56 protein-coding genes (2 of these 56 cut by a window edge) are annotated in these 56,352 nt (G+C 60.7%); 16 read left to right on the forward strand and 40 right to left on the reverse strand.

Translation table 11 applies throughout. The features are described 5' to 3' along the window. The 3 genes from HJB83_RS05980 to HJB83_RS05990 all read left to right on the forward strand — a co-directional run. On the forward strand, positions 1–526 hold the 3' portion of the coding sequence (locus HJB83_RS05980) for a DUF6502 family protein (protein ID WP_207584815.1). Its footprint begins 338 nt before the window's first position; the window shows 526 of its 864 coding nt (coding positions 339–864); its start codon lies beyond the left edge, outside the window; the stop codon is at positions 524–526. After that, positions 523–1,611 carry a DUF5666 domain-containing protein gene (locus HJB83_RS05985; RefSeq protein WP_207584814.1) on the forward strand — a complete coding sequence of 363 codons (1,089 nt, stop codon included), beginning with the start codon at positions 523–525 and terminating at the stop codon, positions 1,609–1,611. The genes HJB83_RS05980 and HJB83_RS05985 overlap by 4 nt, the downstream gene beginning before the upstream one ends. 244 nt (positions 1,612–1,855) lie before the next feature. Further along, positions 1,856–2,104 carry a hypothetical protein gene (locus HJB83_RS05990; protein ID WP_207584813.1) on the forward strand — a complete coding sequence of 83 codons (249 nt, stop codon included), beginning with the start codon at positions 1,856–1,858 and terminating at the stop codon, positions 2,102–2,104. 29 nt (positions 2,105–2,133) lie between these two features. Here HJB83_RS05990 and HJB83_RS05995 read toward each other — a convergent pair whose 3' ends face one another. Then, entirely contained in the window at positions 2,134–2,382 is a 249-nt protein-coding gene (locus HJB83_RS05995) for a plasmid stabilization protein (protein ID WP_221131409.1), read from the reverse strand. Between the two features lie 248 nt (positions 2,383–2,630). On the opposite strand from HJB83_RS05995, the gene HJB83_RS06000 reads away from it, so the two are divergent. Beyond that, positions 2,631–4,448 (forward strand): methyl-accepting chemotaxis protein, encoded by a 1,818-nt coding sequence (locus HJB83_RS06000; protein ID WP_207584811.1) that lies wholly within the window; start codon positions 2,631–2,633, stop codon positions 4,446–4,448. A 31-nt stretch (positions 4,449–4,479) separates the two neighbouring features. On the opposite strand, the gene doeB is transcribed toward HJB83_RS06000, so the two are convergent. From doeB to HJB83_RS06050, 10 genes are all read right to left on the reverse strand, one after another. Then, complete coding sequence (doeB, locus tag HJB83_RS06005) at positions 4,480–5,487, reverse strand: N(2)-acetyl-L-2,4-diaminobutanoate deacetylase DoeB (protein WP_221131410.1); 1,008 nt, start codon at positions 5,485–5,487, stop codon at positions 4,480–4,482. Positions 5,488–5,494: 7 nt separating this feature from the next. After that, the gene (doeA, locus tag HJB83_RS06010; RefSeq protein ID WP_207584809.1) at positions 5,495–6,676 is read right to left on the reverse strand and encodes an ectoine hydrolase DoeA; all 1,182 of its coding nucleotides are present in this window, start codon (positions 6,674–6,676) and stop codon (positions 5,495–5,497) included. A gap of 28 nt (positions 6,677–6,704) precedes the next feature. Then, complete coding sequence (gene eutC / locus HJB83_RS06015; protein ID WP_207584808.1) at positions 6,705–7,697, reverse strand: ectoine utilization protein EutC; 993 nt, start codon at positions 7,695–7,697, stop codon at positions 6,705–6,707. After that, positions 7,694–8,695 carry a hydroxyectoine utilization dehydratase EutB gene (gene eutB, locus HJB83_RS06020; RefSeq protein WP_221131411.1) on the reverse strand — a complete coding sequence of 334 codons (1,002 nt, stop codon included), beginning with the start codon at positions 8,693–8,695 and terminating at the stop codon, positions 7,694–7,696. Before eutB ends, eutC begins: the two co-directional genes overlap by 4 nt. A gap of 4 nt (positions 8,696–8,699) precedes the next feature. Further along, entirely contained in the window at positions 8,700–9,479 is a 780-nt protein-coding gene (gene eutA / locus HJB83_RS06025; protein ID WP_207585169.1) for an ectoine utilization protein EutA, read from the reverse strand. Positions 9,480–9,481: 2 nt separating this feature from the next. Continuing rightward, a complete protein-coding gene (gene ehuD, locus HJB83_RS06030; RefSeq protein ID WP_207584806.1) occupies positions 9,482–10,141 on the reverse strand; it encodes an ectoine/hydroxyectoine ABC transporter permease subunit EhuD in 660 nt (219 codons plus the stop codon). 4 nt (positions 10,142–10,145) lie between these two features. Further along, positions 10,146–10,805: an ectoine/hydroxyectoine ABC transporter permease subunit EhuC gene (ehuC, locus tag HJB83_RS06035; RefSeq protein WP_207584805.1), complete on the reverse strand. Its 660-nt coding sequence runs from the start codon at positions 10,803–10,805 to the stop codon at positions 10,146–10,148. Positions 10,806–10,880: 75 nt separating this feature from the next. Next, the gene (gene ehuB, locus HJB83_RS06040) at positions 10,881–11,729 is read right to left on the reverse strand and encodes an ectoine/hydroxyectoine ABC transporter substrate-binding protein EhuB (protein WP_221131412.1); all 849 of its coding nucleotides are present in this window, start codon (positions 11,727–11,729) and stop codon (positions 10,881–10,883) included. A gap of 56 nt (positions 11,730–11,785) precedes the next feature. Continuing rightward, on the reverse strand, positions 11,786–12,571 hold the full coding sequence (gene ehuA, locus HJB83_RS06045; RefSeq protein ID WP_207584803.1) for an ectoine/hydroxyectoine ABC transporter ATP-binding protein EhuA: 786 nt from the start codon (positions 12,569–12,571) through the stop codon (positions 11,786–11,788). A 121-nt stretch (positions 12,572–12,692) separates the two neighbouring features. Continuing rightward, the gene (locus HJB83_RS06050) at positions 12,693–14,078 is read right to left on the reverse strand and encodes a PLP-dependent aminotransferase family protein (RefSeq protein WP_207584802.1); all 1,386 of its coding nucleotides are present in this window, start codon (positions 14,076–14,078) and stop codon (positions 12,693–12,695) included. Between the two features lie 101 nt (positions 14,079–14,179). On the opposite strand from HJB83_RS06050, the gene HJB83_RS06055 reads away from it, so the two are divergent. The 5 genes from HJB83_RS06055 to HJB83_RS06075 all read left to right on the forward strand — a co-directional run bounded on the left by HJB83_RS06055 (position 14,180) and on the right by HJB83_RS06075 (position 19,353). Further along, complete coding sequence (locus HJB83_RS06055; RefSeq protein ID WP_207584801.1) at positions 14,180–14,677, forward strand: Lrp/AsnC family transcriptional regulator; 498 nt, start codon at positions 14,180–14,182, stop codon at positions 14,675–14,677. Positions 14,678–14,892: 215 nt separating this feature from the next. Further along, positions 14,893–16,389 (forward strand): NAD-dependent succinate-semialdehyde dehydrogenase, encoded by a 1,497-nt coding sequence (locus HJB83_RS06060; protein ID WP_221131413.1) that lies wholly within the window; start codon positions 14,893–14,895, stop codon positions 16,387–16,389. Between the two features lie 45 nt (positions 16,390–16,434). Continuing rightward, positions 16,435–17,814, forward strand: a complete 1,380-nt coding sequence (locus HJB83_RS06065) for an aspartate aminotransferase family protein (protein ID WP_221131414.1) — start codon at positions 16,435–16,437, stop codon at positions 17,812–17,814. Positions 17,815–17,828: 14 nt separating this feature from the next. After that, on the forward strand, positions 17,829–18,902 hold the full coding sequence (locus tag HJB83_RS06070) for an alcohol dehydrogenase family protein (RefSeq protein ID WP_221131415.1): 1,074 nt from the start codon (positions 17,829–17,831) through the stop codon (positions 18,900–18,902). 58 nt (positions 18,903–18,960) lie between these two features. Further along, a complete protein-coding gene (locus tag HJB83_RS06075) occupies positions 18,961–19,353 on the forward strand; it encodes a DUF4112 domain-containing protein (protein ID WP_221131416.1) in 393 nt (130 codons plus the stop codon). 113 nt (positions 19,354–19,466) lie between these two features. Here the strand turns inward: HJB83_RS06075 and HJB83_RS06080 are convergent, their stop codons facing one another. The 6 genes from HJB83_RS06080 to HJB83_RS06105 form a co-directional block, all read right to left on the reverse strand. Continuing rightward, positions 19,467–20,504: a Gfo/Idh/MocA family protein gene (locus HJB83_RS06080; RefSeq protein WP_221131417.1), complete on the reverse strand. Its 1,038-nt coding sequence runs from the start codon at positions 20,502–20,504 to the stop codon at positions 19,467–19,469. Positions 20,505–20,653: 149 nt separating this feature from the next. Continuing rightward, entirely contained in the window at positions 20,654–21,439 is a 786-nt protein-coding gene (locus HJB83_RS06085) for a ThuA domain-containing protein (protein WP_221131418.1), read from the reverse strand. A gap of 61 nt (positions 21,440–21,500) precedes the next feature. Continuing rightward, positions 21,501–22,526 carry an ABC transporter ATP-binding protein gene (locus HJB83_RS06090; RefSeq protein ID WP_221131419.1) on the reverse strand — a complete coding sequence of 342 codons (1,026 nt, stop codon included), beginning with the start codon at positions 22,524–22,526 and terminating at the stop codon, positions 21,501–21,503. A gap of 10 nt (positions 22,527–22,536) precedes the next feature. Further along, positions 22,537–23,367: a carbohydrate ABC transporter permease gene (locus HJB83_RS06095; protein ID WP_221131420.1), complete on the reverse strand. Its 831-nt coding sequence runs from the start codon at positions 23,365–23,367 to the stop codon at positions 22,537–22,539. Further along, positions 23,367–24,353: a carbohydrate ABC transporter permease gene (locus HJB83_RS06100; RefSeq protein ID WP_221131421.1), complete on the reverse strand. Its 987-nt coding sequence runs from the start codon at positions 24,351–24,353 to the stop codon at positions 23,367–23,369. Before HJB83_RS06100 ends, HJB83_RS06095 begins: the two co-directional genes overlap by 1 nt. A gap of 70 nt (positions 24,354–24,423) precedes the next feature. Further along, positions 24,424–25,683, reverse strand: a complete 1,260-nt coding sequence (locus HJB83_RS06105) for an ABC transporter substrate-binding protein (protein ID WP_221131422.1) — start codon at positions 25,681–25,683, stop codon at positions 24,424–24,426. Between the two features lie 269 nt (positions 25,684–25,952). Between HJB83_RS06105 and HJB83_RS06110 the strand changes: the two genes are divergently transcribed. After that, the gene (locus tag HJB83_RS06110) at positions 25,953–26,966 is read left to right on the forward strand and encodes a substrate-binding domain-containing protein (protein ID WP_221131423.1); all 1,014 of its coding nucleotides are present in this window, start codon (positions 25,953–25,955) and stop codon (positions 26,964–26,966) included. Between the two features lie 40 nt (positions 26,967–27,006). On the opposite strand, the gene HJB83_RS06115 is transcribed toward HJB83_RS06110, so the two are convergent. From HJB83_RS06115 to HJB83_RS06150, 8 genes are all read right to left on the reverse strand, one after another. Beyond that, positions 27,007–27,972: an ROK family protein gene (locus HJB83_RS06115; protein WP_221131424.1), complete on the reverse strand. Its 966-nt coding sequence runs from the start codon at positions 27,970–27,972 to the stop codon at positions 27,007–27,009. A gap of 14 nt (positions 27,973–27,986) precedes the next feature. Further along, positions 27,987–28,688, reverse strand: coding sequence for a ribulose-phosphate 3-epimerase (locus HJB83_RS06120; RefSeq protein ID WP_221131425.1), 702 nt, complete (start codon positions 28,686–28,688; stop codon positions 27,987–27,989). 4 nt (positions 28,689–28,692) lie between these two features. After that, on the reverse strand, positions 28,693–29,502 hold the full coding sequence (locus tag HJB83_RS06125) for an alpha/beta fold hydrolase (RefSeq protein WP_221131426.1): 810 nt from the start codon (positions 29,500–29,502) through the stop codon (positions 28,693–28,695). Then, complete coding sequence (locus HJB83_RS06130; protein ID WP_221131427.1) at positions 29,499–30,344, reverse strand: sugar phosphate isomerase/epimerase; 846 nt, start codon at positions 30,342–30,344, stop codon at positions 29,499–29,501. The genes HJB83_RS06125 and HJB83_RS06130 overlap by 4 nt, the downstream gene beginning before the upstream one ends. After that, positions 30,344–31,420 carry a Gfo/Idh/MocA family protein gene (locus tag HJB83_RS06135; RefSeq protein WP_221131428.1) on the reverse strand — a complete coding sequence of 359 codons (1,077 nt, stop codon included), beginning with the start codon at positions 31,418–31,420 and terminating at the stop codon, positions 30,344–30,346. Before HJB83_RS06135 ends, HJB83_RS06130 begins: the two co-directional genes overlap by 1 nt. Before the next feature lie 132 nt (positions 31,421–31,552). Further along, positions 31,553–32,701, reverse strand: coding sequence for an ABC transporter ATP-binding protein (locus HJB83_RS06140; RefSeq protein WP_221131429.1), 1,149 nt, complete (start codon positions 32,699–32,701; stop codon positions 31,553–31,555). 327 nt (positions 32,702–33,028) lie between these two features. After that, positions 33,029–33,970, reverse strand: a complete 942-nt coding sequence (locus tag HJB83_RS06145) for a PfkB family carbohydrate kinase (protein WP_221131430.1) — start codon at positions 33,968–33,970, stop codon at positions 33,029–33,031. A 3-nt stretch (positions 33,971–33,973) separates the two neighbouring features. Further along, the gene (locus tag HJB83_RS06150; protein ID WP_221131431.1) at positions 33,974–34,774 is read right to left on the reverse strand and encodes a class I fructose-bisphosphate aldolase; all 801 of its coding nucleotides are present in this window, start codon (positions 34,772–34,774) and stop codon (positions 33,974–33,976) included. 264 nt (positions 34,775–35,038) lie between these two features. Here HJB83_RS06150 and HJB83_RS06155 point away from each other — a divergent pair, with 264 nt between their 5' ends. After that, positions 35,039–35,800, forward strand: a complete 762-nt coding sequence (locus HJB83_RS06155) for a DeoR/GlpR family DNA-binding transcription regulator (protein WP_221131432.1) — start codon at positions 35,039–35,041, stop codon at positions 35,798–35,800. Between the two features lie 93 nt (positions 35,801–35,893). On the opposite strand, the gene HJB83_RS06160 is transcribed toward HJB83_RS06155, so the two are convergent. Then, positions 35,894–36,712: a sugar phosphate isomerase/epimerase gene (locus tag HJB83_RS06160; RefSeq protein WP_221131433.1), complete on the reverse strand. Its 819-nt coding sequence runs from the start codon at positions 36,710–36,712 to the stop codon at positions 35,894–35,896. A 282-nt stretch (positions 36,713–36,994) separates the two neighbouring features. Here HJB83_RS06160 and HJB83_RS06165 point away from each other — a divergent pair, with 282 nt between their 5' ends. Continuing rightward, positions 36,995–38,143, forward strand: coding sequence for a Gfo/Idh/MocA family protein (locus HJB83_RS06165; RefSeq protein WP_221131434.1), 1,149 nt, complete (start codon positions 36,995–36,997; stop codon positions 38,141–38,143). After that, positions 38,140–39,075, forward strand: a complete 936-nt coding sequence (locus HJB83_RS06170; protein WP_221131435.1) for an alpha/beta hydrolase — start codon at positions 38,140–38,142, stop codon at positions 39,073–39,075. The genes HJB83_RS06165 and HJB83_RS06170 overlap by 4 nt, the downstream gene beginning before the upstream one ends. A gap of 7 nt (positions 39,076–39,082) precedes the next feature. Here HJB83_RS06170 and HJB83_RS06175 read toward each other — a convergent pair whose 3' ends face one another. After that, positions 39,083–40,117, reverse strand: a complete 1,035-nt coding sequence (locus tag HJB83_RS06175; RefSeq protein WP_207584785.1) for a LacI family DNA-binding transcriptional regulator — start codon at positions 40,115–40,117, stop codon at positions 39,083–39,085. A gap of 526 nt (positions 40,118–40,643) precedes the next feature. Between HJB83_RS06175 and HJB83_RS06180 the strand changes: the two genes are divergently transcribed. The 3 genes from HJB83_RS06180 to HJB83_RS06190 all read left to right on the forward strand — a co-directional run bounded on the left by HJB83_RS06180 (position 40,644) and on the right by HJB83_RS06190 (position 43,834). After that, the gene (locus HJB83_RS06180) at positions 40,644–41,891 is read left to right on the forward strand and encodes a sugar ABC transporter substrate-binding protein (RefSeq protein WP_207584784.1); all 1,248 of its coding nucleotides are present in this window, start codon (positions 40,644–40,646) and stop codon (positions 41,889–41,891) included. A 153-nt stretch (positions 41,892–42,044) separates the two neighbouring features. Further along, positions 42,045–42,983, forward strand: coding sequence for a carbohydrate ABC transporter permease (locus HJB83_RS06185; protein WP_207584783.1), 939 nt, complete (start codon positions 42,045–42,047; stop codon positions 42,981–42,983). A 5-nt stretch (positions 42,984–42,988) separates the two neighbouring features. After that, a complete protein-coding gene (locus HJB83_RS06190; RefSeq protein ID WP_221131436.1) occupies positions 42,989–43,834 on the forward strand; it encodes a carbohydrate ABC transporter permease in 846 nt (281 codons plus the stop codon). Positions 43,835–43,870: 36 nt separating this feature from the next. Here HJB83_RS06190 and HJB83_RS06195 read toward each other — a convergent pair whose 3' ends face one another. From HJB83_RS06195 to HJB83_RS06255, 13 genes are all read right to left on the reverse strand, one after another. After that, entirely contained in the window at positions 43,871–44,857 is a 987-nt protein-coding gene (locus HJB83_RS06195; protein WP_221131448.1) for a sugar kinase, read from the reverse strand. Between the two features lie 120 nt (positions 44,858–44,977). Then, the gene (locus HJB83_RS06200) at positions 44,978–45,793 is read right to left on the reverse strand and encodes a carbohydrate ABC transporter permease (protein ID WP_221115034.1); all 816 of its coding nucleotides are present in this window, start codon (positions 45,791–45,793) and stop codon (positions 44,978–44,980) included. Next, entirely contained in the window at positions 45,793–46,734 is a 942-nt protein-coding gene (locus HJB83_RS06205) for a carbohydrate ABC transporter permease (protein WP_207584780.1), read from the reverse strand. The genes HJB83_RS06200 and HJB83_RS06205 overlap by 1 nt, the downstream gene beginning before the upstream one ends. Then, positions 46,734–48,062 (reverse strand): ABC transporter substrate-binding protein, encoded by a 1,329-nt coding sequence (locus HJB83_RS06210; RefSeq protein WP_221131437.1) that lies wholly within the window; start codon positions 48,060–48,062, stop codon positions 46,734–46,736. The genes HJB83_RS06205 and HJB83_RS06210 overlap by 1 nt, the downstream gene beginning before the upstream one ends. 56 nt (positions 48,063–48,118) lie before the next feature. Then, positions 48,119–48,796, reverse strand: a complete 678-nt coding sequence (locus HJB83_RS06215) for a GntR family transcriptional regulator (protein WP_204330037.1) — start codon at positions 48,794–48,796, stop codon at positions 48,119–48,121. Positions 48,797–48,803: 7 nt separating this feature from the next. Next, a complete protein-coding gene (locus HJB83_RS06220) occupies positions 48,804–49,688 on the reverse strand; it encodes a dihydrodipicolinate synthase family protein (protein WP_221131438.1) in 885 nt (294 codons plus the stop codon). Positions 49,689–49,792: 104 nt separating this feature from the next. After that, complete coding sequence (gene repC, locus HJB83_RS06225) at positions 49,793–51,097, reverse strand: plasmid replication protein RepC (protein WP_221131439.1); 1,305 nt, start codon at positions 51,095–51,097, stop codon at positions 49,793–49,795. 154 nt (positions 51,098–51,251) lie between these two features. Further along, positions 51,252–52,253, reverse strand: a complete 1,002-nt coding sequence (gene repB, locus HJB83_RS06230; RefSeq protein ID WP_221115038.1) for a plasmid partitioning protein RepB — start codon at positions 52,251–52,253, stop codon at positions 51,252–51,254. A 3-nt stretch (positions 52,254–52,256) separates the two neighbouring features. Next, positions 52,257–53,450 carry a plasmid partitioning protein RepA gene (repA, locus tag HJB83_RS06235; RefSeq protein ID WP_221115039.1) on the reverse strand — a complete coding sequence of 398 codons (1,194 nt, stop codon included), beginning with the start codon at positions 53,448–53,450 and terminating at the stop codon, positions 52,257–52,259. Positions 53,451–54,020: 570 nt separating this feature from the next. Continuing rightward, the gene (locus tag HJB83_RS06240) at positions 54,021–54,791 is read right to left on the reverse strand and encodes an alpha/beta fold hydrolase (RefSeq protein ID WP_221131440.1); all 771 of its coding nucleotides are present in this window, start codon (positions 54,789–54,791) and stop codon (positions 54,021–54,023) included. A 240-nt stretch (positions 54,792–55,031) separates the two neighbouring features. Then, positions 55,032–55,643 (reverse strand): HXXEE domain-containing protein, encoded by a 612-nt coding sequence (locus HJB83_RS06245; protein ID WP_221131441.1) that lies wholly within the window; start codon positions 55,641–55,643, stop codon positions 55,032–55,034. Next, entirely contained in the window at positions 55,640–56,290 is a 651-nt protein-coding gene (locus HJB83_RS06250; RefSeq protein ID WP_221115042.1) for a TetR/AcrR family transcriptional regulator, read from the reverse strand. Before HJB83_RS06250 ends, HJB83_RS06245 begins: the two co-directional genes overlap by 4 nt. Next, positions 56,287–56,352, reverse strand: the end of a protein-coding gene (locus HJB83_RS06255; protein WP_221159544.1) for an HXXEE domain-containing protein. 648 nt of this gene lie beyond the right edge of the window; the window shows 66 of its 714 coding nt (coding positions 649–714); its start codon lies off the right edge, out of view; it ends in the stop codon at positions 56,287–56,289. The genes HJB83_RS06250 and HJB83_RS06255 overlap by 4 nt, the downstream gene beginning before the upstream one ends.

Raw genomic sequence — 56,352 nt, forward strand, 5'->3', positions numbered from 1 at the left:
CGATGCCGAGGACAGGCCGAGCACTTTGCCCCGGACGTCCAGCGATGGTGTTCCCTCATTCGAGAGCCTGGTCAGCGACATCACCAAAGACGTCCATCCCCGCTCCATCCTCGACGACTGGCTGGACAAGGGCATCGTCGTTGTCGACGACAACGGCTGGGTCCGGCTCAACCTTTCATCGATCGTGCCCAATGCCGGCGACGAAGCCCGCCGGCATTATTTTACCCGCAACCTTCGTGACCATGTGCAGGCGTCGGTCATGAACCTGATGAACGACCCTCCTCCCTATTTCGAACGTGCCGTTCATTATGATGGGATGTCGCCAGCGCTCGCCGCCCGGCTCGACGAAATCGCGCGCGAGGAAGGGATGGCGATGCTTCTCAAGCTCAACAAGATCGCCCATCAGGCCATCAAGGACGATCCGGGCGGCAGCAGCCGCTGGATCTCGGGCCTCTACGTCATGACCGAGGAGCGTGAGCCGGATCCTCAGGCAGACGCCGCTTCCGAGACGGAGGCGGACGAATGAGCCCGTCAACGATCTCGAGACGACAGTTTCTGCTGGGCGGAATTGCGCTTCAGGTCCTGATACCTGCGATGACAGCCGCGCAGCCGACCGGCACCAGCGATCATGGAATCGGCGGGTCCGGTCTTTCCATTCAGGGAGGCGGCGAGAACGAAGATCACGGCATCGGCGGAACCGGCATCGTCGGGACCATCCAGGGTTTCGGCAGCATTATCGTCAACGATATCCACATACCGTTCAGCGCCACGACGCCGATCGAGATCGATGGACGACGCGTTCCCGCCAGCGCGATGAAGGTCGGTCATGTCGCCCGGGTGCTGCTCACAGGCAAGCGCGCCGCCCGCATTACGATCGTCAGCGAGGTCCAGGGCCGCATCGACCGGATTGATAAGACCGGGATAAGAATACTTTCGCAAACCGTCGACGCATCAGGTTTGGCGACGAAGGGCCTGCGGAAAGGCAAGCGGGTTGCCGTGTTCGGTATCCGCAAACCTGACGGCACGATCATTGCCCGGCGCATCGAGCCCCGCTCCGTTTCCGATGGCGTCCATGTCCGTGGTGTCCTCGTCAAGAGCGGCAATCACGTCCTGATCGGCGGCCTTTCGCTTGGAAGCACGCATGGGTATCTGGCCGGCAAACAAACACTCGTGCGTCTGAAGGCGGTTGCCGATCGATTGATCGTCACTCGTATTCAGGCCGAACCTGTCGTGCCGGGCCTGAAACGCGGTACAGTCAACATCGAGACCTTCCGGCCGGGGGACAGAGGCATGGCGGGTTCTGGACCTGGAGGTTCGGCGCCTTCCGGGTCGATGCAACTCTCCCCCGATGGTCATGGCTTCGTCGATATCGGCGTGCGGGATTCGAGCAGAATGACTGGCTTTCCCGGACCTGGTCCCAATGGCGTTGGTCCGCGCCCGCCGAATGGTCCCGGGAACGGACCGGGGCCCGATCACTCGCCTTTCGGCAGAGGCGGGCCGGGCGGCGATTTTCCCGATCCGGGCAGGCGAGGTCCGCCACCCGGCCCTGGCGGCCCGCCTCCCGGCTCGGGGCCTCCCGGGTCGCCGCCCCCCGATCCGGTTCCGCACTGAAAACGCTGTCACCCACATTGACAAATGGGAAATATTCCCATTTTATTGCTCCTGCGAATCCTGCTTTGGGTGATTCCGGGAAGGGTTTGCCGATTGGCTAACGGGTCCGCCCCATACCCGCTAGCCAATTGTTTCAAACGCTTTTTAAGTCGAACCGTATTCCCGCGTAGTTGCAGAGATGGCCCACCGCCGACCCGATGGCGCCATCCGAACCAAGTCATCTTCGCCCAAGAGGAATCAGAAATTGCTTTTGCTGGAACGCGAACCGGATATTTCGATCGAGATGGACGAACCAACCGTCGTTGCAACCTGGGAAAACCGCGCGCAAATCATCGGCATAATGAACAGCGCGCTCCAGATGAGCCAAGAATTCCAACAGCTTTGGAACAGCAGCGGCGAAACCGGCCGGCTCAGCCAGGACGATACAGATAGATTGGTCGAGCTGCTGCGCAAGATCGGCGACCTCAACGAAATGCTGATGCGATTGGCCTAAATTCTCACCGGAACGACCCAATCCAGAATTTAGACCTCTATGCCCTTGTGAATCTCGCGGCTTCCATCGACGACTGCTTCGAGATCGAGATCCGCCCCGCTTTGCGGTGAAAGGCGGGCATAGACGGACATGGCTGGCTCTGGCCCGACTTGACAGATCTCATAGTGTTCGAGAGCCCGCTCGACAATCTCGGCGACTGAACGATTTTCGCGGCGGGCAAGCCGTCGCGCAAGATCACGCGCCTTTGCACTCCGTACGGCAAGCTGAGGTTCGGCCATACTGATCTCCTTTCTGATAAATATGACGCTCAGCATCCCGGCCAGTGAGTTGACGGATAATGGCTTACTACCAAAGTGGCCGTTGTTTGCCATCACCCCAATTTTGGACGGTTGCACCGGCCTTTCACAGGTGAGCCAACCCCCTGCCAACGAAAGAATTAACCATATCTCAGCGTTCTTGCGAAATAATGCTGCACGTAGATCAGGCGTCTCGAAGAAGAGAGGCCATAAGTTATTTGGAGACGGTCTTGGCCTTTACTATTGCGCGCAGTTTGGTGGCGTTTGGCGTCGCCGTTTCGGCCGGCCTCTTCATGTCGATCGGATTGCAGCAATCGGCGCTCGAACGGCTGAAGGTCAATGGCCCGGTTTACGAACAGGTCGTTTACGGAAAGGATCTGATCGCCGATATTCTGCCGCCGCCGCTGTTTGTCGTCGAGTCCTACATGCTCTCCTTCGAGGCGAGCAAATTTCCCGAACTGACCGATACCAATCTGGCCAAGATCGCGAATCTCAAGGCTGCTTACGACGATCGCCGCGCCTATTGGAAAACCACCCGGCTGCCGCAGGCTTTGAAGGACGAGCTTGAAAACGATGTCATCGCCAAGGGCGATGTATTCTGGGACGTGATGAACCGCGAGATCATTCCCGCCCTGACCGCCAAGGATGAAGACAAGGCGCATGGTGCGATCGAGCAATTGCGCGTCGCCTTTCATTCGCATCAGGATGCGGTCGAGAAACTTGTCGCAAATTCCGATGCCTTCCTGAAGGGCGAGGAGCGCAATGCCGCCTCGGAAATCGTCACCTGGACGATCTATGCGGGTGCCGCGGGCTTCGGCTCATTCGGCCTGTTGCTGGTGGGTCTCTATCTCTTGCGTCGCCGGGCAATCGTGCCGCTCGACGGTATGAAAGCCTATATGGGCAACCTCGCAGACGGCGATTATTCGACAGACGTTCCCTATGCCAGCCGCTCCGACGAAATCGGCGCCATGTCCAAGGCCGTGGCCGTCTTCCGCCGCAACGCGCTGGAACGCGAGGGCGCGCAGAAGCGCGAGACGGCGCTTCGCGATGCGGAATTTGAACGCGAACGCAGCCAGATGGCCGAAAAAGCCGCCGACGAGCAGATCCGCGAAATGGTGATCGATCAGCTGACGTACGGCTTGGACCAGCTATCACACGGCAATCTCGATTGCCGGATCGCCACACCCTTCGCCGCCGCCTACGAGACTTTGCGCGCCAAGTTCAACGACAGCATGGACGCACTTTGCGCCTCGATGGCCGAGATCGCCCTGACCTCCAGGCAAGTGGGCAGTTCCTCGGACGGCATTACGGGCGCAACCGAGAGTCTCGCGTCGCGCACGGAACAGCAGGCCGCGATGCTCGAACAGGCCACGGCTGCGCTCGATGAGATGAACGTCAAGGCGAAAGACGCCGCCGAGCATGCCGGCAAGGCAACCGGCATGATGGCCGAGACCCGCACCAGCGCCGAACATTCGGCCGCCGTCGTTCGCGAAGCGATCGCCGCCATGGAAAGGATCGAAGGTTCGTCGTCGCAGATCGGCGACATCGTCAACGTCATCGATGAAATCGCCTTCCAGACCAATCTTCTGGCGCTCAATGCCGGGGTCGAAGCCGCCCGTGCTGGCGAAGCGGGCAAGGGTTTTGCCGTCGTGGCGCAGGAAGTGCGCGAACTCGCCATGCGCTCGGCCAACGCCGCCAAGGAGATCAGGGCTCTGATTTCCACATCCTCGGCTCAGGTTTCCAGCGGGGTGCAGCTTGTCAACCGCACTGGCAAGGCGCTTCTGGAAATTGAAGGACAGGTCGAGCAGGTCGCCGGCCTGATTGCCCGCATCGTTTCGGTGTCCTCCGAACAGGCGGTGGCGATCGGCGAGATCAACGCCTCCGTCAATGCTCTGGATGAAGTGACGCAACGCAACGCGGCCATGGCCGTCGAAACCGCCTCGGCCTGTCGAGCGCTCGGCACTCAGACGCAGACGCTGGAAGGGGTCGTCAACCGCTTCCAGGTTGATGCGAGAGCCAGCGCGTCAAGACCGCAGAAAGCGGCTTGACGTATGAGCTGCCGCCGGAACTCCGTTCACCTCAGCCTGTAACGATCGCCACGACGGCAACGCAATCGCCTGGTTTGACCAGCCCCGGGAAATGCCGGGCACAGAGAATGCCGCTCATTCCGGCGCGGATCTCGCGGGGCGCCACCCCGGTCCGCCCGGTCGGATGGATGCGCGCAATGACGGCATCGTCAGTGACTGCGTCACCGAGATCGATGACAGGTTCGATCAGTCCCCCTTCCTCCGCGAAGGAGAAGCAGCGGCCGTCCGGCATGTCGAGCCAAGTCGTCGGACCGGCATCGACAGCGCCCGCGACGATCCCCGCGTGGCGCAAAACGTTCATCGTGCCGCGCTTGGCAATCGCCGCACTTTTGGCCGTGGCCGTGCCGCCGCCGCCGAGTTCCGTGGTGATGAAGACCTTGCCCATCTCCTCGGCCGCGGTGTCGTACATGCCGACCGCATCGATCTCCAGCATCTTCATCGAATAGGGCGCGGCAAAGGCAGTCACGAAGTCGAAAGCCTGCGCCTCCTGCTGCTTGTTCGGCAGGATATGGGCTGCGCAGAACGGCAGAAAATCGAGCGTCTTGCCGCCGGAATGGAAGTCGAGAACGATATCCGCCATCGGCAGAAGCACACGCTGGAAATAATCGGCGACCTTCTCCGTCACCGTGCCGTCCGGCCGGCCCGGAAAGCTGCGGTTCATGTTGCCTTTGTCGATCGGCGAGGTCCTGGTTCCCGTCTGAAACGCCGGATAATTCATGGCCGGCACGATGATAACCGTGCCCTTCACCGCCTCGGCCTTCAGCGTGCGGGCAAGATCAAAGAGCGCGATCGGTCCTTCATACTCGTCGCCGTGATTGCCGCCGGTCAGAAGGGCCGTTGGCCCCTTGCCGTTCCGGATGACGGTTATCGGGATCATCACCGACCCCCAGGCGGAATCGTCACGGCTGTAAGGCAGCCGCAGGAAGCCGTGCTGGACACCCTCGGCGGCGAAATCCACCGTCGCGCTGATCGGCGACGGTCGCAAGCCAATCTCGTTCATGACAGCCTCAATCCTTGACCATCAGTCTGCGCGGCACGTTGGCGAAGCATTCGACGCCGCTCTCGGTGATGAGGATGCTCTCGGTCGTCTCGAAACCCATGTCGTCGAGCCAGAGGCCGGTCATGAAGTGGAAGGTCATGCCGGGCTTCAGCTCCGTCCGGTCGCCCGGCCGCAGGCTCATGGTGCGTTCGCCCCAGTCCGGCGGATAGGATAGGCCGATCGGGTAACCGGTGCGGTTGTCCTTGACGATGCCGTATTTTTTCAGGACCGCGAAGAATGCATTGGCGATGTCCTCGCAGGTGTTTCCGGGTTTCGCGACCGCAAGACCGGCCTCCATGCCTTCCAGCGTCGCTTTTTCGGCATCGAGAAAGGCCTGCGTCGGCTTGCCGAGGAAGACGGTGCGTGACAGCGGCAGATGATAGCGATTGTAGCAGCCGGCAATCTCGAAGAAGGTGCCCTCGCCCTTTTTCAACGGCCGGTCGTCCCAGGTCAGATGCGGAGCAGATGCTTCGACGCCGGACGGCAGCAGCGGTACGATCGCCGGATAATCGCCGCCGATGCCGTCGACGCCGCGGGTGCCGGCGTCATAGATTTCCGCGACCAGATCGCATTTGCGCATGCCGACTTCGATCTTGTCGAAGATGCGCGCGTGCATGGCTTCGACGATCCGGGCGGCATTGCGCATGTATTTGATCTCGGTCTCGCTCTTGATCGCCCGCTGCCAGTTGACCAGCGCGGTCGCGTCGACGAAGCGGGCGTTCGGCAGGTGCTTCTGCAGGGCCGCAAAGGCTGCCGCCGAGAACCAGTAATTGTCCATCTCGACGCCGATCGTCAGCTTGCCGAAGCCGCGTTCGGTCAGGATCCCGCAGAGGACGTCCATCGGATGACGTTCGGTCGACTGCACATAGTGATCGGGATAGCCGACGATGTTGTCATGCTTCAGATAGGCGGTGAACTTGGCGCCGTTGGCATCCTGGCCGCGGCCGAACCAGATTGGTTCGCCCTGCGGTGGCACGATCACCGCCTGGTGCACATAAAAGGACCAGCCGTCATAGCCGGTCAGCCAGGCCATGTTCGACGGGTCACTGACGATCAGGAGGTCTACGCCCTTCGCCTCCATGGCGCGCCGTGTCTTTTCCAGCCGCGCGGCATATTCGCCGAGCGAAAACTTCAAATTGGGCTGGGTCATGTTTCTTCCCTTCTCCGGCGAATGCCGGTCAGCTTTCGAATGGGGTCCCGGCATTCGCCGCGCCGGCGCGGGCAAAAGCGAGCGTGGCGATGGCGGTATCCTGGATGCCGGTTCCCGTGAGGTCGGCGATGGTGATCTGGTGGTCGCTCGTCCGTCCTTGCGCCTGGCCGGCAACGATCTGGCCGAGTTCGGCGAAGACTTCTTCCATCGCGACCAGGCCGGCATCGATTGCGTGGTGCAGCTCGCCCAGACACCGCGTCTGTTTCAGGCTGTCGGCGACATAGAGGCCGGCGCCGGCGATGGCGGCCGGATCGATCTCGTTCTTGTGTTCCGCATCCGAGCCCATGGCCGTCAGATGCTGTCCGGGTTCCAGCCACCCGGCCTCAATGATCGGGCTTTCCGCGGGTGTGGTGGTGACGATGAGGTCGGCGCCGCCGATTGCACCCCTGGGGTCCAATGTCACGGTGACGGGAAAACCGAGCTTTCCCGCGAGTTCGGCTGCCGCGGCTTGCGCTTTGGTGGCATCCCGCGCCCAAATCCTGGCTTCGCGGATCGGCCGCACCAGCGTCAGCGCTTCGAGCTGCAGCCGCGCCTGAACGCCTGCTCCGAAGATGGCGGCTACGGAGGCATTTTCCCGCGACAGATGTTTTGCCGCGACGGCGCCGGCTGCGGCGGTGCGCACATCGGTCAGATAGCCATTGTCCAGCAGCAGCGCCTGCACCAGGCCCGTTCGGCTCGACAGCAGCACCATCATACCGTTGGTGCTCGGCAGGCCGATCTTCGGATTGTCGAAGAAGCCGGGGCTGATCTTGATTGCGAAACCTTCGATGCCGGGCACATAGGCGGTCTTCACATCGACTTCGCCGCGATATTCCGGAATGTCGAGCCGCAGGATCGGCGGCATGGCGACGGTCTTGGTGGCAAGCGCTGCGAAAGCTTGCTCGATGCAGGCGACCGCATCGCGATCGAGCGCGATGATCTTCCGCAATTCTGCTTCCGTCAGAATGATCATCCGGCTCATGGCCCACCCTCCCCGAAGATTGCCGTCTCGCCGTTGATCACCCGGCGGTGCTGTTCCATGTCGACATTCCGCCCGGACAGGATCGCGACGACGGGACCGCGGGAGCTGATCTTTCCCGCAAGCAGCGCTGCGATGCCGACGGCGCCCGCGCCTTCGATGATCTCGCGTTCGCTGAAATAGGCGTGGCGCATGCCGGCAGCGATTTCCGTTTCCGTCAGCAGGATGACGCCGTCGAGAAGTTCGCGGCACATCGCGAAGGTCACGCGATTGTCGAGGCCAATGCCGCCGCCGAGCGAGTCGGCAAGGCTCGGCACCTCCTCGACCTGCACCGGCCACCCGGCATCGAGGCTCGCCTTCATCGCCGCACCCCGCTCCATCGTCAGGCCGATCACCTTGGTCTTCGGACTGACGCCTTTGATGGCGGCGGCAACGCCCGCCGCCAAGCCGCCGCCCGAGAGCGGTACCAGCACAGTCGCGGCGTCCGGCAAGGCATCGATGATTTCGAGCCCCAGCGTCCCCTGGCCTGCGACAACAACCGGATGATCGAAGGGCGGAACCATCACCAGCCCCTCCTCGCGGACCAGCCGGTCGACCTCCTGCTGCGCCTCGTCCTGTGATCGTCCGACGATGCGCACATCGGCACCGAGGCGGCGGATTTCTAAAATCTTGTTCTCCGGCACCAACCGCGACATGCAGATGGTTGCGACAGCACCATGCGCCTTCGCCGCATGGGCAAGCGCCCGGCCATGATTTCCGGTCGAGGCTGCAACGACGCCGCGCAAGCGTTGCTCCGGCGACAGGGACAGCACCGCATTGGTCGCACCGCGCAACTTGAAACTGCCGGTCGTCTGATAATGTTCGAGCTTCAGCCAGATGGGAGTGCCGGCGATCTCGCCGAGCGATGCCGACTGCACGATCGGTGTGGCAAGCACCCGGCCCGTAATGTGCCGCGCCGCCGCACGAATGTCCTCCAGCGTAACAGACAAAGCGCTCACCATGATCTCAGCCTTCGCGATAAGGCTTGGTCATCAGCTGACCGAGTTCGGGCCGCGGCCGATCATCGCCGCAAAGCCTGAGGCAAGCCCAGGCCGTCGCGAGATTGCTGGTGACCACGGGTTTGCCGGTCTCGACTTCGATCCGGGCGGCGACCTGAGCGGCGCGCAGGGCCGTGCAGGAGATGAACAGCGCATCGGATTGCGGCGCCAGCACCTGGCGCGCGAAAGCGGCAATTTCATCCGGCGCGATCCGCGCCATTTCGCGATCATCCGTCAGGCCGAGACAGGTGAAGCGGTCGATCGTAAAACCGAGATCCGCGAAATAATCCGCCATCGGCCGGCTGGTCTCGATCGTATAGGGCGTCAGCATCGAAATCCGCCTGGCGCCGAGCGCCTTCAGACCCTTCACCGCCGCAGCCGTCGGCGTCACCACGGGAACGCCGGGTTTGGACGCGTGGATCGCCGCTTCGATGTTGCGGTCGCCGATGACGACAGAGGCGGAGGTGCAGGAATACATGACGGCATCGAGCGCCTCATCCGGCAGGATCAGGGCTGCGCCTTGCGTCAGCGACGGCTGCATCTTCAGGAGGTTTTCCGGTGTGACCGGATTGGCGTAGTGGATGCGGCTGACATAGACGCCGATGCGATCGCTGGCGACCATGCGCTGAAAGTCCACCTCCGTCGTGTGGTCCGTCGCCAGAATGACCAGGCCGATGCGCTTTTCGAGCGGCCGATCGTCCAGTCGCGGCAGCCGGCCGGCCGGGATGATTTCGATCTTTGCGGGCATGGTCAATCATCCATCCTGGCGTAACGTTCCTCGAGCCAGCGCAAGCCCACGACCGAAATCAGGCTGATGACGAGGAAGAATACGCCGACCAGCGTCATCGGCTCGATGTAGCGGTAGTTGCTGTTGGCGATGCTCTTTGCCTGGTTCATCAGTTCGAGCACGGTGATCGCCGAAAGCAGCGGCGTCTCCTTGAACATGGCGATGAAATAATTGGCGAGTGCCGGGATCATCGGCGGGATCGCCTGCGGCAGGACCACGTGGATCCAGGCCTGGCGCGTCGTCAGATTGGTGGCCTTGGCCGCTTCCCATTGTCCGCGCGGCACATTCTCGATGCCGGCGCGATAGACCTCGGCAGTATAGGTTGCATAATGAATGCCCATACCGATGACGCCGGCGACCAACGGCGCCAGCCGGATGCCGATATCCGGCAGCACGTAGAAGATGAAGTAGAGCTGCACCAGCAGCGGCGTGCCGCGGATAAATTCCGAGATGAAGCCGACCGTGCGCGACACGGCGGCGACCGGTGACCGCCGCGCAATGGCAAGACCCAGGCCGACAACCATGGCAACGGCAGCGCCGAGGATGGTCGCAAGAAGAGTGATCTTGAACCCTTCGAGAAGGGTCGGCATGATTTGCCAGACGAAGTCCCAATCCCATTCCATCCGATCAGGTCCTTATGCCGTCGAGGCTGCGCGCCATCCGCCGTTCCAGCCAGCGCATCGCCGCCGAAATCGCCAAGGCCATGAGGAAATAGAGAATGAGGATCGTCGCGAAGGGCACCAGCGTATTGCCGGTCTGCGCCCGCACCACCTGCGCCTGAAAGGTCATATCCGTCAGCGAGATCAGCGATACGACTGCCGTGCCCTTCAGAAGCTCGATTGCGTTGTTGCAGAAGGTCGGCAGCATCAGCGGCAGCGCCTGCGGCAGGATGACGTGGCGCATGCGCTGGTATCGTGACAGGTTGAGCGCAACGCAGGCTTCCGACTGTTCGCGCCCGACGGCCTTGACGGCACCGCGTACCACTTCCGCCGCATAGGCGCCGACGTTCAAGCCGAGCGCCAGGACACCCGCCTGCAGCGGCGTGAGTGTCAGGCCGGCAAAAGGCAGCACAAAATAGACCCAGAAGAGCTGGACGAAGATCGAGGTGCCACGGAAGAACTCGATGTAGGCGGTTGCCAGAGCCCGCACGGCTAAGAAGCGCGACAGACGGCCGAGGCCCGCCAGGAAGGCCATGACAAGCGCCAGCGCAGATCCCATGATCGTCAGCTGGAGCGTCACCAGGGCGCCATCAAGGATCAGTGTCAGATAGCCGGACCATACCGACATCGGCAACTCACTTCTCTGGAGATCGTTCGGGGATAAGCTGGCCGTGCCCAAGGCACGGCCAGCTGCTCGCCTCGATTACTTCGCCGCGGCGCAGAGCTTGTCGCGGCTTGTCGACATCGCCGCCTTGGCCGAGAAGCCGTAGGGCTCGATGATCTTGGCGAATTCGCCCGATTCCTTCAGCTTCTTAAGCTCGACGTCAAAGGCGTCGCGCAGTGCGACGTCCTGCTTGCGGAAGGCGGCGCCATCGCAATAGACCGGCGCATTGACAACGGGAGCGACGGTTTCGAGATTGGGATCATTCGCCTTGGCCATCAGGTCGTGGATCGACAGAACCGGCAGCGAATAGACGTCGATGCGGCCATCCTGCAGCATCTTGATGCCGCTCTGGCCATCCGGAACGACGATGACACGGTCGCGCGGCACGTCGGCCTCAAGCGCCAGCTTCTCCTCGGTGCCGCCGCCCGGCGCGCCGATCTTGGCGTCCGGATTGTCGGCGATGTCCTTGTAGCTCGTCAGCTTCAGCGGGTTGCCCTTCTTCAGAGCGAAGGCCTCGGCGTCGCAGAGGATCGGCTCGGAATAAGCAACGGCATTGCAACGCTCCGGCTTCATGAACAGCCCCGCCGTAATCGCGTCATGACGACCGGCCTGCAGGCCGGGGATCATCGCGCCATATTCCGAGATCGAAGCCACCACTTCCTTGACGCCGAGTTTTTCGAAGATCGCGCGCGCCACATCGGGCGCGGCGCCCGACACTTTGCCATCGGCGCCGACGGCCGTAAACGGCGGCTCGTTGGCGATGGCGATACGGGCAAAGCCCTGCTCCTTCAGCTGCTCGAGCTTGTCATCGGCGGCGGATGCCGGGCCGGCCGCCGCCATCAGCAGCACCGACAGGCTGGCGGCGGTCAAAAGATATCCTGCTTTCATCGTTCCCAACTCCTCTGGCTTTCCTTGAGTTTGTTCTTTGCGGGCAATGTCTGTGGTCAGACGCGGTGCCCCGCCGCAATGATCTTGCGCAGGAAGGTCTGCGTCCTCTCCTGCGTCGGATTGCGAAAGATATCGCCCGGCTTGCCTTCCTCGACGATCTTGCCGCGATCGAAGAACAGCACACGGTCGGCGAAATCATGGGCGAAGCCCATTTCATGGGTGACGAGAAGCATGGTCATGTCGGTTTCGGACGCCAGCCGGCGCATGACGTTCAGCACCTCCTCGACCAGTTCCGGGTCAAGCGCCGAGGTCACCTCGTCAAACAGCATGATCTTCGGCGACAGCGCCAGCGCCCGGGCAATGGCGACGCGCTGCTTCTGCCCGCCGGAAAGCTGCGCCGGGACGCTTCTCGCCTTGTCGGCCAGGCCGACCATGTCGAGAAGCTCCATTGCCCGCTTTTCGGCCTGCGGCCGTTTGATGCCCTTCGTCAGCATCGGCGCCAAGGTCACATTGTCGAGCACGCATTTGTGCGGAAAGAGATTGAAGTGCTGGAAAACCATGCCGATCTTTTCGCGCATGCGATGCAGGTGCCGCTCATTGGCTGCCACCAACCCGTTGCTATCAGGCATGTGATAGAGCTGTTCGCCATCGACCTCGATATGGCCGCCGCTGATCGTCTCCAGCGTCATCAGGATGCGCAGGATCGTCGTCTTGCCGGAGCCGGACGGCCCGATCAGCGCCAGCTTTTCGCCCGGCATGACATTCATCGACAGGCCGTCGAGCACGGTCAGCGGGCCGTATCTCTTCACGATGTTGTCGATGCGGATGATGGGCTGAGGCATTCATGTCTCTCCCTGTTGAGACAAGCAATGCCCTAACGATGACGGCCGATCAAAATCATGTCAATTCGTAAAATAATATCATGACAATTATTCTGCGTGTGCTCAAAGGCACGGCAACGGCTTAAATCGCAAGCAGCAGCTCTTCCGGATTTCCCTGCGCCAGTGAGGCGACGATACCAAGCCCGGTGCGCAATTCGTCTTCCGTCGTCGAACCCAGCGAAATGCGCACGGCCGGCGTCCAGCCCTGATCGGCGGTGCGGAACGATTTGCCAGGCGCGATCGCTACGCCGCGCAGCCTTGCTTGCGAGACGAACCCGTCTTCCTCATGGTTGCCGGAGAGCGGCAGCCAAACGTGCAGGCTTTGCGGATGCGCCCGGTAGGACAAACCGGCCAGCATCTCCGCCGCAATCGCATGCCGGCTGGCAAGGGCGCGGCGCTGCCAGTTGACGAGTTCCATCGCCGTGCCGTCGCTGACCCAGCGGGTAGCAATCTCGGCCATGGCAGGTGTCGCCATCCAGCTGGAAACGAGATGCCGATTGGCGACGGCGGCGACATAGCGGTCGGGTGCGACGAGGTAGCCGATCCGCAGCCCCGGAACGGTGATCTTGGTGAAGCTCGTGACGTAGAGCGTCCGCTCCGGCGCAAAGGCGGCCATCGGCGGCGCGCGGTTTTCGACCATCGGACCGAGAACATCGTTTTCGATGATCGCGATGTCATGCTTTGCGGCGACGGCGGCGAGCGCCTGCCGGCGCTCCGCGCTCATCAGCGCCGCCATCGGATTGATCACCGAGGGCTGCAGGAAAATTGCCCGGATCGGCCCCGTGCGACAGGCTTCATCAAGCGCCTCGGGGATCATGCCCTGCTCATCGATCGCCAGCCCTTCGAGGTGCAGGCCGAGATAGCCGCAGAGCGGCACGAGCGTATGGTGACTGACCGCCTCTGTCGCGATGGTCGAGCCGGGCGGCGCGACGCTCATCAGCGCCACCGTCATGCCCGAGGTCGCGCCGTTCGTCACGCTGATATTCAGCGGCGACACCTCCAGTCCGCAGCGCGCCAGCCATTCGGTGGCAACGGCGCGGTGGCGCGGAAAGACCATGTTCGGCCGGAACGACAGGGCCGAGCTGGAGGGCAGGTTTTCCGAAAGCCAGCCGAAGGCCTGGCGCAGCCTTTCCAGATGGATCTGCTCGCAGACCGGCTTCAGGATCGACAGATCAATCACCTCGCCCAGCCGTTCCGGCAGATAAGGCGGCTCCGGCTCGCGCGGCCTGGTCTGGACGAAGCTGCCGCGTCCGATCTCGCCGGAGATCAGCCCCCGGCGGCTGAGCTCGTCATAGGCGCGGCTGACCGTCTGCACCGAAAGCTGCAGGTCATCCGCCAGTTTGCGGTGCGGCGGCAATTGCGTGCCGTCGGAGAGCTTGCCGTCGGTAATCGCGTTGGCGATCTGCTCGGCAAGCGAGAGATAGGCCGGCCTGCGGAGTTGCGAGGGATCGGGGCGCCACTTTGTCATGATTTCAACACTGCTGAAAATCAGTTCAATTGACAATGCCAAAATGCGCTTCCATTGTCTTTTCGCTGCGTTTGAAATGATTTCTTTCTAAAGAAAGCACCATGAAGCTCGACGCCATCGACCTGCGCATTCTCGACGCCGTCCAGCGCGACGGCCGCATCACCAAGCTGGCGCTGGCCGAAAAGGCCGGACTGTCGCCGACGCCGTGCTGGATGCGGCTGCGCAAGCTCGAAAAGGCAGGCATCATCACCGGCTACCACGCCCGCGTCGCGCCGCGGCGCATCGCCCCGGTCGCCAGCGTGATGATGGAGGTGACGCTCGCCAACCATCGTCAGGCGGATTTCGAACGCTTCGAGCGCGCCGTCGCCGCAATCGCGGAGATCGTCGCCTGCTGGTCGGTCGGCGGTGGCGTCGATTATATCCTAAAGATCATCGCCCCCGATATCGACGCCTATCAGCGGCTGGTCGACGGGCTTCTCGACCGCGAACTCGGCATCGACCGCTATTTCACCTACATCGTCACCAAAACGGTGAAGGAGGAAACAGTGCTTCCGGTGTCTTCCTTCGCCGCCATCGGCGATGAACAAAGCGCGCGCTAGAGCGCCGCGCGTCCAAAAGGACGCGCTAAGGACGCTCTAACACCTTTAACTGGCGCATAATCCTTTCCAAAAATCGATTTTCGGGGTTATGCGCTAGCCAATCTCTCTGTTAAGGCGCCATCCTTTAGACCATCTCTCTCTTTTCGCCTCCGCCAACAGACAATCTCTCGTCCGCTCCCATGGAAGACTTCATGTCACCGCAAAGGAGATTGGACATGACCGCCGTTTTTGCCCGCCCCGCCTATCATGACGCGCTGTCGCGGCTTTCCGACCGTCATCTCCTGCGCGATCTTGCCTATGTCGGCGGCCGATGGATCGCCGGCACGACGGGCAAAAGTTTCGAAGTTACCGATCCGGCTTCCTCGGGGACGCTGGCCTGGGTTGCGAACCTCGGCGCGGAGGAGACGGTAGCGGCGATCGATGCAGCATCGGAGGCCTTTGCCGCCTGGCGCGCGATGCTGCCGCAGAACCGCGCGGCGATCCTGCGCAACTGGCACGCGCTGATGCTCACGGCCAAGGAGGATCTGGCGCTGATCATGACGCTCGAACAGGGCAAACCGCTGGCGGAATCGCGCGGCGAGATCGATTACGCCGCCTCCTTCGTCGAATGGTATGCCGAGGAAGGCAAGCGGCTGAACGCCGAGAGCGTCACCAGCCACCTGCCCGGCGCCGAAATGATCGTCCGGCGCGAGGCGCTCGGCGTCGTCGGCATCGTCACGCCGTGGAATTTCCCCGCTGCGATGATCACCCGAAAGGCAGCCGCCGCGCTCGCCGCCGGCTGCACGGTCGTCGCCCACCCCTCCTCCGAGACACCGCTTTCGGCGCTTGCGCTTGCCGAACTCGGCGAACGGGCCGGCATTCCGGCCGGCGTCTTCAACGTCGTCACCGGCAATGCCGCGACGATCGTCGGACGCATGTGTGCCGACACCCGCCTGCGTGCCATCAGCTTCACCGGTTCCACCGGGATCGGACGGCTGATCGCTGCCCAATGTGCGCCGACCCTGAAGCGGCTGGTGATGGAGCTCGGCGGTCACGCCCCGCTGATCGTCTTTGACGACGCTGATATCGCCAAGGCGGTCGAGATCGCCGTCGACGCCAAGTTTGCCACATCGGGCCAGGATTGCCTTGCCGCCAACCGGATCTTCGTCCAGCGGCGGATCGCCGATGCATTCGCCAAGGCTTTTGCCGCCCGAATTGCCAAATTGAGGGTCGGCGCCGGGCTCGAGGATGGCGCCGAGATCGGGCCGCTGATGCATGAACGCGCCGTCGCCAAGGTCGAGGAGCAGGTCTCCGACGCGCTGGCGCGCGGCGCCCGGCTCATCGCCGGCGGCAGGCGCCACAAGGCCGGCCAGCTTTTCTATGAGCCGACGCTGCTGACCGAAGTGCCGGCGGATGCACTGATCATGCGCGAGGAAACCTTCGGGCCTGTGGCGGCCGTGACCACCTTCGACACGGAAGAAGAGGTCATTGCCCGCGCCAACGATACCGAATACGGCCTCGTCGCCTATATCGTCACGGAGAACGGCGCCCGCCAGATGCGCCTCGGGCGCGCACTGGAATATGGCATGGTGGCAGTCAACCGCGTGAAGATCACCGGCGGCCCCATACCCTTCGGCGGCTGGAAGCAGTCCGGCCTCGGCCGCGAGGGTTCCCGCCATGGGCTCGAAGCCTTCACCGAGCTCAAGTATCTCTGCATCGACACGGCCGTCTGACCCTCGATGTCAAGCGCGCCCGCATTTCAAGAAAGAGGATAGGACATGCTCGACAGAAGCAACGAACTTACCGCCTGGGACCGAGATCATTTCTTCCATCCCTCGACCCATATGGGCATGCATGCGCGCGGCGAAACGCCGACCCGGGTCGTTGCCGGCGGCGAAGGCGTCTACATCACCGACACAACAGGCCGGAAGAGCCTCGACGCCTTTGCCGGCCTCTATTGCGTCAATGTCGGCTATGGTCGCCAGAAGATCGCCGACGCGATCGCCGAACAGGCGAAGAACCTGGCCTATTACCACGCCTATGTCGGCCACGGCACCGAAGCCTCGATTACGCTGTCGAAGATGATCATCGACCGCGCGCCTGATGGCATGAGCCGCGTCTATTTCGGCCTGTCGGGCTCGGATGCCAACGAGACCAACATCAAGCTGATCTGGTACTACAACAACATCCTCGGCCGCCCGGAGAAGAAGAAGATCATCTCGCGCTGGCGCGGCTATCACGGTTCCGGCGTCATGACCGGCAGCCTGACCGGCCTTGCGCTCTTCCACAACGCCTTCGACCTGCCGCGGGCGCCGGTGCTGCATACCGAAGCGCCCTATTATTTCCGCCGCCCCGACCGGTCGATGGACGAGGAGCAGTTTTCGCAATATTGCGCCGACAAGCTCGAGGAGATGATCATCGCCGAAGGCCCGGACACGGTCGCTGCCTTCATCGGCGAACCCATCCTCGGCACAGGCGGTATCGTGCCGCCGCCGACAGGCTATTGGCAGAAGATCCAGGCCGTGCTCGACAGATATGACATTCTGCTCGTCGCCGACGAAGTCGTCACCGGCTTCGGCCGTCTCGGCACGATGTTCGGCTCGGATCACTACAGCATGAAGCCGGATCTGATCACCATCGCCAAAGGCCTGACCTCGGCCTATGCTCCGCTTTCCGGCACGATCGTCTCCGACAAAATGTGGCAGGTGCTGGTGCAGGGCTCCGACCAGATGGGGGCGATCGGTCACGGCTGGACCTACTCCGCCCATCCGATCTGCGCTGCCGCCGGCATTGCCAATCTCGAACTGATCGACGAACTCGGCATCGTCGAGAATGCCGGTACGACCGGCGCCTATTTCCGCTCGGAACTGACAAAAGCTCTCGGCAGCCACCGACATGTCGGCGAAGTCCGTGGTGACGGGCTGATGGCGGCAATCGAATTCGTTGAGGACAGGGACGACCGCAAATTCTTCGATCCCAGCCGCAAGATCGGCCCGCAGGTGGCCGCCGCCCTTCTTGAACGCGGCGTCATCGGCCGCGCCATGCCGCAGGGCGATATTCTCGGCTTTGCCCCGCCGCTCTGCCTGACACGCGAAGAGGCCGACATCGTCGTCAAGGCCGCGGCAGAGACGATCGAAACCGTCTTCAACAGCATCTGAGGGAGAAGAGCGGCATGACGATCCCGGAAAAGATGGCGGCCGTATTGCTCATCGGCCATGGCGGAATGGACAAGCTCGTCTACCGCGACGACGTATCGGTGCCGACGCCTGCGGACGGCGAGGTGCTGATCCGCGTCACCGCCTGCGGCATGAACAATACCGATGTCTGGGTGCGCGAGGGTGCCTATGGTACCGAGGACGACCCGGCCGCCGTCTCCACCTGGCGCCGGCAGGGCAATACACTGAGCTTCCCGCGCATTCAGGGCACCGATACGGTCGGTCACATCGTCGGCGTCGGTGCCGGCGTCGATCCGGCACGCATCGGTCAACGTGTCATGGTCGACTTCTCGATCTACAACCGCGACGACGACAGCCTCGCCGACATCGATTACATGGGCCATGGCCGCGACGGCGGCTACGCCGAATATATGGCATTGCCGGCCGAAAACGCCCATCTCGTCGCAACCGATCTGACCGACGTCGAACTCGCCACCTTCTGCTGCGCCTATCTGACCGGCGAACGCATGCTGGAGCGGGCAAGGCTTGTCGCCGGCGAACGTATCCTCGTCACCGGCGCCTCGGGCGGCGTCGGCTCGGCGATCATCCAGCTTGCACGCGCCCGCGGCGCCATCCCCATCGCGGTCGCCGGTCCCGGCAAGGAGGCGGCGATGATCGAGATCGGCGCCGAAGCTGTGGTGACCCGCGGCAGGGGCGATCTGGTCGAAGCCGTTTATTCGGCAGCCGGCGGACAGCCGATCGATGTCGTCGCCGATCTGGTCGGCGGCCCGCTGTTCAACGACCTCTTGAAGATCCTGCGCCCGGAAGGGCGCTACACCACGGCCGGCGCCATCGCCGGCCCGGTCGTCCAGCTCGACCTCAGGACCATGTATCTGAAGCAGTTGGAATTGCACGGCTCAAGCCAGGGCAGCCGCGCCGACTTCCGCCGGCTTGTCGGTTATATCGAGAGCCGGAAGATCCGGCCCCTCGTCGGCGGCGTCTACCCCTTGTCGGAATTCCACCGCGCCCAGACCGATTTCGTGGCGAAGAACTTCGTCGGCAAATTGGTCGTGGTTCCAGACAAGAGATAAGCGCGATCTCCGAGCACGCCGCAGGCGAACCTTATCGGCCCTGCGGCGTTTCACGGCCATGGACACGGGCAAAACGACATACCTCACCTCTGCCGAACTCGGGCGAATTCGGCGCGCTGTCGGCATAGCCCGTCTGATGGATACGGCGGTTCGGTTGCCGGTCATCGGCGTACGGATCGGCGCGGACTCGGTCCTCGGCCTCATCCCGGCCGTCGGCGACATTGCCGGATCCCTGATCGGTCTTTTCATCATCGATGAAGCAAGGCGTCTCGGCCTTCCCACTCACAAACTCGCACGCATGGCCGCCAATCTCGGCGTCGACGCCGCCTGCGGCACGGTTCCCCTGATCGGCGATATTTTCGACGTCTATTTCAAGTCTCATCGCCGCAACGTCGGCATCATCCTCGACCATTTCGGCGTGAACGAAGACGAGCTGAATCAGCGCATTTGACGAGGTCGGCCGCCACCTGCTGCTGCTCTTGGCGAGGAGCCCCTGCGAGGCTCGACGCCGATCCACCATCCGACTCCGTTTGAGCCAACAGAATGGTTCAATCTGACAGGGCTTTAAAGATCAGTCAAAGCGCCCGCCGTCTTCACCGCGTGATCAAGAACAAATTGCAGCTTGGCAGCGTGGCCGAAACCTGGCTCGTCCGGCTGTCCTTTTCGCACGGCGTTGGCAAATCGTTGGAAATTGGTGATGACCGGTTCGACTTCGATCTTGCGCCAGATTGCCTTGTCGGCGTCAGCGCCTTCACAGGTCCTCAGCGTCGAGCCCTCAGGCGTATGCACCACCTCCAGCGCGCCCTTGTCTCCATGCAGGCGCAGGCGCAATTCGTTCAGATGGCCAGTCGCCCATCGCGTTGCATGGATAACGCCAGCCGCACCGTTTTCGAGTTCAGCCATCATCAAGAAACTGTCATTTGCATCGAGGTCGTATTCCCCGATCCGGTTGCCAGGGCTTTTGTCGAACACTTTAAGATGCGATGCCGCCGCCTTGACGTCGCTTCCGGCGGCAAAGACCGCGAAGTCGAGAATATGGATACCGACATCACCAAGCACACCATTGGAGCCGTGTTTCGTCGACAGCCGCCAAAGCCATTGCGATTCCTTGGTCCAGTCTCCCCAAGCCTTTGAGACCAACCAGCTCTGGAGATAGGAGGCTTCGAAATGCCGGATCGCGCCGAGACGTCCGTCAAGCACCATCCTGCGCGCTGCTTGCAGCGGCGCGACATTCCGGTATGTCAGGTTTACCATTGTGACCTTGCCGGACGCCGCCGCGGCGTCGGCCATCTCCTTGGCCTCGCGGTAGTTCACCGCCAACGGCTTCTCGCAGAGCACATGCTTGCCGGCGCGAAGTATCTTCATCGTCGTGGAATAGTGGGCGCGATCCGGCGTGACATTGGTCACGGCATCAAACTCCCCCCAGGCGAGAGCGTCATCGAGCGATGTGAAAGTCAGCGGGATAGCATGCCTGAGCGCGAAAGCCCGCAACCGGACCTCGTCCGTATCGACGGCGGCAACAATTTTGACGCCGGCGATTTCCGAGAAATTCATGGCATGGGTATTTGCCCATCCTCCGGTTCCGAGAATGATCAAGCGCATCTTTGTCCTCATGGCTGTTTGTCGAATTGTTGGCAGCAAAATCGGTCGTCTTTCGCAAGCGCCCGACGCTCTTGCCAAGGAAGAGATCAGCCCGTTTCTTCCGGGCCAACCCTGGCTTGGCGTCCACGCGAGTAAGGTGTCTCAGCTCCTCAGCGGTAACCGGCTTCGCCGGCCTGGTGAAGTCTAGGGCCACGTTCAACGATCGGCTCCAGTGCTTTTTCTACCGGCACATTTGGAGCGTCGGTAATGCTCGTCAACGACCCCTGCGGGTTATAGGCCCACTTCACGCCATTGATCAGCACCTTCTGGACATTGATGTCGTGATAGGTCGGATAGGTTTCGTGGCCGGGGCGGAAATAGAAGATGTTGCCGGCGCCACGGCGCCAGGTCAGGCCCGAGCGGAACACTTCGCCGCCCTGGAACCAGGAGATGAATACCGTTTCGAGCGGCTCCGGCACCGAGAACTGCTCGCCGTACATTTCCTCGTTCTCGAGCTCGAAATGCTCGCCGATGCCTGCGGCGATCGGATGGCGCTGGTTGATCGTCCACAGCCGCTCGCGCTCGCCCGCCTCACGCCATTTCAGCGCGCAGGGCGTGCCCATCAGCCGCTTGAAGATTTTCGAGAAATGCCCGGAATGCAGGACAAGCAGGCCCATGCCTTCCCAGACGCGCTTGGCGACCCGCTCGACGACGATGTCAGAGACCGCGCCATGATCCTTGTGGCCCCACCAGGTCAACACGTCGGTTTCGGCAAGGCGGGCTTCGCTGAGGCCGTGTTCCGGCTCCTGCAGCGTCGCTGTCGTCGCTGAAATATCGGAATCGCTATTCAGCGCATTGGCGATCGCCGTGTGCATGCCTTCGGGATAGATGCCCCGGACGATTTCATTGGTGTTCTCATGGATGTTTTCACCCCAGACAATGGTGCGAATGGTCACGTTGTTCACTCCTGGTAGTTAAACGGATCGAGCCTTGGGAAGAGCATCGACCCTGGGAAGATCAGGCAGCCCGCAGGGATGCCCGCTCCAGCGCCCGGCCTGAGGGGTCGAAACGGTGGACATGGCCGGCAAGTGGTGCAAGGCCAAGCGTCTGGCCTGGCTCGTGACGGGAGACACCGGCCTCCCGCACGATGAGCGGCTCGTCCGCCCCGATATCCACATAGACAAAGCTATCGGAGCCGAGGATTTCCGAATGAATGACCGTGCCGCTCCAAATCGGCGACTCGGCCGTGATGCGAACGTGCTCTGCGCGCACGCCGATTGTATGGCTGTCATAGGGCTGTGCCAGCCCGCCCGACAGGAAGTTCATTTTTGGCGAACCGATGAAGCCGGCAACGAAGAGCGAATTGGGGCTTTCGTAAAGCTCCAGCGGCGTGCCGATCTGCTCGACGACGCCGTCCCTCAACACGCAGATCCGATCGGCCAGCGTCATCGCCTCGACCTGATCATGAGTCACATAGATCATCGTCGTGTTGTGCATGCTGCGATGAAGCTTGGCGATTTCCAGCCTGGTCGCGACGCGAAGCGCCGCATCGAGGTTGGACAGCGGCTCGTCGAAAAGAAAGACCTTGGGATCGCGGACGATCGCCCGCCCGATTGCGACGCGCTGACGCTGTCCGCCGGAAAGCTGGCGCGGCAAGCGATCCAAATAGGGTGAGAGCTGCAGCATACCCGCCGCCTCTTCAACACGCTGGCGGCATTCGTCTCTGGTGCGCCCGGACAGTTTCATGCCGAAAGCCATGTTGTCGAAGACCGTCATATGCGGATAGAGCGCATAGGACTGGAACACCATGGCGATCCCTCGCTTCGATGGCGCGTGCTGATTCACCATCGTGCTGTCAAAGGAGAGGGTTCCTGACGTAATGTCCTCCAGGCCGGAGATAAGCCGCAGCAGCGTGGACTTACCGCATCCCGACGGCCCCACAAACACCATGAACTCGCCTCTGCGGATGTCCATCGTCACGCCCTTGATCACCTCGAAAGCACCGAAGCTCTTGCGGATATTCTCCAGTCGAATTTCTGCCATGTCCTACTCCTCAACCCTTGACGCCGCCGGCGGTCAGTCCCGAAATGATCCGGCGCTGGAATATCAAAACAAGCACGACAACCGGCACGGTGACGATTACCGACGCCGCCATGATGTTGCCCCAGGGGATCTCGAATTCGCTGTTGCCCGACAGCAGGGCGATGGCCACTGGGACGGTCCGCTGCGTATCCGATGATGTGAATGTCAGCGCAAAAAGGAACTCGTTCCACGCGGCGATGAAAGCAAGCAGCCCGGTCGTCACCAGCGCCGGCCACATCAACGGCATGAACACCTGGGTGATGATGACCCATGGTGAGGCGCCATCGACGATCGCCGCCTCCTCGATCTCGATCGGCAATTCCCGCATGAAGGTCGTCAGCACCCAGACGGTGAACGGCAGGGTGAAGATCATGTAGGAGAAGATCAGCGCGAAAGGCGTGTTGAAGATGCCGAACCAGCGAATGAGTTCGAAGAGGCCGGCAAGAACGGCGATCTGCGGAAACATCGACACCGAGAGGATGGTCAGCATCAACAGCGCCCGCCCACGGAAATTCACCCGCGCTAAGGCGAATGCCGCCGTGATCGAAAGCAACAGCGATGCGGAAACCACGACGCAGGCGACCATCGCGGAATTCGCAAGACTGCGAACGAACCCGCCTTGGCCCATCACGGAAGTGTAGTTGGCGAAAGAGATCGAGGTCGGCCAGTAATCGACTTGGAAAAGGGCCGTGCCGGTTTTCAGGCTCGTAAGGATGGCATAGTAGAACGGAAACACCGCAATGATGACGATGATCGTGACGAGCAGGTAGAAGAGCGTATTTTTGGCGATCGAAAGCAGCATCAACGTTCCTCCCCACCGAGCTTGACGCGGCCGAGCCAGATATAAAGGACGGTGACGGAGGCAATGATCAGGAAAAGCACCGTTGAGGCGGTGGCGCCGTAGGCGAATTTGTCGAAGTCGAACAGGTTCTCGCGCGCCATCACCGACATGGTTTTCGTCTGCGCATTGTTGGGCGTCAGGACATAGATCAGATCGAAGATGCGCATCGCATCCAGCATCCGGAAGATCACGGCAACCATGATGGCCGGCCGGATCAGCGGCAGCGTCAGACGCCAGAACACCTTGATCGGATTGACGCCGTCGATCTTGGCGGCCTCATAGATGTCGCCCGGAACCATCTGCAGTCCCGCAAGGATCAGAAGCGCCATGAACGGCGTCGTCTTCCAGACGTCGACGATCAGCACTGCGATCATTGCCGTTTCCAGATTGGCGGTCCAGGCAATCTTCTCGCTGATCAGGCCGAAGCCGAGCAGAATGTCATTCAGGATACCGAACTGGTCGTTGAGCATCCAGGCCCACATCTTGGCCGAGACGATCGTTGGGATCGCCCACGGAATGAGGATTGCGGCCCGAACGATCCCACGCCCGACGAATCGGGCATTCAGCACCAGGGCGACGATCAGCCCGAGCACGGTCTCGATCACGACCGAAAGGACGGTGAACTTGGCGGTATTCCAGACGGCATGCCACCAGACCGGATCGGCAAGCAGCCCGCGATAGACAGTCCTTCCGCTCTTCAGCGTCACCCACGACAAATAATTGGAAAAGCCGACGAACTGCGCGTTGCCAAGGTCGTTGAGGGACGCATTGGTAAAGCTGAAATAGATCGTTCTGAACAGCGGCCATCCGGCGACGATCGCCAGGATCAGCAGCGTCGGCGCCAGAAACATCCAGGCAGATCGAATGCGTTCGGATTGCAGCTCCGTAGAGGCTCTGAGCTTGGTAACCCTTGGTTCAATTGCTTGTGGAACTACGATTTCTGTCATGAAACGCCTACTCCTCGTTGGCTCAGGCCGAAGACCGGACCGACGGCTTGGCAGCCGCCGGTCCCGATAGTCACCAGGCGTCGCCCTTGAGGGTCGTCAGGTCGGCTTCGAGAAGCTCGAGGTTCTCGGCAGCTGAGCCGCTGCCGGACAGTGTGTTGTGAACTGCAGTCCAGAACTTCGAGGACACTTCATTGTACTTGACTTTGGCCGTCGCTGAAGGACGCGGCACCGCGTCCTGGAAGATCGGTTTCCAGTTCGGCATGAAGGGCTGTGCCGCGGCAACATCCTTGTCGTCATAAAGGTCCGTCAGCGTCGGCAAATTGGACAGCTCGACGGCACGCGCCTTTTGAACGTCCTTCGACGCCAGGAATTTCACGAGCGCGATGGCCGCCTCCTGCTTGTCGGAGTATTTCGACACTGCCAGATTCCAGCCGCCAAGCGTCGAAGACGGCTTGTCGCCGGCGGCCGCGACCGGTAGCGTCATCACGTCGAACTTGCCCTTTACGGCGCTGTCGGCACCATTGCCGAGGGAATAGGCATAGGGCCAGTTGCGCATGAAGACGGCATTACCGGTCTGCCAGACGCCGCGCGATTCTTCTTCCTGATAGGCGAGCACGCCTGGCGGTGAGATCGTGCCGATCCAGCCCTTGGCGCGTTCGAGTGCTGCAGCCGCCTTCTCATTGTTGATGGAGATCGTCCCGTCCGTCTCGACGACCTGGCCGCCGCCCGACGACTTCACCCATTCCAGCGCGTTGCAGGTCAGCCCCTCGTAGGAATTCCCTTGGAACACGTAGCCCCAGAGGTCCTTCTGTCCGGCCTGACGTTCTTTATCCTGAACCTCTTTAGCGGTGGCGGCCATCTCGTCCCAGGTCTTCGGCGGCTGCTTGCCGTATTTGTCGAGCAGGTCCTTTCGGTAAAACAACGCCGGAGCATCGGTAAACAACGGCAACGCCACGAGCCGGCCATTAACGGTCTGCGACGCGATGATCGACGGGAAGAACTGGCCGACCACGTCTTTGGTGGCCTCCTTGAGATCGATGAACTGGTCGGCAAGCTGTGGCGCCCAGATCACGTCGGTCTGATAGACATCGATGTCCTTGTTTCCGGCCGCAAGCCATAGGCGGTATTGGGAGAACTGCTCGCTGCTCGATGATGGCATTGTGACGAGCTTGACATGATTGCCGGTATTCTTCTCGAAAACCGCCACCTGCTTCTGAAGGAATTCGATGCTTTTCCCGGTGGTGTTGGCGGCGAACGAAATTTCGGCAGCGCGGATCGGGCCGGCGACCGCGACGGCAAGCGCGGTTAAGGCAAAGGCAAACTGTTTCATGATCTCCTCCCAGAAATTGAAATCGATTTGGCCCACAGAACATTGCAGAAGGCCTTGGCGGCGTCAAGCCGCAAAATTAACACTTAACAGTTGCGCAACATGTCAATACTGGCACCATATACAGCTTACGAGGCAATTTCTGGCGCCTACAGGCAACACCCCAAGTCAGCTATATTGAAATCGATTTCAATCGCCGCTGAATTAGGCACTTGCCCGTTGCGCATCGCCAATGCATCGTCCATTGATTGCCGAGATAAAGAAGACATCCGATGAAACTTCGTGAATTTGCAAAGCAGCTTGGGCTTTCTCCGACGACGGTCAGCCGTGCACTTAGCGGCTACCCAGAGGTGAGCGAAGCCACGCGAGCCCGGGTTGCAAGCGAAGCAATGCGGCTTGGCTATCGCCCCGATATCAATGCCGTAAGGCTGAAGACCGGAAGAGCCGGAGCGATAGGCGTCATGATGGCGCGTTCGGGGGAAATCCATTTCGCTGAATTCATGTCGGGCATGGCGCAGCGTCTGGAAACGGCCGATACTGATATCCTCATCACACCTATTACCGCCGACAATGACGGCGACGAGATGCAGGCCTATCGACGCCTGGTCGAAAGCCGCCGGGTGGATGCGATCATCATTCATTCGCCTCGCCCCAAGGATCCGCGGATCGAGCTGCTGAACAGCCTTCATCTGCCTTTCCTGGTTCACGGCCGGTCGGAGACCGATCAGGTTCACGCCTGGCTCGATATCGACAATGAAAATGCCGTGCGCAGGGCCACCGAACACCTGCTCGACCTCGGGCACCGGCGCATCGCCATGATCAACGGCCTGCGGGGAAAAACCTATTCTATCCATCGCGAGCATGGTTTTCGCACTGCACTACAGGAGCGTGGGCTCGCCGCAGATCCCAACCTGATGGTCTGCGATATATTCTCCGATGAGATCGGCTTTCGCCATGCCCGCTCTTTCCTCGAAAGGGCGAACCCGCCGACCGCGATCGTCGCCGGTTCCACAATGACCGCGCTCGGTGTTTACCGCGCCGTGCGTTCGCTTGGGATGACGGTGGGGCAGGATGTGTCGGTCATCGCCCATGACGACGTCTTCCCTTATCTGACGGCCGAAAACATGGCGCCGTCGCTCTCGACGACGCGATCCTCCATGCGTGCTGCGGGCACACGCTGCGCGGAACTGACGCTGCAGCTCATCGCTGGACGGGCCGCGGAGGAGGTCCACGAATTGTGGCCGGTCGAACTGATCCTGAGGGAAAGTACCGCCCAGCCGCCCTGACAGAGCAACCTCGCGATGAGCGTGGGTTCGGCGTAGTTTTCTAAAGAGAATCGATCGGAGCGACCTTCCCCGCCAGAAACGCCAGAGCCGCCGCGCCGATGAGGCCCGAGTTCTGATCCAATGCCGCCAGCATCACCTTGACATCCTTGAATGCCGGCATTGCCCATTGGCTGATATAGGCCTGAATGCCCGGTTGCAGACGGTCGAACTCGTGGGAGAGCCCTCCCCCCATGACGATGATATCGGGACTGAAGATATGGATGAGGCTAGTGAAGCCGCGGCCGAGAATTTCCGCTTCCTCGTCGACCAGTTGATTTGCCAGACGGTCGCCATTTCGGGCCGCCGCGAAAACGCTGCGGCTGTCGATGGCGCCGCCGTCGCTGCCGATCGTCGTCTCGCGACTTTCCATCGCCCTTATTTGGGCGCGCCGCGCAAAAGCCGGTCCGGAGCCATAGGCCTCGAAACAGCCTCTGTTGCCGCAAGGGCAAAGCTCGCCGTTCGGCACGACCGACATGTGGCCAACATGGGCTGCCATGCCCTTGCGGCCCCGGATCACGCGACCATCCGAGATAACCCCGCCGCCGATCCCGGTGCTCACCGTGACGTAGATAAGGTTATCAAGTCCCTTGCCGATACCGAATTGCCACTCGCCGATCGCCGCAGCAATGGCGTCGTTTTCGAGATCGACCGGAAACGGAAACCGCTTCTGCAACTCCGCCTTCAGCGGAAAATCGACAAAGCCCGAAAGGGTCGGGATATCGGTTGCGACACCGGCGACGGTATCGAGCGGGCCTGGGGCGGATACGCCGACGCCGACCACCGAAGCAGGGTTGGATGCCGCAAGCAGCCGATCGGCCAAGCCGCAAATCTGGGCGAGCACCCGGTTCGGGCCATCCAGCGCATCCGTTGGTTCAGCCAAGCGCGTCAGGATCCTGCCCTGCTCGTTGACAAGGGCTGCGCGCACCTGCGTTCCGCCGAGGTCTATACCAATGGCAACCTGCTGCATGTGAAGACCAAGCTTTAGAGTGTGCGGACCCACGCCATCCGCTCGTCGAGCGAGGGCGCATTGAAAGCCAGGGAGCCGAGAACGACCGTTTCCGCACCGGACTGGCGCAGGAGGGGCACAGTGTGCTCGCGAATGCCGCCGTCGGCGGCAAGCACGATCCGATGAGCCGCACCGCAGCCGGCGATGATCTGCTTTGCTTGTTGAAGCCGGGCGCCGGCTTTCTCGTCGAGGCCCTGGCCCTTCACGCCGATCGCCGTGCCGAGCAGCGTCACAAAGCTCAGCCGGGAAACGTATCTTTCTATCCGCTCGACCGGGGTCTCGACCTTGAGGACCATGCCGGCTGCGACACCGCGGCGGTCGAGAAGATCGAGAGCCTCGTCGGCAACGCTTTCGTTTTCGACATGAAGACTGATCAGGTCGCTGCCCGCATCGGCGAACTGATCGATCTGCGACAGGATGATGCTGTCGGCAACCATCAGGTGAACATGGATCGGGCGTGCGGAAACTTTGCGCACACCGGCGACGAGATCGGGGAAAAACAACATTGCCGGCGCGAAATGGCCGTCGGCGACATCGATATGGAGGATGTCGACGTGAGGATCGACACGTCCGAGATCATCCGCGAGACGCATGAGATCGGCCGACCAGACGGAGAATTCGGCAATCAGTCGATCCTTCGGAAGATCTTCGATCCAGGTCTTGGAGGGGGTAGGCATTGTCTCAGAGCTCCTTCAGAAAATTGCCGACGGCAAGCCGAAAGTCGGCGACATATAACGGACGGCTCTCCGTTTTCGGCGTGATCTGCGCGAAACGCGCGCCGGCAATCTGCTCGGCAAGAGCACGCGCGTGGCCAAGAGGATGGATGCTGTCGCGATCATGGCCGATGACGAGCGTCGGCAAGGCGAGATTGCCAACGTCCGCGTCGGTCACATCAGGGCCGTCATTTGAGATCCTGGTCAGGAGTTCGGCGGTCACATCCAGAGGCGCGCGGGAGAAAAACCCGGCAAGCGAGGCCAGATTGTCAGGCGCCTCGGCGGCGAGCCGCACGCCCACAGGTCCGGCAAGAAATGCCTGCTTTGCCTCACCCGGCGGCAGAGTTTTCAGAAGCCGGCCGACTTCGGCATTGGGCGCCATATTGTCAGGCGCCGATGCCGTCAGCCAGGCCGGCCTTGCCAGGATCAGCGCCTTGACGAGATCGGGCCGTTTGACCGCGAGACGCAAGGCGATCGCAGTACCCATCGAGATGCCGCCGACCACAACCGGCAGCATAAGGTTCTTCTCGATATAAACGGCGATATCATCGCAGAAGGTCGCAATCGACAACTGCTCCAGATTACCGGCCCAAGAACGGCCGTGGCCGCGGGCTTCGACCGTAACCCGGCGATATCCGGTTTCGAGCGGAAAGACCTCGTCCGTCTGCGCCGCGTCTCCGCATAGGCCGTGCTGGAATATGACCGACGCACCCTCGCCCGCCATATCGACGTTGAGAATGGTCCCGTCGCTGGTTTCGAACGGTTCAGCCCGTCTCATCGTCCTCTCCCCACGCCTTCGCCGTCGAGAGTCTTTTTCAGGAAGGCCGCCGCACCGGCCGCTTCCGAGGCCGAAAGACCGTGCGTGACGAGACTGCCGGTAAAACCAATTGCCTTGAGACGGCCGAGATAATGCGCATAGTCGAGGACGCCCTTGCCGGCGGTCGCGAAACTGCCGTTAGCATTGCGGTCTTTTGCATGCGCCATGACGATCCGATCGGCCAGAAGGTCGATCGCGGAAGACACGATGCTGCGCTGTTCGTCCAGCGTCGCGACCTCGAAAAGATTGGCCGGATCGAGCACGATCTTGATGCGCGGGCTCTGCAATGCGGTGATCAGCCGATGGGCTTTCTCAGCCGAGTTGACGACATTGGCAAGTTCGGGCTCGATGCCGAGATCCACATTATAGCGCTCGGCGATTGCGATGGCCGCTTCCATGGCGTCGAGGAGATCGCGCCAGGCCTCCGGCGTGTCGTTGTCGGCGTGCGCCTTCCATTGGTCGATGGGATCGCGGGTGCCGGTGCAGAGCGTGATCAGGGCGGTCGACATGCCGGCGCAGCGCCCGGCCAGCGTCGCCAAATTGCGAAGGCCTGTCTCGCGCAGGGCGGGATCGGGATGAATCATGTTGTAGGTGCCGGAAACGGCAACGATCTCGACGCCGCTTTTGAGCGACGCCTCCGTAACCGCGCGGGCCTGGGCTTGCGTAATCCTTTCCGGCATCGGCGGCAGACCCGAGCAGGCCATATTGTATTGTGCTGCCGCGAACCCAGCCCGGGCGACCGAATTGAGGACGGTCGAGGGCTCAATTCCCTCGAAGGTCTTTGCGAAGATGCCGAGCTTCATCACACGCCACCCGTGACGTCAGCCAGTGCAACCGCCTTGCCGCTTTCGACGGAACGCGCGACGGCGACCATGGCCCGTACGGAGGCCAGGCCATCATCGATGTCGGCGCCTTCCATCACCGCGCCGTCCAGAATGGTGCGGGCGAAGCCTTCGACCTGACGGCGGTAGAAATGGCCATCGGCGCCGAGAACACGATGGGTTGCGCCATCGGCTTCCCGGAAAATGTCGACCTCGCTAGTCTTGTAGTACCACGGGTTATAGGTCTTGCCCAAAATGCTGCCGTTCCTGCCATAGATCTGGAAGCCCTCGTGCCAGTCCATGCGCACCTGAACGGTGAGATCGAGATGACCGAGCGTGCCGGAGGCAAATTCCACGTCGACGAACCAGCACCAGATGCCGGCTCGCTCGGACAAACGGGCATTGACCGAGACGATGTCGCCGGCAAAATAACGGGCCGTGTCGATCAGGTGGCAACCATGCGCCAGCATGTAGTAGCGGCGCAGGTCGGCTTTCGGATTGGCGGAGGGTTTGCGCGCATTGGCGCTGCTGACGATCAGGGGCTGGACCGCATTGGTCATCGGATAGCGGTGCGTGCTGTCGCAATACCATGCTTTCAGGGCAACCATCTCACCCATCTCATCGCGGATGAAGGATTTCGCCGCCTGCAGCCCCGCGTCGAAACGCTTCATATGCCCGACCTGAAACACCTTTCCCGACCTGTCGACTTCAGCCTTCAGTTCAAGGCATTCCTCGACGGTGACACCGACGGGTTTCTCGCACAGCACATGCTTGCCCGCCTGAAGGGCGCGAATGGAGGCCGGGACGTGAAAGGCATCGGCGGTCGCGATGATCACCGCATCGAGCTCGGGATCGGCCAGCATCCTGTCGTAGTCGTCATAGGTTTTTTCCGCTCCATGGGTGATTGCCATACGTTCGCGGAGATCCGCGGCTACGTCGCAGATCGCATAGAGATCGGCATTCACAGCCTTCGTGCAGCTCTCGAAGTGCGCGGCTTGGGCAATCTGGCCGGCTCCCAGTACGCCGATGCGGAGGCGTTGTTGCTGTTTTGCTGGCATCGATAAGCCCTCTGGGTCGGATGTTGAAGATGAACGCTGGTTTCGGCGCCGAACGGATTGGCTTTCAAGACGTCAAACGCCGAAGACGTCTTCTGCCAGCCGAACCGCCATCAGCGCCTCCCGGCTCCCTCGTCAGTTCAAAGCCATATGTGTTTGAGGATGGAAAAAGTGCAGTTTCGCCGGGTCGATTGCCAGATTGATCGATTGGCCTGTCTCGACCGTACTGACAGCCTCGAACCTCGCGACGGCGTTGGCGGCACCGCTTAGATCTTCGACGGCGTCGGGGTCGCCCGAATCGATCCGGACCGCGTCGATCTTCAAATGCACGATCAACTCGGAGCCAAGCTCCTCGATCGACTTCACGACAACCGGGATCGTCGGATGGGAGGCTCCGGACGGCAACCGGCTGTCATAGAGATCCTCGGGCCGAACGCCGAAGATCAGGGCCTTTCCCTCGAAGGCGGAAAGACCGGGAGCCCGCTCGAAGGCGCCGTCGGACAAGGGGATGGAGAAGCCTGGCAGATGGATCCGTCCACTCTCCAGACGCCCCTCGAAAAGGTTCATCGACGGCGAACCGATAAACCCGGCGACGAATACATTGACCGGGCGGTGATAGAGGACCTTCGGCGTATCCACCTGCTGGAGCACGCCGCCCTTCAGCACCGCGACGCGATCGCCCATGGTCAGCGCTTCGGTCTGGTCGTGCGTCACGTAGATCGTCGTCACGCCCAATTGTCTCTGCAGGCTGGCAATCTCAGCGCGCATCTGAACACGCAGCTTGGCATCGAGGTTCGAGAGCGGTTCGTCCATCAGGAATGCCGCGGGCTCGCGAACCATGGCGCGGCCCATCGCAACACGCTGGCGCTGGCCGCCGGAAAGCTGGGCGGGTTTGTTCCCAAGCAGGCTTTCCAGCTGCAGGATCTTGGCGATCTCATGCACGCGCTTGGCGCGCTCGGCCTTGGTCTTTCCGGCCAGCTTCATCGAAAAGGCGATGTTGTCGAACACCGTCATGTGCGGATAAAGCGCATAACTCTGAAAGACCATGGCGATGTCCCGATCCTTGGGCGCAAGATCGACGACGTCCTGACCGCCGATGCTCAAGGTTCCGCTGCTGATTTCCTCGAGGCCGGCAATCATGCGGAGCGCCGTCGATTTTCCGCATCCGGATGGACCGACCAGGATCAGAAACTCACCATCATGGATCGTCAGGCTCAGATCCTTGATCGCATGGTAGCTGTTTCCATAGGTCTTGCAGATTTTGTCCAGTACAACCACAGCCACGTCTCGTCCTCCCGTATCAGTCCGCTCACGTCTTCGACCGGCGCTTGCCGCCACCTCCGATCCTTTCGACAAGAAGGCTCAGGCCTGAGCTTCAAAGTCAACAAAAGAATTGAGCGGTTTCTGCCACGCGTTGCCGAAAAATAACCGTATCCATTTGAAATATTTCGGATTTAATCAAAAATACAAGATTTGTCTGCGCGCTAATATTTTTTTACGCGCGTAATTTTTATAGCCAGCGCGGCGGCTGTTGAAGGATCTTTCAAGCCCTACGAGCAGCGTGCGTTTCCGCTCGAGCCGCCAACCACTCCGACACCGAGCAACTGCACGCTAATCGTGACATCCCGGAATCGGGCGCGGCGCCGGTGCATTCTCCCCTGCCATCCATGCCTGGCACGTGCGATTGTCCGGCAGCCCCCTGCGCCCTCCCCGTGCGGTCACGGAAATGGCAGCAGCCGCTGTGGCATGGGCTACGCAATCAAGCGGGGCTTTCCCTTCGGCAAGAGCAAGAGCGTAGGCCCCGTGAAAACAATCGCCGGCGCCGGTCGTGTCGACCGCCTGAACCTGATAGGCCGGCAAATACCACCGGGTGGGATCGCCTTTCTGGCGGAGGCAGGTCCCTCGTTCACCATCTGTCAGCACGACAGCGGACCGATCCGTTGACCAAAGCTTCTCCAGGATGGTCGCCGGATCGCCTGCGCCGGTATACTCCCTTGCGAAAGCGAGCGGCAGCACCAGATGGTCGGCGAAGGCTAGGATCCGGTCCGTCGCGGCACCGACCGTCCATTCGATATCGGCTATCACGGCAAGGCCGAGCGCCCGTGCCCGCGCCACGACGCTTTCCGAATGCGTGGCATATCCATCGATCAGCAGGACTGGGGCCTGCATCAAAACGTCATCGGGCAGCGCATCGGATGTGCCGTGCAGCACATCGTCGTCATAGGCTATGAACCGGTCGCCGTCAGGACCGACGGTGATCACGGAGCGGATCGGCGCGGCAGCGGCATGGCGGGGCGCCAGGGATATGTCGACGCCCTCACGCTCGAGTTCGGCACCGGCCAGATCGGTCGCAGGCTCATCGCCGAGCCAGCCGATGAAACCGGCGCGCCCGCCAAGCCGGGCGACGGCAACAAGGGCCGTCGCCACATTGCCGCCGTGGTCCGTGGCACGCTTCGTCACCTTCCCCTTGCCGGCCGAAAGCCCGCGATCGACATACATGATGTCATCGATGGCAAGGGCGCCGAAGCCCAGAACCTGGAGCGGGCGCGACACCTCTCAAGCACCGGCAGCCGCCAGCGCCTCCTCTGGCGCCATCCCCTGATGAATGACGAACTTGAAGGCGCGCGCGGCCATGGTCGTATCGCCGTGACCCCAAAGATTGCGGCCGACGACCGCGCCTTTGGCGCCGGCGCGCAAGGCTTCCGAGGTCTGGACGAGCGCGCCAAGCAGCGTATCGGTCTTCGGGCCGCCGGCGATCACCACCGGAATCGGGCAGGTGGCAACGGTCTCCCGGAACGAGTCGAAATCGCCGGTGTAGCCGACCTTGATCACGTCGACGCCGGCCTCGAAGCCGATGCGCACCGCATAGGCAATCTCATCCGGGGTGAACACGATCTTGCCGCCGTCGGAGAAATCACGGGGATAGACGTGGGCGACGACCGGCATCTCGAAGCGGGCGGCGGCGTTGACCGTATCGGTGAGCCAGCGGATGTACTCTCCTTCGGTGGCGCCGCGCACCGGAATGGCGACAGCCAGAGCATCCGCACCATAGCGCACCGCGTCTTCCGGGGTCGCGATGAGCTGGCGAATCCGGTCGTCGGCCGTGAAGCAGCCGCCCTGGATGACGAGGGCTGCCTTTCCGGCATAGTCCGACCAGAGGTGGCGGGCCGCGCCGGGCTGGATGCTGACATAGTCGGGGCCTCCCGCCATGACGCGTTTGAGCGCGCCTGGCAGATCGGCAAGCCCGCCCTCCCGGACATTGCCATAACCGACAAAATGATCGACCGCGCCTCCAAACAAATGACCCGATGGATTCGAGAACAGGCGTGCGAGGCGGATTTTGGTTCCGAGACCCATGGCGAGGCTTCCTTTGCTATTTCTGGCTTTGCGATTTCTGGCGTTGCGACTGCCGGCGCCGTTGCTGAGAAAATCCTAACTCGAAAACAAACAAATGTTCAATATTTCGAATTCTTTCGTTTTCACGCGGAAAGATAATTTTTGACGTGCATTTTTTGCTGGCAGTGGCTATTTCTACAGCATAGGCCGTACGACCGCACGGCCGTCTTTCGTTTTTCAAAAGTCGCCTTATCGCAACGAGGCGCGCGGCAGTCGGGATCGCACATGCTTGCAGAACAGAGGCGGCAGCAGATCATGCTGGAACTTCAACGGGTCGGCCAGGCGCGCACCCGGCAGCTCGCGGAATTCTTCGAGGTCTCGGAAGTCACGATCCGCTCCGACCTCGAAATCATGGACGCGAAGAAGCAGTTGATCAAAACGCACGGCGGGGCAATCGCCCTGCCGTCCGACTCGCCGGCCGCAGCCTTCGAGGAACGCATGCAGCGCAATTTCGATGCAAAACGGCGCATTGCCCAGATGGCCGCGCGGCAGATCATCGACAATCAGTCCATCGTCTTCGACAGCGGCTCGACGCTGCTCCAGGTCGCCATGCAGATGCCGCCGGTCAACAACGTCGTGGTCGCGACGACGGCGATGAACATCGCCCAGCATCTGATGTACCGGCCGGGCCTCGACGTGCACATGATCGGCGGCCGGGTGTTTCCGAGCACCGTCAGCACGATCGTATCGGATTCCGACAAGGCGGTCGGCGGTCTCGTCGCCCACCAGGTCTTTGTCAGCGCCCATGCGATTGATCAAGCCTTCGACGTCGTCGATGTCTCCGAGGATATTGCACGGACCAAACGCAATCTGGTTCGCATGGCCCGGCGTGTCGTGCTCGTGGCGGATTCGAGCAAATTTGATATCGGCGCCTCCTCCAAAGCCTTCTCGCTGTCGCGCGTCGATCTGATCATCACCGACAGCAACATGCCGCACGGCATTCGTCACCGGCTGGACAAGCTTGGCGTAGAGGTTCGCTACGCGTGACCTGCAGCCGACTTCTCCACGTCGGAACAGAGCCAGGAGAGGTTTTTGGCGCGCGTCAAGGGCTTTGACCGATGCCGGGGGGAACGAGGTCGGCTAAAACCCCAGTCGTCGAAGCGTCTGACGGTTCAAGCGAACGGCGGCGGCCGGATCGGTTCCGGCATGGTCCGATTCTTCCTCCACCACGATCCAGCCGATAAATTCAGGTGCAGCCCGAACGGCCGAAATCACGCCGGGCACGTCGCAGACGCCTTCGCCCAGCATCGCCCAGACCCCGCCGGCGTCGACATCCTTCAGATGCACGTAGCGAATACGGTCCCGGTGAGCCGCCAGCGTATCGTCGATCTCTTGGCCGCCGCGCAGGATATGGCCGGTATCCGGCACCCAACCCACGCGCGAATCCAGGAGAGCAAACAGCCGGTCGTAGTCGTTCCGGGTGAAGAGCAGCGTGTTGTGGTGCGAGGAAGGATGGACGGCGACGGTGACGCCAGCCGACTGTCCAATCTCGGTCGCCCGATTATAGCACTCCGCCGCAATGGCGAACTTCTCATCGCGCGGACCATCCGAGACGACGGTGGCCGAGCCCATCGACACCATCGCACCGGGAAAGTTCGCCACGAAATCCACCCATCGCCGCGCCGCCTCCAGATCGGAGGCGATCTTTTCCGCCACCGTGAAGCCGCTGCCCGAGCCGAAGGCAAAGGAAACCAGCGTCAAATCGGCATCCGCGAGAACCCGGGCAAAGCCGGCTGGATCAAGCGCATAGCGACCGATCATCGTGTCGGTGATCTCAAGACCGGCATATCCGCCATCGGCGATGGCGCGCACCAGATCATCCGGCCCACCGCTCCACCCTTTGCCCAGCATTTCCCAGGTGAATGTCTGGCAGCCGATCTTCAGCGCGGCATTGTTCATGGCTTGGTCCTGACCTGTTCGTTGGTGACAGCCGATATCGAAGCCGGAGCCTCGGCGCAGGCGACATCGGGACACCTGGTACCCGGCATTATCGAAAAGCCGTCTTCAAGAAGGGATCGATATCCCGAGCGAAGGGGTTTTCCCTCGGGGAATTGCTACGCCTCACAACGTCTTGTCATTTCGTAGGGTAAAATGTTAGCGTGCGTCAACATAATTTATTCCTCGCGAATTCAACGCGCATCCGCAGCTCTCCGATCAAAAACGGCAAGGTCAGGTTCTTCCATGGCGCAGACCAATGATATGAAACTCAGGATCGGCGTTGTCGGATGCGGCAGCATTTCGCTCGCCTATATGCGCAACGCGCCGCTGTTTGGCGGCGTCGAAATCACCGCCTGTGCGGATATCAACGCAGATGCCGCCAAGCGCCGCGCCGCCGAGTTCAACCTGCGGGCGGCCGACGTCGACGCCCTCATTGACGACAGGAACATCGACCTCATCCTCAACCTGACGATCCCGGCTGCGCATTTCGACGTCTCGATGCGGGCGCTGTCGGCAGGCAAACATGTCTTTACCGAGAAGCCGCTGGGCGTCACGGCTGCGGAAGGACGCCGGCTGGTCGATGCCGCCACCGAAAAGGGCCTCATGCTCGGTTCGGCGCCGGACACGTTCCTGGGGGCGGCCGGACGCCATGCCCGGCGGCAGATGGAAGCCGGGGCCATCGGCAGGCCGGTCACGGGAACAGCCTTCATGATGGGCCGCGGCATGGAGCATTGGCATCCCGATCCCAGCTTCTACTACCAGGCCGGCGCAGGCCCGGTGATGGACATGGGCCCCTACTATCTCACGATGATGGTCAATCTCATGGGGCCGATCCGCCGTGTGCAGGCCGTCGCCACAAGCGGGCAGGAAGAGCGGCTCATTACCGCCGAAGGGCCGAAACAGGGCACCACGTTCAAGGTGGGAACACCGACCAGCGTGCTGTCGCTGCTGGAATTTGATTGCGGCGCCACGGTCACCTTCGGCACCTCCTGGGATGTCTTCCGCCATTCCAACCACCCCATCGAGCTGCACGGCACCGAGGGCTCGCTGCGCCTGCCCGATCCGGACAATTTCGGCGGCCGCGTCGCGTTCTCCAGCCGTGGCGCGCCCTGGCAGGAAACCGATACATCAGGCGAACTCTTCGGTGCGGCCAATTGGCCGATCGCAGCACCGGACCGCGCCAACTATCGCATGCTTGGTCTTGCCGATCTTGCCCGCGCCATCATCGAAGGCCGTACGCCGCGCGCTTCAGGCGATCTCGCGCTGCATGTGCTAGATGTCATGGAAGCAACCCTCCGGGCAGGTGAAACCGGTGTCGCGCAGACCATTCCAGGTACTGTTGCCCAGCCAAGGGAATTGCGGGAAGACGAAGCACGGAGCCTGCTTGCATGACACAACTGGATGAATCCGCAAAACGCGCACTTGCGTGGCCGGGCGATCCGCAGGAGCCTGTGGAAAGCTGCACGCCGGCGCTGGCGCGGCAACAATATCTGGACGGTTTCGCAGACATCCAGTGGCCGCTCGAGGATGTGGCCGAGATACTGGAAAGGCATGCCGGCGCCATCCGGCTGAAGATATGGCGCGGCCGCACAACGCCGCGCGAGCGGGCTCCCGCCTTGCTTTATATCCATGGTGGCGGCTTTGTGATCGGCGCGCCGGAAACCCATGAGGACATTTGCCGGACGCTTGCCAATATGGCTGGCGCCGTCGTGGTTTCGCCCGACTACCGCCTCGCCCCGGAACATCCCTTTCCGGCGGCGATCGAAGACTGCGCAGCCGCGCTCGTCTGGATGACGGATCAGGCTGCTGCACTCGGCATCGATCCGGCGCGAATTGTCGTTGGCGGCGACAGCGCCGGCGGAAATCTCGCCGCCGTCATCGCTCTGCTGGCACGCGACGGACAGGTGCCGGCTGTCATCGGTCAGGTGCTGATCTATCCGGTGACCGACCAGTTGCAGGCAACCGACAGCTACTTGCGTTACGATGAGGGTTTCGGCCTGACGTCAGTGGCGATGCGATGGTTCCGGGACCACTATCTGCCGGACCCTGCTAGCCGGTCCGACTGGCGGGCCTCGCCGCTTCGCGCCGCGTCACTGGCGGGCGTGGCGCCCGCCGTCGTGATCCTTGCCGGCCACGACGTGCTGTTTGACGAAGGGGCCCTCTATACCGAGCGGCTGAGCTCCGAAGCCCAGGCCACAAGCCACACCTGGCCTGGACAGATCCATGGCTTCGTCTCGAAGCGCCGGGCCATTCCGGAGGCGCAAGAGGCTCTTGAAGCCATTGCAACGGCATGGCGCACCATGGACCCGGCGCTCACGCGTTGAGCCCGCCTCAAGCCGAGTCGCGCATCACCAGTGTTGCTTCCAGGATGACCCTCTTTATCGAAGGGGTCGTCCCCTCGTCCTCGCTTTCGATATGAGACAGCAAAAGCTCCACGGATTTCGCTGCGATCTCCGGCGCGTTCTGGGCCATCGTCGTCAGCGACGGACAGGTATATCGGCTCAGCGGATGATCGTCGTGCCCGGCGATGCGCACGTCGCAACCGTCGTTGCGCCCGATTTTCAGGCCGGAAGCGAATGCGGCCGCCATGGCGCCGAAAGCGAAGCGGTCGTTGGCGCAGAGCAGTGTTTTGCCGGGCAGGCCGCCACGCGCAAGAATTCTCTGCATCTGCTCGTATCCGAGACGCTCGAACTCCCAGGACGGTGGTGCGTCACAATCGATGACCAGCGGTGAATGCCCTTCCCTTGCCATGGTCGCGCGGTAGCTCGCCTGCCGCTCGCCGGCGTTTTCCGTCAGATGCGGAATTTCCAGGAATATCGGCGGCTCACCGGACCGGCAGAGATATTGCACGATGGCTGCCATGCTTTGTGCGTTGTCGTTGCCGACATAAGGAAGGTCGCCGCTGGCCGGATTGTCGAAGCAGACGACGGGGATTGCGTCCTTCAGTCTTTCCAGCGCGGAGCGGCGCAAGCCGGCTCCGAGCGGCGCCACGATCGCACCTGCAACCTTCAGCGAGAGCAATGTCCGCACCGCCTCGGCCTCCAGCTCCGGCCGCGTGTGCGAAGAGATCTGGACCGGCCAGAAGCCTTTTTCGCGCAACTCCAGCTCGATCAGCGACACGACCTGCACATAAAAGGGATCCGACATGGTCGGGACCAGGATCCCGATATTTCTGGTCCGCTTGCGATTGAGGTGCCGCGCGAAAAGGTTCGGCTCGAAATTCGACTTCTTGAGGGCCGCCTCGATACGCTTGCGGGTCACCTCCTTGATCTGCGAGGGATCATCGAAATATTTCGACAGCGTCGGACGCGATACGCCGGAGGCGGTCGCGAAATCGTCCATCGATTTATAACTTTTCTTGGCCATTCAGTTCCTTATCGGCGGGACGAGGCGCCGGATCAAAATGATTTCGCATCAACGGCAAATCCACTGACGCGCCAAATCACGCATGGGGCAATTTGTACAGAGCGTTTTTGGCGCCCGGAATTGCAGACTCGGCTCCCTTTCGAAAACCGAAATATTCCCTCCACCTGCGATTTGCGGCGGCTGCGCCTCGTGGCTGCAAAAACGCTTGTTTCAGGCCGCAAATCGGAAAATTTCGCAGTGAAGATGACGCACTTCCCATGTTTCGTCTTGTTGAGCAAACTTTCATTTGTTTACGAAAGTAAAGAAAAAATGAGTCACAAGCAACACAAATGCTTGAAAAAAGAATTGATTCCAACGGTAGATTTTATCCTGTCTTGTCAGTTACTTATCCTGTTATTCGCCGCCAACGCAGGTCTCTCATCCTTTCTCGATCGCAGTTCTTCGTTGACAGATAGGTGCCTCAGGGAACCTACTTTGTCTACGGTCTTGAGGAGGATCGATTAACTGAAATCTATGGGAGGCACAGATGAATATTAGAAAATTCAGCATGACGATGCGGGCTGCCGTGGCTGTATGGGCGCTTTGCGCCACATCGGCATTTGCCGACACCACCATCGAATTTATTCAATGGTGGGAACCGGAAATGCCGTCCGGGGCCCTGCGCGGCATCATGAACGATTTTGAGGCGGCAAACCCCGGCATCAAGGTGACGCTGGTTAGCGGCCCCTATGCCACGACGCGTGACCAGATCGTCGTCGGCGCCGCCTCCGGAACCCTCAGCGACGTCGTCGGCCTGGATGGCGCCTGGGTCAACGGGCTCGCCAAGCAGGGCGCGATCGCCTCCATGGACGAACTGATGGAGAAGGCGAAATACGACAAGAGCCAGATCACCGATATCGTCAAGGTCGATGGCAAGAGCGTGATGTTCCCGCTGGCTTCCTTCGTCTACCCGGTCTTCGTCAACCTGGATATCGCCAAGGCGTCTGGCGTCGACAAATTGCCGACCACGCGCACGGAATTCGCCGAAGCCGCCAAGAAGATGACCGACGGCTCGAAGAACCAGTATGGTTGGGTTCTGCCGCTATCGCTGCAGTCCCCGAGCGGAATCCAGAATGACGTGATGTCCTGGGTCTGGGCCTCCGGCGCCTCGATGATGAAGGACGGCAAGCCCGATCTTGAAAATGACGCCGTCGTCGGCACGCTCGACTATCTTGCTTCCCTCAACAAGGAAGGCGTTATTTCTCCCGGCATTTTCGCCAAGAAGGAACAGGACAAGGTCGAGGAATTCGTCAATGGCCGCGTCGGCATGATGGTCGATTCCCTCGCACATGTGAACCTTATCCGCGAGCGCAATCCGAAGCTCAAGTTCGGCATCTCGGCCCTGCCCGCAACCGACGGCTACACCGGCAAACGCGGCATGCCCTATGCGTCCTGGGGCATCGGCATCAGCGACGGCAGCAAGCACAAGGAAGAAGCCTGGAAGCTTGTGGAATATCTGATGAGCCCCGACGTCAATGGCCGTCTGGTCTCGATTGCCAACGCCTTCCCCGGCAACGTCCATGCCAAACCGGACTTCGTGGCATCGGACCCGATCTTCGCGGAAGCTTTTAAAATCTTCCAGAGCGGCTATCCTGCCAACGAATTCGTCGGCCTTCCGGTAGCCGAAGAGCTGATGCGGGACATGAACGTCGAAGTTCAAAAGATGTTCGACGGCGGCCAGTCGGCCAAGGATGCGGCTGCCAATACCGAGAAGGTCTGGCTCGCGAAGTTCTAATGCATGTCGCCCGGAAGTGCGCGGCGGTTCCGGGATAACGACATGCATAAAACAAAGGACTAAAGCACGTCGCTTTCACGAGATCACCGGCAGAGCGACCTGGCGCTGCCGGTGAAAGTCGTCAAATCTTCGCATAATGGGAAGTCACAGCTCATGAATCATTCCGCTCCGGCTCTGGTCGCTGCGCAAGTCAAAGCGCGAAGGAAAGGAAGACTTCGTTACAGCACCTTGAGGAAGCTGGTGCCGTATTTCTACGTGTCGCCGGCCACCCTGCTGCTGGTTCTGCTGATGCTGTTCCCCATGGTGATGGTCTTCAAATATTCATTGATGGACGGCGCCATCATGAAAAAGGACGCTGCGTTCGCAGGGGTCCAGAATTACCTGACCATCTTCGAAAATCCGGTGTTCTGGCAGTCGGTCGCCCAGACGATGTATTTCACGATCATGAGCGTCGTCTTCCACTTCATCATCGGCTTGGCTTTCGCGCTGCTGTTGAACACCAACCGCGTCGATCCGCTTATTCGGAGCGTCCTGCGTGTGCTCTTCATCCTGCCCTGGCTGTTCACCGCCGTGATCATCGCCATCATCTGGCGTTTGCTGCTCGATCCGAACGGCGTCGTCAACAGCGTGCTGATGGCGCTCCACATCATCAATTTCAAGGTCGAGTGGTTTTCCTCGACCCGCACCGCCATTCACGCCTTGACCTTTGCAAACATCTGGGCGGGTTATCCGCTTTATATGGTCAGCCTGCTTGCCGGTCTCCAAGGCATTTCGAAGGAGCTTTACGAGGCAGCCGGGATCGATGGTGCCAACGAACTGGAAAAATTCTGGTACATCACCATCCCGCAACTGATGCCGATCATCATCAGCATCGCGCTTCTCGATTTTATCTGGACGATGCAGGTTTTTCCGCTCGTCTGGATGACGACGGGCGGCGGTCCGATCTATTCGACGGAAGTGCTATCCACCTTCACCTACAAGCTCGCCTTCTCCCAATATGAATTTTCGCTGGCTTCGGCGAGTGCAATGATCATCCTCATCATTTCGATGAGCGTCACCTACTTCTACATCAAACACCAGCAGCGAAGGTGACCGTCATGGCAAAGCGTTCCTTCAAGAACTCGGCACTGCCGACCATCCTGACCTATCTCGGACTGGCGATCGGCCTGGTCTTTTCGACCTTCCCGATCGTCTGGATGTTTTTCAGTTCACTGAAATCGAATACCGAAATCTTCGCTCTTCCGCCGCGGCTTTTGCCGAAGGATTTTACCCTGGCCGCCTATCTGACGATCTTCAACGATCCGGTGAAGGTGCGGTTCTTCATCAACAGCTACTTCGTCGCCGGCGTCGTCACCTGCCTCACCCTCGTCATCGCTATCCTGACTGCTTACGGCTTCAGCCGCTATTCCTTCCGCTTCAAGAATACCTTGAACATCTTCATCATCAGCACGCAGACCGTTCCGCCCATCACCCTTCTGATCCCCTATTTCGGAATGGTAGTCGCCTTCAGGATCTTCGACACATATCTGGCACTGATCCTCACCTATATGGTCTTTACACTGCCTTACGCAGTCCTGCTGATGACGGGCTATTTCAACACCTTACCGAAAGAGCTGGACGAGGCCGTTCTCGTCGATGGCGGTTCGAGCTGGACGGCACTTTGGCGCGTCATCGTGCCCGTCTCCATCCCCGGGATTGTTGCTACGGCGGTCTACACTTTTCTGCTGGCGTGGAATGAATTCCTCTTCGCACTGACGCTGACAAAATCGATGAATCTCAGAACCGTTCCGATCGGCATCCAGCTGCTGATGGGCCAGCATGCTTTCGAATGGAATGAAATGATGGCAATGAGCGTGCTCGGCTCCCTTCCCCTCCTGGTGCTTTACCTGGTTGCTCAACGCTACTTCCTGGCGGGCATGACCGCCGGTTCGGTCAAAAGCTGAGGGAGCGCAAACTCATACCGCGGGCGGATCGCTTTTTTAATCTACCTGCCCGCACGATTGCCGCTCGACGCCCCAACCGCGGAGGGCATCGCAGACCTCGGCTCTGGTTGGTGCACCGATGCGTCCGCCGAACACCTGGCATTTCAGCGCCGCCGCCATCGACGACAAGCGCATCGTCTCGGCGATCGGCACGCATTCTGCGATCGCCAGAGCGAAAGCGCCATGGAAGATATCGCCTGCTGCGAGCGTATCGACGGCCCTCACCTTCGGAGCCGCCAGATGGAAAATCTCGCCGGTTTGGTCATCGAACCAGAAGGAGCCGTTTTCCCCTGATGTGACGCTGATGAAGGCCTGCTCGAACTTTCGCTTCAGGAGGCCAACGGCCTTCGCCGTCTCCGCAGTTCCGGTAAGGCGCTCGGCGGCCGGCTGTGAAAACACGATGTGACTGGCCGCCGGTGCAAGCATCTCGATTACGCCATCGCCCGCAACGTCGCCATCGAGAATGGCTGGCCTGCCGGCCTCTCTGGCTGCGAACAGCGTCCGCAGCGCAAGCTTCGGCCAGCGGACGTCGACGAGCACAGCATCGAAAGCAGACACGTCGTGTTTTGTCACTGGTTTGACCGTCTCGTGCAGCCCGGCATCGTAGAAGGGCACAATCAGCCGCTCGCCCTGATCATCGACAAGGATCGTCGAGACCGCCGAGCGGGCGCCTACCACACGAACCATACCGCTCGTATCTACTCCGCTATCGCTGAGCTCCGCAATGATGCGTTCGCCGGTGGCATCATCGCCAACCGCACCCCAGAGGTTGGCATTGCCACCCAGCCGGGCGACCGCAAAGGCCGCGCTCGACGCCATACCCTCGGCGATCTGCAGCATATCGTAGGGGAGAATTTTGCCCTGGCCGGTCGGCAACGAGCGCACACGAAACAGCGTGTCGAGCACCGCAGCGCCGACACATAAAACGCTGCGCGCCGGACCCGAGCGTGATGCCGAAAAGTGCGAGCGGTTTTCGGACGACATCATGCTCTAACTCTTTAATTTAGAATAGGATTCAGATTCTAGGCCGACCGGCCTAAAATCATCCTGGTCAAGCAGGCAGGCGAAAGCAGAAGAAGTCGCCAAAACCGTCGTCTCACCGGCTCACTTGACGGCTCCGGCCGTCAGCCCAGCCACGATCTGTCGTTGCGCAAACACCGTCAATATCAGCACGGGCAAAGTGACGATCAGCGCCGCCGCCGCAAGCGGCCCCCAACTGACCTGTTCGAACGAAAGCATGTTGTAGACCGCGACCGGCAGCGTGCGGGTCTCGCGACTGGCGAGCACGATACCGAAGACGAAGTTGTTCCAGGAGAAGATGACCGACAGGATGAAGGCGACGACAATGCCGGGTTTGGCGATCGGCAAAGCGACCAAGCGGAAAATCTGCCAGGGTGTGGCGCCATCGATGCTGGCGGCCTCTTCCAGTTCCATCGGCGTCGTCTCGAAATAACCGATCATGATCCATACGACGATCGGCACTGTGACGACGAGATGGATGATGATCTGCGGCAGGAGCGTGCCGAGCAGGTTCAGCCATTGGAAGAGCAGGAAGAGCGGAATCAGGAAGGAAAGGCCGGGCGTCATACGCGCGATCATGATGACCATCGCCGACTTCTCGGCCTTCAGGCGCGCGATGCCATATCCGGCCGGCACGCCGATCAGCAGTGCCAGAAGCGTGGCGGCACCTGTCACCACCACCGAATTCCACAGATACAGGAAGAAGTTGTTCTCCTCGAAGACCTTCAGATAGTTCGACCAAGCGAAACGCTCAGGAATGAAGATCGGCGGATAGGCACCGCTGTCGATTTCATATTTCAGCGACAGCGAGATCATCCAGAGGAAGAACAGGACGACCGGCGATATCATCACAAGGGCAACAAACAGCAGTCCGATACGATCGAGCGTTCTGCGCTTCATCAGCGTGCCTCCCCGTCAGACCAGTTCGCACGCTGCCGGAGCATCAAAAGGACGAAGGACAGCAGGACGATGAGGATGAAGAAGACAACTGCCATGGCCGAGCCATAGCCGATGTCGTAATAGGCGAAAGCTGTGTTGTAGAGATAGATATTGATCGTTTCCGACGCCGTGCCCGGCCCGCCCTGGGTCATGGCATAGATGATATCGAAACTTTTCACCGCATCGATGCTGCGGATGATCACCGCAATCATCAGGAAAGGCGCGATCATCGGCAGGGTTAGATAGCGGAATTTCTGCCAGACATTGGCTCCGTCGATTTCGGCGCTTTCATAGGGCTCGCGCGGAACCGCCGCCAGACCGCCGAGCACGATCAGCATGATAAGCGGCGTCCATTGCCATGTCTCGACCAGCACCAACGAAGGGATGACGCTGGTCTGATTATAGATCCACTCCTGAGGGCCGATGCCGATCAAGGATAGAAGATAATTGAGGACGCCGAGCTGCGGGTGGAACATCATGGTCCAGACGAGAGCGATGGCGACGGGCGTCGCCATCATCGGCATCACGAATATACCGCGCAGAAGACCGCGGAGCGGAAATTGCGTATCGAAAATCAACGCGGCGAGCGTCCCTAGAAAGAGCGGCGCCACCACCGAGAGCGTCGTGTAGAGCACCGTATGCCAGAGCGACTCCCAGAAGCGCATGTCCACGGCCAGGCGGGCGTAATTGTCCAGTCCTGCAAAGACCTGGGACTGGCCAAGCGTCCAGCTGTTGACGCTCATCCAAAGGGTAAACACCCATGGAAAAACGATGACGGCCGCAATGACGATCAGCGCCGGAATGACGAAGGGCCAGTAGTTGGGAGCAACGCGACCAGCGTTGCTCCTTCCCTTCGAGGCGGCCTTGGCCGCTGCGGCCGTTTCGATGCTTGCCGAGGCCATTATCCCTCGCTCTTCGCCAGGACGGGTTCGAACTGTGCCGTCGCTGCCTTGAGTTCGGTCTCTGGATCGCCGCCGCCGATCATGTTGGTAAGACCGACGCCATAGATGTCGCGGAACTCGGTGACCGGAATGATCACCGGCAGCGCGAGCTGCGAGATCTTGCCGGAACCCGCAACCGCATCAAGCCATGCGGCCGGCATCTTGACACCTTCGCGAACCTTGGCATCCGCAAGGATCGACTGGCGGAAAGGAACGCCGGCACCGGCCTGCAGCAGGCGTGCGCCCATGTCGTGGGAAATCGCCCATTGGCAGAAGAGGTAGGCTGCTTCCTTGTTCTTGCTTGCCGCAACGACACCAAGGCCGTCGCCGAATGTGCCTGCGGCCTGTGCTTTCGGGCCTTTCGGCATCACACCGTAACCGACCTGGCCGACGACACGCGACTTTTCCGGATTCTCGATCGGCGGAGCAAAACCGACGCCGTCCAGCCACATGCCGATCTTGCCCTGCAGGAAGGCCGACTGCGCCTCGGCCCAGTTGAAGCCGGAGACGCCGGGAGGGGCGGTCTTGGTCATTAGTTTCTGGTAAAGCTTGGCTGCGTCGATCGCTTCTGGCGATGTCGTGCGCAGCTTGCCATCGGGGCCGAGCGGGCTCGAACCATAGCCGAGCAGCAGCGACGTCCAGACCGGCGTATTGGCGTTCTTCAGGCCGCGGGCGACGAAGCCGTAGGTATTGGTCGACGGATCGGTGAGTGCTTCGGCCGCACTTACCAGTTCTTCGAACGTCGTCGGATAGGACAGCCCCTTCTTCTCGAACAGCGCCTTGTTCCAGTAGATGATCCAGTAATCGACAGAGAACGGAAGCGAGCGCAGAACGCCGCCAGAATCCTTGGCGAAGGTCAGGCCGGCTTCGGCGAAATCGCTTTCCGTGAGCGACGGATCGGTCAGGGACGAATCCTTGAGAAAGCCGCTGATATCGGCAAGCCAGCCGCCCTTTTCAAATTGCCGCTTCTGCACATGGTAGCTCATGTGGACGACGTCGAAGCTCGGCTTGCCCGAGCTGAGCTCGATGGTCGTCTTCTGGCGCTGCTGTTGTTCGGGCGTCGCTTCGGCATTGACCTTGATGCCGGTGAGTTCCTCGAACTCGGACAGGTATTTGACGAGCGTCTCGCTGCGCGGGCTCTTGACCAGGTTGACTTCGAGTGTCGTCCCGGCAAAGCGCTTCCAATCAACGGCAGCGGATGCCGACCGCATGCCGAGCATGCTGCTGGCTCCAAAAGCGGCGGTCCCCGCCAGAAAGCCGCGCCTCGTCGGATTCAAAAACGATGACATTTGATTGCTCCTCCTCTTGCCGGCGATCTCCTCACCCCCGGCTGCTTATTTTCCGATTATATCCTGAGCGCACGATCTCTTGCATGATTGATATGTGCGACAAGGCTGTTGACGGCGTCCTCCGCCGATCGTCGTTCGATCGCCTCGAGCACCTTCAGGTGCTCACCCATGACAGGTCCGACGTGACCGTCGATGCGAAAACGATCCTGACTGATCAGGCGCATCTTGATCGAGTTTACCCGGTAGGCGTTCGAAATGATGGTATTTCCCAAGGCATCGATAAAAGCGTCGTGCATGCCCCAATCGACGGCCTGCGCGTGCAGTTCCAATTCGTGCGATCCATCGCCGCCGCGAATGGCATCGGCGATATCGCGATGCTGCTTCAAAAGTCTGGCGACCGTCTCGTCAGATGCAGAGCGGGTGAAAAGCGCAACAGCTTCCTTCTCCAGGAAAACGCGCAGCTGGAACGCCTCGCGAATGAGATTAAGGTCGATATGGGCGATCTGTAAGCCGCGCTGAGGCACAGTCTTGATCAGCCCTTCGGCTTCCAGCCTCGGAATGAGCTCTCGGATGGCGCCAAGTGTCAGTCCTGTCAACTCGACGAGGCGGCGCTGCGAAACGAACTGACCGGGGCGCACATCACGCGCAAGAAGGTGGCGCGTGAAGCTCTCATACGCCTTTTCCCGGAGTGTCGGCTGCTCGTCTGTGCCGTCCATCGCCTCTCCCAGAAACATCTTTGCCCTATGCCGCCTTCGAGCGGAAAAGACCATCGAAAGCGAGAGCGAGTTCCGCCTGCCCTTCCGCGGATATTGAAACGAGCGGCGGACGAACAGCAAGCCATATATCATCCGACGTCAGTTGCGCGACCATGACCTTTACGGCAGCCGTCACCGGAAATTTCAGCAGTTCGGCGACGAAGTCCTCGATGCGGGAATCATCCTTGCCTTCCTCCGCCATCAGCTTGACTTCGCGCGGTACGAAATTCGCCATGCCCGAGATTGCACCCTGGCCGCCAAGCCGCACGCCCTTCGCCAGATGACGTTCGTCCCCCACCAGGATGACGAGATCGCCATGCGCTTTCAACAGTGTTTCCGTAAAAGGCCAGTCGCCGGAGGAGTCCTTGACGCCTATGACGACATCGGGAAAGGCTGCCCGCAGCCGGCCGATCAGCGATACGGTCAGCGGAACCATGGTGACCGAGGGGATGTTGTAGACGATAATGTCTCGCGCCTTGACGCCGAGGGTGGCGAACACAGCCGAAAACCACTGGAACAGGCCGTCGTCACTGACGTTCTTGAAATAGGAAGGGGGAGCAAGCAGAATGTTGCGAACCCCCTTGGAAAGCGCACGACCTGCCTGCGACGCCGCATCCTCGGCGGCGTCGACCAGCACGCCGACGACGATTTTGCTCGCTTCTATCCCACTCTCGATCATGGAAGCCAGAACACGTTCACGTTCCTGCGTTCCGATGGACGAACCTTCACCCGTCGTTCCGAACAGCGTTACGCTCGAGCATCCGGCAGCGAGGCTTCGCTTTGCCTGCTCGATCATAACATCGATGGCGATATCGCCATTGTTGCCGAACGGCGTGGCGAGAGCGACTGACAGCCCAAATTTCTGGGTCAAATATGCTTCCTCCAATGATTGAGGCTAGACGTAGCAGAGTGACATGTTAGTTGTAAAGAGGTGATTGCATCCTCAATCGTTATGCGATTGCCGCTCCCGGTCCCTCATCCAACATGCCTTGCTGTTGCTCCGCTTGCCCGCACGAGCGCCATCAGCATCGGGCCGATTGCAAACTCGCCCCGCTCTGTCCTTCGGGTCAGATTCCTGAGATAACCCCCAGGAGAATTGATATGCCCTCCCTTCTCCAGGATGCAGGCAATCACCGTCGCGGCATTTTCCGGCCCCATGCCTAAGCAGGCTTCCTCATAGGCCGAGGGACTGACGCCGAGCATCGAGCGTACGATCACCGCCGCCGACATCAGATCTCGCCAGTTGCCGATGGCTCCGCCGGGACCATAGTCAAGGATTTGAGGGCAGGCTTGCAGAACGAGGCCGAGCGGGAAGGATTTCAGGCTCGGCGCGGCCACCGGATCGGCCGCGCCTCCCGCTCCGTTGCTCATCCTGCCGGAAAGCTTCGGCTGCTCCAGTCTTCGCTCGTCAGGCGGTCCGGCGTTCGGCTCATTATCGGCCACAGCGCTTTCGCCCTGCTTCGTTTCGAAGCTTGGTTCAAGTTCATAGTTGGAGTTGGGGTTTGAATTCTGTTTGTGACGCTCAATGTGAGACTCATTGGCGTCTGTTTTTTGTCTTTTTACATGCCTTTCCAGCAGGTTGACGGCTTCGTCACGCAAGAGGCCCATCTCGTCGAGCACAGAAGCCAGGCTTTCGACTGTCGCCACGCGCGGAATTCTCGCGACAAGTGCGCGAAACATCAGCGTCATCGTCTCCCAGTCGCCCGGAATCGCTTCGTCGAGCGCCACCGAAATCAGTTTGGAGATATCACGTCGGCAAACCGTCAGGCGCTCTCGGGTCGCTCTCAGCAGTTCCCGGTCGGCGACCGTCTGGGCGGCCAGGCTTTCGATCTCGGCCGCGCGTGCGAGCAGCGGCGCGATACTGAAGCCGAAGGCTTCGCCGATGGCCCCTGCCCCGTCGCGGCGGGCATAGCGCTTTCCATTCGGGCTGTCCTTGCGCAGGATCAGGCCGGACTCGACCAGAACCGCCAGATGCCGCCGCAGCGTCGCCGGCGTCATTCCGCGAGCGCGAAGCGAAAGCTGCGCATTCGACGGGAAGACGATCAGGCCCTTCTCCTCAGAGATTTCATCATCGGGGTAAAAGGTCAAAAGCGCGTCGAGCACCGTCAGCGCTCGATCGGTCACGCCGAGCGACGGCCGCGCCTCGCAGATTGCCCGAAACAGCTTCCACTTGCTGCGTTTCATTCCCGGCTCGATGGTCTCGGCCAGTTGCTGGCTTGCCAGCATGCCAAGTGACATCGGCCGCCGCCCAAAGGGCGTCGTCACATATCCACTCTCCATTTGCCTTCACCTTCGTTCAGGCAAAAGAAAACCATCCACCAATTTGGTGCCTAAGACGCTTGACTGTGATTCGTGGAAATGCGATTCTCGATGTGCTTAAGATCTGAGAAGGGCTTCCACGACGGCGTCGTTGGGGGCCTTTTTCTTTTGCGCGCTACGCTCCTCTGTCCTTGTTGAACTCCTGGAACAGGCCCTTCAGCCTTTCCTGGACGAACTGATCGAAACCGGGTGCGGTCTTGCCGTCAAAGACGAAGGTCGCACCGGACGCTGTCGTTTTGATCATCACCGGCACGCCGCTAAGCTGGGTTTGGGCAATCGTCGGTTTCGCCGACGCCGTCCGTCTGGTAGCCAGCACGAGCGCCCGGTGAAACCGCTCGTCGCTCGAGATTTTTCGAGCGTCGTCCGCGGACAACTCGGCGATGATTTTCTCGATGTCGGCACCTTCAAGCCGCTCGCCCAGCTCCAACCACCGCCGACGACCGATATCGGGCGCCGCGCCGATGGCATTGACGAGATCAAGGGGAACCTGCCGTATGACGATCAGCATTCTCGACAGCGCCGCCTTATCGACGGCGAGAGCCGCCATGATCACATCGCGGCCGAAGCTCCGTTCTTCGAGCCTCGATGCGAAGAGCGCGCGCTCGATGTAGGAAAGATTGGTTCGAGCGCTGTTTTCCTGCCCCTGGCTGACGACCAGTTGACCGTCCGTGAGCTCGCGGATGACAGCGCGCACCCTGATGCCGATTACTCGAGTGGCGGCCAGACGACGATGGCCGTAGGCAACCTGATACCGTCCCTTGGTTTCGGGATGCGGACGGATGAGGATCGGAACCTGCTGACCGTGCTCGCGGATCTGCTCGACAAGCTGCGCGAGTTCCGTCGCGTCGATCGCCAATCGATCGCTGACGAAGGAGGCGTCGATCAGGGCGGGATCGAGCTCGACGATGGTCTGGCCGGCGGCAAGCTGCCGTTCCAGTTCACTCGCCCGCTCCATTTTCTCCGTAATATTGCCCAGCGTCTTGGTAATGCCGCCGACTGGCGCCGCGCTGCGCTCCTGCGGCACGAACCCGGCGATCGGGCGATTGTCGCGCGGTAGGACCATTTCCACCCTAGCCGGGCTCGGAGCAGAGATTTCGATGAGGTTCTTGCGCGCCATCGACTATTTCCTTCCCCAGGTGGAGCGAAGATGCGCCTCGATCTCGCTATTCACCAAGTTGAGGGACTCCAGCGCCCGATCATAGGTTCCGCGGGTGAACTGCGACCGCTCGACCTCGTAAAGGGTCTGCTTGGTGACGCCAGCGTCGGCGACTGCTGTCGACTTCACCATGGCGTTGTGGAGCATTCGGTTACCGAAGATCGCCCGCATGAAGCCAGTCATCTGGCTCTGCGGCCCGTCGTTCGGCTCGAAGCGCGTCACGAGATAGCGCATCCAGTCATAGCTGGTGCGCCCGCCGGCCTTCTCCACGACCGACATCAGCTCGCTCGTCATCGTCAGAAACTGCGACATCGACATGACGTCGAGCATCTGCGGATGGACCGTGATCAACACCGAGGTCGCTGCGCAGAGCGCCGACATCGTCAAGAACCCCAGCTGCGGCGGGCAGTCGATGACGACGACGTCGTAAAGACTTTCGATCTCGGTCAGGACCTCGCCAATGCGGGCGAAGAACATCGTCTCCGCTTTACCCGACGACATCGCCTTCGGCGTCTCGTGCTCGAACTCCATCAGCTCGAGATTTCCTGGAATGAGATGCAGATTGGGCGTATAGGTGGCGCGCACGATGTCGGCGATTGGGCGCGGATCCTCATAGCGGATGGCGCCGTATATGGTTTCGCCCTCACCGACGTCGAATTCCGGCTGATGGCCGAAAAGAGCCGACAACGAGGCCTGCGGGTCGAGGTCGACGGCGAGCACGCGGTAACCCCTGAGCGCCATGAACTGCGCCAAATGGGCTGCGGTCGTAGTCTTGCCCGAGCCGCCTTTGAAATTCATGACGGAGACGATCTGGAGCTTCTCTCCCGGCCTGCGGGCCGGCACATATTTCGGTGTTCCGTTTCGCTCGTCAAGAACCCGGCGAATCCGATCCATATCCGTTGCGCTATAGAGACGCCGTCCGTTGGCCAGCGGATCGGGCCCATGGCCATCGGCAGCCACCTGCCGGAGATAACCTTCGCCGATGCCGATAAAGGACGCAGCTTCCGCCGGCGAAAATGTTCTGATGGTCTTTTGGGAAAGCGGCGGGAAGATTTTTGCCTGATGCTGCTGAAGTTGATAGGACAACTCCTTCGCATCTGTTGCCAGAAGCGAAGGGAGATGCTCTTGATCGTCCTGAAGAGCAAGACTCGGCTGCATGATCTGTTTCCCAAATAACTGCGCAATTTTGAACGAAAGCGCCCCAGTTGCGCAGTTACTATATGCCGCGATTCGTGACTGAATTACAAATGCTTAACCAAAAGGCATGTCGAGGCATGCGAAACGGCCGCGGGAAGCTGGCGATTTGGCGGACCAATCGGCGGAATTTGCGCCCACCCGAGCTGCAGAAGAGCAAGGCCAATGCCGTCGTTATGCACATGAATTCATCGAATTTGACCCGGAGAAGCCAGCGGGCGGAAAACCTCGCGTCGGTCGGGTCGAGACGATAGCCGGAAATCGTGTAGCGTCCGCTGGCGCCTGGCCGGTCGCCCGATGGAAATCATCCGTTCCGCACAGACCGCGGCCAAGCCTACATGAGGCAATATCGTCGGCAAATGCCCCGCGCCATGGGCGAGACTATGCTCACCATTGCGCGGGGCGGTCGACGAACCGGGGGAGAATGCAACGAATAACGCTGGAGGCGGCATGTTCGATGGCTAACGTTCTGCAATCAAGCTTTTGTCACACCACGACCGGACCAATGTTGATCCGGCCGCGGGACCGTACCGCTTATTTGTTGGACGCAGCGTCTTCGATGACCTTCGCTACTTTATCGGGATGAGAAACCATTACGACGTGGGACGCACCTTTAACCACAACCGTCTCTTTGGAGCCCGCTCTTTCCGCCATCCATGCAAGCGCTGCCGGCGGTATGTTTTTATCCGCATCGCCGTAAACGAACCAGGAAGGGATATTCTTCCAGCTCGCCGAAGTTGAAGCCTCGCCAAGAGCCTTATCCGTGATCGGACGCTGCGTTGCGGCCATCAGCTTGCCCTCCGCCTTAGATACATCTGCGGCGAATTGATCGTGATACTCGCCCTGCTTGATGTACAGATCCTTTACTCCACCATCCAACAGCACCGGTTCGGCAAGGGTGGGTGCGAGCGTGCTTCCTGGAAACTTACCTGAAAGCGCGAGCGCCGTTTCTCCAACATCGGGCGCGAAGGCCGCGACGAAGACCAGCGATTTAACGTTCGCGCTGTGTGCTGCTGCCTCGTTGATGACTACGCCACCGTAGGAGTGACCGACGAGAACAACGTCGGTCTTCAATCCGGCGACCACTTTGCGCACATAATCGCCATCGGACGTGACGCTTCGAAGCGGATTAGCGACCGCCACCACCGGATATCCATCCTTTTCCAGACGTGTGATCACGCCATTCCAACTGGAGGCATCGGCAAATGCGCCATGAACAAGTACAACCGTCGGCTTTTCGGCCGCGTTGGCATGCAAAAGGCCAGCTACGGTCATTGCGGCGGCGGCGACAAACATCTTCACCATCATCAAACTCCTTTGTATCGTGTACGATTAAATTATGCACAACCATCCACAAAGGCAAGCCCTAAATTCCATATTCACTTTGATTTGAAATTGCCTTTGCCTCGTGTTCACGGTAACCGGTGTTCCGATGCCACATTGCGCTGGCTGCCCTAATCCGTGATCGACTCTATGGATTAGCAACGGGAGTTACTCCGGAGGTCGATGGCGTTGAAGGACGCGACAAATGTGCGCCGGTTGCGGTCATCGTCGAGTCATGATGGCCGCTCGAACGGTCTTCAGAAAGTCCGCGTACTTAACGCCGCTCGCACGGATAACGACCTGTTGCGCAATCATGAGACCAAACAGCATGTAAAGGAACGAAAACAGCCACCAGAGCGGGCGCATAAGGTCGTGCTGGATCACGTAAATGAAGGTGTAAAGAGAGATCGGAAACAGTACGAAGGCTGCCGTGACCAAGCCGGGCGAATAGAAGTGCTTCATCCGAAACATTCTGATCATAGCCGTATGCATCACCACTTCCATGATGCCGAGCATCATCGCGGACATTGCGAGAAACGGGACATTTGGAAAGAACAGTGGCACAAAGGCGATGACCAGCACGTAGGCGGCCGTGACGACTTCTCCAAACCAGCGGCTGCTGGCCGTGAAGTGGAGATGCTCGGTGATCAGTTCCACGAAGCCGCCGGGAAACCGCCCTTCCTCCCACAGGTGCATGACCAGTCCGATGAAGAACAGGCCGGACATTCTCTGAAGGACGGTTAGTGCCTCCCAGTTCACGCTGACATAGATTGCCACGCCGACGCCGAGCGCGGCCATGACGTAGAGATTTCGTTCGAGAATGAATCGGATCATGGCGTGGGTTCCTTCTGGTCGGGAATTGATGCGGCCATGCCGCGCAGGATCGTTTCCGCGTGTTGGCTGGCGAGGGCTTCAAGATCGGGCGCATTGGCCCTCGAACCGAACGCCTCGTGATAGAGGAGTGCCACCGAGATCGGGCCGATTATCGAAAAGGCATACAGCCTTGGATCGCCCGGCCTCACTTCGCCTCTGTCCTGCGCTTTGGCGACCATGCCTGCAATGAGATCGAGCATTCGTGCCGCCAGTTCATCATGCCAGACGGCGGCCAGATCGGGGAAGGCACGGCCTTCGGCAAGCATCACGCGGGCCAGACCGGGCAGACGATCATCGCCCAGGCTTTGAGCGGCCCGTTTGAGCAGCATCGGCACGAATTCGGCGAGCGACCCTTCAAAGGCCTTGCCAGCTTTCTCGACCACTTCAAGATGGTTGGTGAGCAGGTGTTGGACAACTGCACGAAACAGAGCCTCCTTGGTATCGAAGTAGCGATACAGCGTGCCTTTCGCGACGCCCGCCCGCCGTGCCACGTCGTCGAGTTTGGTGTTGGCAAACCCGTTTTCCGCAAACAGCGCCATCGCAGCATCGACGATCTCGGAAGGTCGAGCGTCTTTACGGCGGTTCCACTTTGGTTTCGCGTCTGTCATCGGCGACCCTGCTGCGAATGCCAGTCCTTTAGCCATGGAATGAGTGGCGACCACAGGAAGTT

This window comes from Rhizobium sp. NZLR11 (assembly GCF_019685115.1).
Classification (GTDB): Bacteria; Pseudomonadota; Alphaproteobacteria; order Rhizobiales; family Rhizobiaceae; genus Rhizobium.

Excerpts from the sequence above, each read along its gene's own strand:
- repA (WP_221115039.1), bottom strand. The coding sequence starts at position 53,450 with ATGCAGCCGAGTCTTGCTCTTCAGGACGATCAAGAGCATCTCCCTTCG.
- HJB83_RS06055 (WP_207584801.1), top strand. The coding sequence starts at position 14,180 with ATGAAGCTCGACGCCATCGACCTGCGCATTCTCGACGCCGTCCAGCGC.
- HJB83_RS06070 (WP_221131415.1), top strand. The coding sequence starts at position 17,829 with ATGACGATCCCGGAAAAGATGGCGGCCGTATTGCTCATCGGCCATGGC.
- HJB83_RS05995 (WP_221131409.1), bottom strand. The coding sequence starts at position 2,382 with ATGGCCGAACCTCAGCTTGCCGTACGGAGTGCAAAGGCGCGTGATCTT.
- HJB83_RS06180 (WP_207584784.1), top strand. The coding sequence starts at position 40,644 with ATGAATATTAGAAAATTCAGCATGACGATGCGGGCTGCCGTGGCTGTA.
- HJB83_RS06155 (WP_221131432.1), top strand. The coding sequence starts at position 35,039 with ATGCTTGCAGAACAGAGGCGGCAGCAGATCATGCTGGAACTTCAACGG.
- eutA (WP_207585169.1), bottom strand. The coding sequence starts at position 9,479 with ATGCCCGCAAAGATCGAAATCATCCCGGCCGGCCGGCTGCCGCGACTG.
- HJB83_RS06165 (WP_221131434.1), top strand. The coding sequence starts at position 36,995 with ATGGCGCAGACCAATGATATGAAACTCAGGATCGGCGTTGTCGGATGC.
- ehuC (WP_207584805.1), bottom strand. The coding sequence starts at position 10,805 with ATGTCGGTATGGTCCGGCTATCTGACACTGATCCTTGATGGCGCCCTG.
- HJB83_RS06065 (WP_221131414.1), top strand. The coding sequence starts at position 16,435 with ATGCTCGACAGAAGCAACGAACTTACCGCCTGGGACCGAGATCATTTC.
- repB (WP_221115038.1), bottom strand. The coding sequence starts at position 52,253 with ATGGCGCGCAAGAACCTCATCGAAATCTCTGCTCCGAGCCCGGCTAGG.
- HJB83_RS06075 (WP_221131416.1), top strand. The coding sequence starts at position 18,961 with ATGGACACGGGCAAAACGACATACCTCACCTCTGCCGAACTCGGGCGA.
- HJB83_RS06115 (WP_221131424.1), bottom strand. The coding sequence starts at position 27,972 with ATGCAGCAGGTTGCCATTGGTATAGACCTCGGCGGAACGCAGGTGCGC.
- HJB83_RS05985 (WP_207584814.1), top strand. The coding sequence starts at position 523 with ATGAGCCCGTCAACGATCTCGAGACGACAGTTTCTGCTGGGCGGAATT.
- HJB83_RS06150 (WP_221131431.1), bottom strand. The coding sequence starts at position 34,774 with ATGGGTCTCGGAACCAAAATCCGCCTCGCACGCCTGTTCTCGAATCCA.
- HJB83_RS06110 (WP_221131423.1), top strand. The coding sequence starts at position 25,953 with ATGAAACTTCGTGAATTTGCAAAGCAGCTTGGGCTTTCTCCGACGACG.
- HJB83_RS06190 (WP_221131436.1), top strand. The coding sequence starts at position 42,989 with ATGGCAAAGCGTTCCTTCAAGAACTCGGCACTGCCGACCATCCTGACC.
- HJB83_RS06200 (WP_221115034.1), bottom strand. The coding sequence starts at position 45,793 with ATGAAGCGCAGAACGCTCGATCGTATCGGACTGCTGTTTGTTGCCCTT.
- HJB83_RS06050 (WP_207584802.1), bottom strand. The coding sequence starts at position 14,078 with ATGACAAAGTGGCGCCCCGATCCCTCGCAACTCCGCAGGCCGGCCTAT.
- HJB83_RS06195 (WP_221131448.1), bottom strand. The coding sequence starts at position 44,857 with ATGTCGTCCGAAAACCGCTCGCACTTTTCGGCATCACGCTCGGGTCCG.
- repC (WP_221131439.1), bottom strand. The coding sequence starts at position 51,097 with ATGGAGAGTGGATATGTGACGACGCCCTTTGGGCGGCGGCCGATGTCA.
- HJB83_RS06100 (WP_221131421.1), bottom strand. The coding sequence starts at position 24,353 with ATGACAGAAATCGTAGTTCCACAAGCAATTGAACCAAGGGTTACCAAG.
- HJB83_RS06185 (WP_207584783.1), top strand. The coding sequence starts at position 42,045 with ATGAATCATTCCGCTCCGGCTCTGGTCGCTGCGCAAGTCAAAGCGCGA.
- HJB83_RS06130 (WP_221131427.1), bottom strand. The coding sequence starts at position 30,344 with ATGAAGCTCGGCATCTTCGCAAAGACCTTCGAGGGAATTGAGCCCTCG.
- HJB83_RS06210 (WP_221131437.1), bottom strand. The coding sequence starts at position 48,062 with ATGTCATCGTTTTTGAATCCGACGAGGCGCGGCTTTCTGGCGGGGACC.
- HJB83_RS06175 (WP_207584785.1), bottom strand. The coding sequence starts at position 40,117 with ATGGCCAAGAAAAGTTATAAATCGATGGACGATTTCGCGACCGCCTCC.
- HJB83_RS06095 (WP_221131420.1), bottom strand. The coding sequence starts at position 23,367 with ATGCTGCTTTCGATCGCCAAAAATACGCTCTTCTACCTGCTCGTCACG.
- HJB83_RS06120 (WP_221131425.1), bottom strand. The coding sequence starts at position 28,688 with ATGCCTACCCCCTCCAAGACCTGGATCGAAGATCTTCCGAAGGATCGA.
- eutC (WP_207584808.1), bottom strand. The coding sequence starts at position 7,697 with ATGAGCCGGATGATCATTCTGACGGAAGCAGAATTGCGGAAGATCATC.
- HJB83_RS06090 (WP_221131419.1), bottom strand. The coding sequence starts at position 22,526 with ATGGCAGAAATTCGACTGGAGAATATCCGCAAGAGCTTCGGTGCTTTC.
- HJB83_RS06135 (WP_221131428.1), bottom strand. The coding sequence starts at position 31,420 with ATGCCAGCAAAACAGCAACAACGCCTCCGCATCGGCGTACTGGGAGCC.
- doeB (WP_221131410.1), bottom strand. The coding sequence starts at position 5,487 with ATGAACGAGATTGGCTTGCGACCGTCGCCGATCAGCGCGACGGTGGAT.
- HJB83_RS06105 (WP_221131422.1), bottom strand. The coding sequence starts at position 25,683 with ATGAAACAGTTTGCCTTTGCCTTAACCGCGCTTGCCGTCGCGGTCGCC.
- ehuA (WP_207584803.1), bottom strand. The coding sequence starts at position 12,571 with ATGCCTCAGCCCATCATCCGCATCGACAACATCGTGAAGAGATACGGC.
- HJB83_RS06160 (WP_221131433.1), bottom strand. The coding sequence starts at position 36,712 with ATGAACAATGCCGCGCTGAAGATCGGCTGCCAGACATTCACCTGGGAA.
- HJB83_RS06125 (WP_221131426.1), bottom strand. The coding sequence starts at position 29,502 with ATGAGACGGGCTGAACCGTTCGAAACCAGCGACGGGACCATTCTCAAC.
- ehuB (WP_221131412.1), bottom strand. The coding sequence starts at position 11,729 with ATGAAAGCAGGATATCTTTTGACCGCCGCCAGCCTGTCGGTGCTGCTG.
- HJB83_RS06215 (WP_204330037.1), bottom strand. The coding sequence starts at position 48,796 with ATGTTTCTGGGAGAGGCGATGGACGGCACAGACGAGCAGCCGACACTC.
- eutB (WP_221131411.1), bottom strand. The coding sequence starts at position 8,695 with ATGGTGAGCGCTTTGTCTGTTACGCTGGAGGACATTCGTGCGGCGGCG.
- HJB83_RS06080 (WP_221131417.1), bottom strand. The coding sequence starts at position 20,504 with ATGCGCTTGATCATTCTCGGAACCGGAGGATGGGCAAATACCCATGCC.
- HJB83_RS06245 (WP_221131441.1), bottom strand. The coding sequence starts at position 55,643 with ATGATCCGATTCATTCTCGAACGAAATCTCTACGTCATGGCCGCGCTC.
- doeA (WP_207584809.1), bottom strand. The coding sequence starts at position 6,676 with ATGACCCAGCCCAATTTGAAGTTTTCGCTCGGCGAATATGCCGCGCGG.
- HJB83_RS06205 (WP_207584780.1), bottom strand. The coding sequence starts at position 46,734 with ATGGCCTCGGCAAGCATCGAAACGGCCGCAGCGGCCAAGGCCGCCTCG.
- ehuD (WP_207584806.1), bottom strand. The coding sequence starts at position 10,141 with ATGGAATGGGATTGGGACTTCGTCTGGCAAATCATGCCGACCCTTCTC.
- HJB83_RS06170 (WP_221131435.1), top strand. The coding sequence starts at position 38,140 with ATGACACAACTGGATGAATCCGCAAAACGCGCACTTGCGTGGCCGGGC.
- HJB83_RS06250 (WP_221115042.1), bottom strand. The coding sequence starts at position 56,290 with ATGACAGACGCGAAACCAAAGTGGAACCGCCGTAAAGACGCTCGACCT.
- HJB83_RS06060 (WP_221131413.1), top strand. The coding sequence starts at position 14,893 with ATGACCGCCGTTTTTGCCCGCCCCGCCTATCATGACGCGCTGTCGCGG.
- HJB83_RS06240 (WP_221131440.1), bottom strand. The coding sequence starts at position 54,791 with ATGGTGAAGATGTTTGTCGCCGCCGCCGCAATGACCGTAGCTGGCCTT.